General features: G+C 62.6%; 50 protein-coding genes (2 of these 50 only partly in view). 19 read left to right on the top strand and 31 right to left on the bottom strand.

Annotation, left to right across the window (positions count from 1 at the left end; translation table 11 throughout):
• From R1T45_RS11500 to R1T45_RS11485, 4 genes are all read left to right on the top strand, one after another.
• On the top strand, positions 1-998 hold the 3' portion of the coding sequence (locus R1T45_RS11500) for a peptide ABC transporter substrate-binding protein (RefSeq protein WP_317390884.1). The gene continues 724 nt to the left of window position 1, outside the view; only the last 998 of its 1,722 coding nucleotides appear in the window; its start codon lies off the left edge, out of view; the stop codon is at positions 996-998.
• Positions 999-1,118: 120 nt separating this feature from the next.
• The gene (locus R1T45_RS11495) at positions 1,119-2,156 is read left to right on the top strand and encodes an ABC transporter permease (protein ID WP_317390883.1); all 1,038 of its coding nucleotides are present in this window, start codon (positions 1,119-1,121) and stop codon (positions 2,154-2,156) included.
• The gene (locus R1T45_RS11490; RefSeq protein WP_317390882.1) at positions 2,149-3,147 is read left to right on the top strand and encodes an ABC transporter permease; all 999 of its coding nucleotides are present in this window, start codon (positions 2,149-2,151) and stop codon (positions 3,145-3,147) included. The genes R1T45_RS11495 and R1T45_RS11490 overlap by 8 nt, the downstream gene beginning before the upstream one ends.
• Positions 3,148-3,354: 207 nt before the next feature.
• Positions 3,355-4,428, top strand: a complete 1,074-nt coding sequence (locus R1T45_RS11485) for a YeeE/YedE family protein (RefSeq protein ID WP_317390881.1) — start codon at positions 3,355-3,357, stop codon at positions 4,426-4,428.
• Here the strand turns inward: R1T45_RS11485 and R1T45_RS11480 are convergent.
• From R1T45_RS11480 to R1T45_RS11465, 4 genes are all read right to left on the bottom strand, one after another.
• On the bottom strand, positions 4,364-5,632 hold the full coding sequence (locus R1T45_RS11480) for a DUF3422 domain-containing protein (RefSeq protein WP_317390880.1): 1,269 nt from the start codon (positions 5,630-5,632) through the stop codon (positions 4,364-4,366). The genes R1T45_RS11485 and R1T45_RS11480 overlap by 65 nt on opposite strands.
• Before the next feature lie 217 nt (positions 5,633-5,849).
• Positions 5,850-7,283, bottom strand: coding sequence for an NAD(P)(+) transhydrogenase (Re/Si-specific) subunit beta (locus R1T45_RS11475; protein ID WP_120351353.1), 1,434 nt, complete (start codon positions 7,281-7,283; stop codon positions 5,850-5,852).
• Positions 7,284-7,296: 13 nt separating this feature from the next.
• Positions 7,297-8,871 (bottom strand): Re/Si-specific NAD(P)(+) transhydrogenase subunit alpha, encoded by a 1,575-nt coding sequence (locus R1T45_RS11470; protein WP_317390879.1) that lies wholly within the window; start codon positions 8,869-8,871, stop codon positions 7,297-7,299.
• Positions 8,872-9,112: 241 nt separating this feature from the next.
• Complete coding sequence (locus R1T45_RS11465) at positions 9,113-9,829, bottom strand: porin (RefSeq protein ID WP_317390878.1); 717 nt, start codon at positions 9,827-9,829, stop codon at positions 9,113-9,115.
• A gap of 233 nt (positions 9,830-10,062) precedes the next feature.
• Here R1T45_RS11465 and R1T45_RS11460 point away from each other — a divergent pair, with 233 nt between their 5' ends.
• Both R1T45_RS11460 and R1T45_RS11455 read left to right on the top strand, forming a co-directional pair.
• Positions 10,063-10,815 (top strand): SDR family oxidoreductase, encoded by a 753-nt coding sequence (locus R1T45_RS11460; protein WP_317390877.1) that lies wholly within the window; start codon positions 10,063-10,065, stop codon positions 10,813-10,815.
• Between the two features lie 44 nt (positions 10,816-10,859).
• Positions 10,860-11,444 (top strand): REP-associated tyrosine transposase, encoded by a 585-nt coding sequence (locus tag R1T45_RS11455; RefSeq protein ID WP_411041394.1) that lies wholly within the window; start codon positions 10,860-10,862, stop codon positions 11,442-11,444.
• A gap of 219 nt (positions 11,445-11,663) precedes the next feature.
• Here R1T45_RS11455 and R1T45_RS11450 read toward each other — a convergent pair whose 3' ends face one another.
• From R1T45_RS11450 to R1T45_RS11440, 3 genes are all read right to left on the bottom strand, one after another.
• Positions 11,664-12,446 carry a gamma-glutamyl-gamma-aminobutyrate hydrolase family protein gene (locus R1T45_RS11450; RefSeq protein ID WP_120351356.1) on the bottom strand — a complete coding sequence of 261 codons (783 nt, stop codon included), beginning with the start codon at positions 12,444-12,446 and terminating at the stop codon, positions 11,664-11,666.
• Positions 12,447-12,498: 52 nt separating this feature from the next.
• A complete protein-coding gene (locus tag R1T45_RS11445) occupies positions 12,499-14,664 on the bottom strand; it encodes a malate synthase G (protein ID WP_317390875.1) in 2,166 nt (721 codons plus the stop codon).
• Positions 14,665-14,755: 91 nt separating this feature from the next.
• Positions 14,756-14,980 carry a hypothetical protein gene (locus R1T45_RS11440; RefSeq protein WP_067938439.1) on the bottom strand — a complete coding sequence of 75 codons (225 nt, stop codon included), beginning with the start codon at positions 14,978-14,980 and terminating at the stop codon, positions 14,756-14,758.
• A gap of 103 nt (positions 14,981-15,083) precedes the next feature.
• Here R1T45_RS11440 and pepN point away from each other — a divergent pair, with 103 nt between their 5' ends.
• Positions 15,084-17,642 carry an aminopeptidase N gene (gene pepN / locus R1T45_RS11435; RefSeq protein WP_317390874.1) on the top strand — a complete coding sequence of 853 codons (2,559 nt, stop codon included), beginning with the start codon at positions 15,084-15,086 and terminating at the stop codon, positions 17,640-17,642.
• 22 nt (positions 17,643-17,664) lie between these two features.
• On the top strand, positions 17,665-18,096 hold the full coding sequence (locus R1T45_RS11430) for a hypothetical protein (RefSeq protein WP_240791587.1): 432 nt from the start codon (positions 17,665-17,667) through the stop codon (positions 18,094-18,096).
• Between the two features lies 1 nt (position 18,097).
• Here the strand turns inward: R1T45_RS11430 and R1T45_RS11425 are convergent, their stop codons facing one another.
• Positions 18,098-18,838 (bottom strand): transglycosylase SLT domain-containing protein, encoded by a 741-nt coding sequence (locus tag R1T45_RS11425; protein ID WP_240791586.1) that lies wholly within the window; start codon positions 18,836-18,838, stop codon positions 18,098-18,100.
• Positions 18,839-19,091: 253 nt separating this feature from the next.
• On the opposite strand from R1T45_RS11425, the gene R1T45_RS11420 reads away from it, so the two are divergent.
• The 4 genes from R1T45_RS11420 to R1T45_RS11405 all read left to right on the top strand — a co-directional run bounded on the left by R1T45_RS11420 (position 19,092) and on the right by R1T45_RS11405 (position 22,988).
• Positions 19,092-20,366 carry a hypothetical protein gene (locus R1T45_RS11420; protein WP_317390873.1) on the top strand — a complete coding sequence of 425 codons (1,275 nt, stop codon included), beginning with the start codon at positions 19,092-19,094 and terminating at the stop codon, positions 20,364-20,366.
• 70 nt (positions 20,367-20,436) lie between these two features.
• The gene (gatB, locus tag R1T45_RS11415; protein ID WP_317390872.1) at positions 20,437-21,948 is read left to right on the top strand and encodes an Asp-tRNA(Asn)/Glu-tRNA(Gln) amidotransferase subunit GatB; all 1,512 of its coding nucleotides are present in this window, start codon (positions 20,437-20,439) and stop codon (positions 21,946-21,948) included.
• A complete protein-coding gene (locus R1T45_RS11410; protein WP_317390871.1) occupies positions 21,948-22,433 on the top strand; it encodes a thioesterase family protein in 486 nt (161 codons plus the stop codon). The genes gatB and R1T45_RS11410 overlap by 1 nt, the downstream gene beginning before the upstream one ends.
• 45 nt (positions 22,434-22,478) lie before the next feature.
• Complete coding sequence (locus R1T45_RS11405) at positions 22,479-22,988, top strand: DUF4177 domain-containing protein (protein WP_317390870.1); 510 nt, start codon at positions 22,479-22,481, stop codon at positions 22,986-22,988.
• 9 nt (positions 22,989-22,997) lie between these two features.
• Here the strand turns inward: R1T45_RS11405 and R1T45_RS11400 are convergent, their stop codons facing one another.
• Positions 22,998-23,255 (bottom strand): BolA family protein, encoded by a 258-nt coding sequence (locus R1T45_RS11400; RefSeq protein WP_067625489.1) that lies wholly within the window; start codon positions 23,253-23,255, stop codon positions 22,998-23,000.
• Between the two features lie 77 nt (positions 23,256-23,332).
• On the opposite strand from R1T45_RS11400, the gene R1T45_RS11395 reads away from it, so the two are divergent.
• Together R1T45_RS11395 and cobS are read left to right on the top strand one after the other, a co-directional pair.
• Complete coding sequence (locus R1T45_RS11395; RefSeq protein WP_067625492.1) at positions 23,333-23,959, top strand: J domain-containing protein; 627 nt, start codon at positions 23,333-23,335, stop codon at positions 23,957-23,959.
• 130 nt (positions 23,960-24,089) lie between these two features.
• Positions 24,090-25,076: a cobaltochelatase subunit CobS gene (cobS, locus tag R1T45_RS11390; protein ID WP_067625494.1), complete on the top strand. Its 987-nt coding sequence runs from the start codon at positions 24,090-24,092 to the stop codon at positions 25,074-25,076.
• Between the two features lie 77 nt (positions 25,077-25,153).
• Here the strand turns inward: cobS and R1T45_RS11385 are convergent, their stop codons facing one another.
• Positions 25,154-25,999, bottom strand: a complete 846-nt coding sequence (locus R1T45_RS11385) for a PRC-barrel domain-containing protein (RefSeq protein WP_317390869.1) — start codon at positions 25,997-25,999, stop codon at positions 25,154-25,156.
• A 215-nt stretch (positions 26,000-26,214) separates the two neighbouring features.
• On the opposite strand from R1T45_RS11385, the gene cobT reads away from it, so the two are divergent.
• From cobT to R1T45_RS11370, 3 genes are read left to right on the top strand one after another with little or no spacing between them, the layout of a single operon-like run.
• Entirely contained in the window at positions 26,215-28,089 is a 1,875-nt protein-coding gene (cobT, locus tag R1T45_RS11380; RefSeq protein ID WP_317390868.1) for a cobaltochelatase subunit CobT, read from the top strand.
• Between the two features lie 42 nt (positions 28,090-28,131).
• On the top strand, positions 28,132-29,922 hold the full coding sequence (locus tag R1T45_RS11375; RefSeq protein ID WP_317390867.1) for an aminopeptidase P family protein: 1,791 nt from the start codon (positions 28,132-28,134) through the stop codon (positions 29,920-29,922).
• A gap of 33 nt (positions 29,923-29,955) precedes the next feature.
• The gene (locus R1T45_RS11370; RefSeq protein ID WP_120351367.1) at positions 29,956-30,300 is read left to right on the top strand and encodes a DUF427 domain-containing protein; all 345 of its coding nucleotides are present in this window, start codon (positions 29,956-29,958) and stop codon (positions 30,298-30,300) included.
• A 7-nt stretch (positions 30,301-30,307) separates the two neighbouring features.
• On the opposite strand, the gene R1T45_RS11365 is transcribed toward R1T45_RS11370, so the two are convergent.
• From R1T45_RS11365 to R1T45_RS11290, 16 genes are all read right to left on the bottom strand, one after another.
• The gene (locus R1T45_RS11365) at positions 30,308-31,993 is read right to left on the bottom strand and encodes a chloride channel protein (RefSeq protein WP_067941358.1); all 1,686 of its coding nucleotides are present in this window, start codon (positions 31,991-31,993) and stop codon (positions 30,308-30,310) included.
• Between the two features lie 62 nt (positions 31,994-32,055).
• Positions 32,056-33,726 (bottom strand): DNA repair protein RecN, encoded by a 1,671-nt coding sequence (gene recN / locus R1T45_RS11360; RefSeq protein ID WP_120351368.1) that lies wholly within the window; start codon positions 33,724-33,726, stop codon positions 32,056-32,058.
• Positions 33,727-33,758: 32 nt separating this feature from the next.
• Complete coding sequence (locus R1T45_RS11355) at positions 33,759-34,625, bottom strand: outer membrane protein assembly factor BamD (RefSeq protein ID WP_132444479.1); 867 nt, start codon at positions 34,623-34,625, stop codon at positions 33,759-33,761.
• A 241-nt stretch (positions 34,626-34,866) separates the two neighbouring features.
• Positions 34,867-35,790 (bottom strand): UDP-3-O-acyl-N-acetylglucosamine deacetylase, encoded by a 924-nt coding sequence (gene lpxC, locus R1T45_RS11350; protein ID WP_067626763.1) that lies wholly within the window; start codon positions 35,788-35,790, stop codon positions 34,867-34,869.
• A gap of 207 nt (positions 35,791-35,997) precedes the next feature.
• Complete coding sequence (gene ftsZ / locus R1T45_RS11345; protein WP_120351371.1) at positions 35,998-37,599, bottom strand: cell division protein FtsZ; 1,602 nt, start codon at positions 37,597-37,599, stop codon at positions 35,998-36,000.
• 173 nt (positions 37,600-37,772) lie between these two features.
• Positions 37,773-39,107, bottom strand: coding sequence for a cell division protein FtsA (gene ftsA, locus R1T45_RS11340; protein WP_067626767.1), 1,335 nt, complete (start codon positions 39,105-39,107; stop codon positions 37,773-37,775).
• A gap of 30 nt (positions 39,108-39,137) precedes the next feature.
• The gene (locus R1T45_RS11335; RefSeq protein ID WP_317390866.1) at positions 39,138-40,019 is read right to left on the bottom strand and encodes a cell division protein FtsQ/DivIB; all 882 of its coding nucleotides are present in this window, start codon (positions 40,017-40,019) and stop codon (positions 39,138-39,140) included.
• The gene (locus R1T45_RS11330) at positions 40,007-40,888 is read right to left on the bottom strand and encodes a D-alanine--D-alanine ligase (protein WP_317390865.1); all 882 of its coding nucleotides are present in this window, start codon (positions 40,886-40,888) and stop codon (positions 40,007-40,009) included. Before R1T45_RS11330 ends, R1T45_RS11335 begins: the two co-directional genes overlap by 13 nt.
• A 126-nt stretch (positions 40,889-41,014) precedes the next feature.
• Complete coding sequence (murB, locus tag R1T45_RS11325; protein WP_411041393.1) at positions 41,015-41,962, bottom strand: UDP-N-acetylmuramate dehydrogenase; 948 nt, start codon at positions 41,960-41,962, stop codon at positions 41,015-41,017.
• 39 nt (positions 41,963-42,001) lie between these two features.
• Positions 42,002-42,301 carry a hypothetical protein gene (locus tag R1T45_RS11320; protein WP_317390864.1) on the bottom strand — a complete coding sequence of 100 codons (300 nt, stop codon included), beginning with the start codon at positions 42,299-42,301 and terminating at the stop codon, positions 42,002-42,004.
• Positions 42,298-42,564, bottom strand: coding sequence for a DUF2484 family protein (locus tag R1T45_RS11315; RefSeq protein ID WP_120351374.1), 267 nt, complete (start codon positions 42,562-42,564; stop codon positions 42,298-42,300). The genes R1T45_RS11320 and R1T45_RS11315 overlap by 4 nt, the downstream gene beginning before the upstream one ends.
• Entirely contained in the window at positions 42,561-42,812 is a 252-nt protein-coding gene (locus R1T45_RS11310; protein WP_120351375.1) for a DUF2484 family protein, read from the bottom strand. The genes R1T45_RS11315 and R1T45_RS11310 overlap by 4 nt, the downstream gene beginning before the upstream one ends.
• The gene (murC, locus tag R1T45_RS11305) at positions 42,809-44,227 is read right to left on the bottom strand and encodes a UDP-N-acetylmuramate--L-alanine ligase (RefSeq protein WP_067626779.1); all 1,419 of its coding nucleotides are present in this window, start codon (positions 44,225-44,227) and stop codon (positions 42,809-42,811) included. The genes R1T45_RS11310 and murC overlap by 4 nt, the downstream gene beginning before the upstream one ends.
• On the bottom strand, positions 44,224-45,348 hold the full coding sequence (locus tag R1T45_RS11300) for a UDP-N-acetylglucosamine--N-acetylmuramyl-(pentapeptide) pyrophosphoryl-undecaprenol N-acetylglucosamine transferase (protein WP_317390863.1): 1,125 nt from the start codon (positions 45,346-45,348) through the stop codon (positions 44,224-44,226). The genes murC and R1T45_RS11300 overlap by 4 nt, the downstream gene beginning before the upstream one ends.
• Positions 45,348-46,514, bottom strand: coding sequence for a putative lipid II flippase FtsW (gene ftsW, locus R1T45_RS11295; RefSeq protein ID WP_067626783.1), 1,167 nt, complete (start codon positions 46,512-46,514; stop codon positions 45,348-45,350). Before ftsW ends, R1T45_RS11300 begins: the two co-directional genes overlap by 1 nt.
• Before the next feature lie 185 nt (positions 46,515-46,699).
• Positions 46,700-47,227: a peroxiredoxin-like family protein gene (locus tag R1T45_RS11290; RefSeq protein WP_120351378.1), complete on the bottom strand. Its 528-nt coding sequence runs from the start codon at positions 47,225-47,227 to the stop codon at positions 46,700-46,702.
• A 111-nt stretch (positions 47,228-47,338) separates the two neighbouring features.
• Between R1T45_RS11290 and R1T45_RS11285 the strand changes: the two genes are divergently transcribed.
• Positions 47,339-48,514, top strand: a complete 1,176-nt coding sequence (locus R1T45_RS11285; protein WP_317390862.1) for an NAD(P)/FAD-dependent oxidoreductase — start codon at positions 47,339-47,341, stop codon at positions 48,512-48,514.
• A gap of 9 nt (positions 48,515-48,523) precedes the next feature.
• Here R1T45_RS11285 and murD read toward each other — a convergent pair whose 3' ends face one another.
• Complete coding sequence (murD, locus tag R1T45_RS11280) at positions 48,524-49,924, bottom strand: UDP-N-acetylmuramoyl-L-alanine--D-glutamate ligase (RefSeq protein ID WP_132444474.1); 1,401 nt, start codon at positions 49,922-49,924, stop codon at positions 48,524-48,526.
• Between the two features lie 74 nt (positions 49,925-49,998).
• Between murD and R1T45_RS11275 the strand changes: the two genes are divergently transcribed.
• Positions 49,999-50,925: a glutaminase gene (locus tag R1T45_RS11275; RefSeq protein ID WP_120351381.1), complete on the top strand. Its 927-nt coding sequence runs from the start codon at positions 49,999-50,001 to the stop codon at positions 50,923-50,925.
• A gap of 4 nt (positions 50,926-50,929) precedes the next feature.
• On the opposite strand, the gene mraY is transcribed toward R1T45_RS11275, so the two are convergent.
• The 4 genes in view from mraY to R1T45_RS11255 are tightly spaced (at most 40 nt apart) and all read right to left on the bottom strand, a layout consistent with a single transcriptional unit that may run on beyond the window.
• Complete coding sequence (gene mraY / locus R1T45_RS11270; protein ID WP_120351382.1) at positions 50,930-52,012, bottom strand: phospho-N-acetylmuramoyl-pentapeptide-transferase; 1,083 nt, start codon at positions 52,010-52,012, stop codon at positions 50,930-50,932.
• 40 nt (positions 52,013-52,052) lie between these two features.
• Positions 52,053-53,486 (bottom strand): UDP-N-acetylmuramoyl-tripeptide--D-alanyl-D-alanine ligase, encoded by a 1,434-nt coding sequence (locus R1T45_RS11265; protein WP_317390861.1) that lies wholly within the window; start codon positions 53,484-53,486, stop codon positions 52,053-52,055.
• The gene (locus R1T45_RS11260) at positions 53,483-54,964 is read right to left on the bottom strand and encodes a UDP-N-acetylmuramoyl-L-alanyl-D-glutamate--2,6-diaminopimelate ligase (protein ID WP_317390860.1); all 1,482 of its coding nucleotides are present in this window, start codon (positions 54,962-54,964) and stop codon (positions 53,483-53,485) included. Before R1T45_RS11260 ends, R1T45_RS11265 begins: the two co-directional genes overlap by 4 nt.
• 12 nt (positions 54,965-54,976) lie before the next feature.
• Positions 54,977-56,506: the 3' portion of a penicillin-binding protein 2 gene (locus tag R1T45_RS11255; protein ID WP_317390859.1), read on the bottom strand. 258 nt of this gene lie beyond the right edge of the window; the window shows 1,530 of its 1,788 coding nt (coding positions 259-1,788); its start codon lies off the right edge, out of view; its stop codon occupies positions 54,977-54,979.

Below are 56,506 nucleotides of genomic sequence, written 5' to 3'. Positions count from 1 at the left end.
GCGACGCGACAGCTGCGGGCCGTGCCGTGATGGAAACCGGCGAATTCGACTACGCTTGGAACCTGCAATTGGCCCCCGATGTCATCGCCAAGATGGCCGAAGGCGGCAAGGGCAAGCCGATGTCGGCTTTCGGCACGCTGGTTGAGCGTCTGGAACTGAACATGACAGACCCCTCCCCGGACCTGCCGGAAGGTGAGCGGGCCACAGCCAAGCACCCGCATCCGTTCCTCACCGATGAGAGCGTCCGCCGGGCACTGTCGATGGCGATTGACCGCGAACTGCTGGTCGAAGTCGGCTACGGCCAAGCGGGCCGCGCCACCTGTAACATGGTGCCCGCGCCAGAGCTTTACGCCTCCGACAACACCGACTGCCTGACCCAAGACATCGAAGGCGCCAAGGCGCTCTTGGACGAAGCGGGCTGGGTTGACAGCGATGGCGACGGCATCCGCGAAAAAGACGGCGTGAAATTGGAAATCCTTTACCAGACCTCGACCAACGCCGTGCGTCAGGATTTCCAAGCGCTGATCAAAGATTGGTGGAGCCAGATCGGTGTTGAAACCGAACTGCGCAACATCGACGCTTCGGTCTTCTTTGGGGGTGATCCCGGTTCGACCGACACGTTCCAGCGTTTCTATGCAGACGTTGAAATGTACGCCAACAACTTCGACGGCACCGACCCGCAAAGCTATCTGGCTCAGCGGACCTGCGCCAAATTCCCAAGCCCGGAATTGCAGTGGCAGGGTGAGAACATCAACCGCTTCTGCGAAGAAGAGTATGACGCGATGGTGGCCGAACTGGGCCGTACCGGCGAAATGGAAAAGCGTGGCGAACTGGCCAAAAAGCTGAACGACATGCTAACCAAAGACAGCTACTCGATCCTGCCGCTGGTTGACCGTGGTCGCGTTTCTGCTGCAGCCAACACCCTTGGTGGCGTTGTTCTGAACACATGGGACTCCGAGCTGTGGAATGCCGCCGATTGGTACCGCATGGAAGAGTGATCTAGGACGGAGGCGCGGCATGCTGCGCCTCCCTTCACCGACCTTTGGGGGGTGTGCGCCATCCGCACGCCCCCCTCTCGCCCCCACCCCCTCACAGACTGACCTACAAAGGCGACGCCCATGTTGACCTTCACCATCCGACGACTTCTTTTGTCGATCCCGACGCTTTTGTTTATCAGCCTGGTGATTTTCCTGCTGCTGCAACTCGCCCCCGGCGACCCGATGGCCCAAGTGCCGCTGACGGTCCCGCCCGAGGTGAAAGAGAAAATGCGCGAGGCGCTCGGCCTCGGCCAGCCGATCTATATCCAATATTGGAAGTGGCTCGTGCAGGTCTTTTGGATCGAGCCGCAGGTTTTCATCGACTATCTCACCAACCGTTCTGCCCTGTTTAGCTGGCTGCCCGACACCAATCTTTCGGACGGCAAGCTGCGCGTGATCTCTTGGCAGACCCGTTCGCCTGTGATGGACATCGTGATCCAGCGCATGCCGCAGACCCTCTGGGTTGTCGGTCTGGCCTATATCGTGGGCATCGTCATCGCCATTCCCATCGGCATCTATTCGGCCTACCGTCACTATTCGGTCTTCGATCAGGCCGGGACGTTCATCACCATGATCGGCTTCTCGATCCCGCCCTTCTTTACCGGGCCTCTGCTGATCGTGATCTTCTTGGTCTCGCTGGGGTGGCTGCCGTCGATCTATGACACGACCCATGTCGTGAACGACTGGGCCAGCTTCAAAGTGCAGTTCTTTCAGATGATCATGCCGGTGATGGTGCTGGCGCTGCAAACCACGGCGCAGATCAGCCGCTACATGCGCGGTGCCATGCTCGACAACCTGAACCAAGACTACGTGCGCACCGCCCGCGCCAAGGGGCTGAAGGAAAGCGTCGTCGTCATGGTCCATGTGCTGCGCAACTCGATGATCCCGGTGGTCACCATCATCGCGCTTGGCATGCCCGCCATCTTTGGCGGCGCCATCATCACCGAGAACGTATTTAAGGTGAATGGCATCGGCCAGCTGCTGCTGACCGCGCTGCGCGCCAATGACCTGCCGATGGTCATGACCCTGACCTTCATCTTTGCGGTGTTGATCGTTCTATTCAACCTGATCGCAGATATCCTCTACGGCCTGCTTGACCCAAGGATCCGTTATGACTGAGCAACCCATTCCCGCCAGCCCGGTCGAAGCCGACCTCGAATTCATGAAAGCCCTGCAAGACAAGGGCCCGCAGAAGCCCCCGCGCAGCCAATGGCGCGATGTCTGGGACCAGTTCCGCAAGCACAAGGGCGCGCTTTTCGGCGGCGGTTTCCTGATCTTTATCACGCTCGCGGTGATCTTTGGCCCCTATCTGTGGGACATCGACGCCAAGAAGCTCGACATTCGCAACAAGAATTGGCGGCCGATCTATACGCTGCTGTGGGACGGCGATGCCAAGGCGGGGTGGAGCCATCCCTTCGGCACCGATCAATTGGGCCGCGACATCCTTGCGCAGATGCTTTTTGGCGGGCGCGTGTCGATGGCCGTGGGCTGGATGGCCATGGCGCTGGCGCTGATCATCGGCACGGCCGTCGGCGTGCTTTCGGGCTTTTTCAAGCGGATGGACTTCTGGCTCATGCGTTTCACCGATCTCATTCTCAGCCTGCCGATCCTGCCGCTGGTGCTTTTGGCGGTAACACTCTTCGGGCAACCGCTGCGCTCGCAATTTGGGCCTGAGGGGGGCATGTTCATCCTCATCGTCTTGGTCATCAGCCTGACCTCTTGGATGCAGACGGCGCGGATCGTGCGGGGCGATATTCTGGCGCTGAAGGAACGTGAGTTCATCCTTGCCGCCCGCTCTATCGGCACCACGCCGGGCAAGATCATCCGCCGTCACCTGCTGCCTAACGTGATCTCGCCCATCATGGTCTCGGCCACCCTTGGCCTTGCCACGGCGATCATCACCGAAAGCGCGCTGAGCTTTCTGGGCGTCGGCTTTCCGTCGGACTTCCCCACATGGGGCAAACAACTGGCCGACGCAGTGGACCGCATGCAGGAGTTTCCCGAGCGCGTGATGCTGCCCGGCATCGCCATCTCGCTGACCGTGCTGGCGGTGAACTACCTTGGCGATGGTCTGCGCGACGCGCTTGATCCGCGCATTCGCGGACGCTGAGCCAAATAAGGACCGACCGGCCCCCGCCCATCGCGACGGGGGCCGGTTGTTTCGCGGCCCCTGACGCAGGGTGAACAGCGTCGCCCATTTCTCCATCAAAACAGAAATAATTTCGCTGACGCCGGAGGCCCCCACGTCAGCTTTCACTTGATTGTGACCCCCAGCCCCTCCAAATGGGAAATAATTCCGTTTTCGAGGGTTTTCGCGATGTTTGAGTTTTTCGGCTTTGAAGAGACGACAGCAAAAGAGGCGTCCGTTCTGCTGGCGGCGCTCATCGGGCTGGCGTTTGGCGTCTTGGCACAGCGCACGCGCTTTTGCTTTCGCCGCAGCCTCGTGGGCGAAGACCGGCGTCAAGCGCTCGGGGTGTGGCTCACCGCGCTGGCGCTGGCGGTGATCGGCACGCAGGCCGCCGTGGCCGCGGGTTGGATCAGTTTCGACGCGCATCGCTTTATGACCAGTGACGTGCCGTTTCTGGCGATTGGCATCGGGGGGCTGCTGTTCGGCGCGGGCATGGTGCTCACACGCGGCTGCATCTCGCGCCTCACGGTGCTGACAGGCGGCGGCAACCTGCGCGGGGCGCTGGTCGTGCTGGTCTTTGCCGTGGTGGCCCATGCCACGCTCAAAGGGGTTCTGGCCCCGCTGCGCGTGGCGCTTGGGTCCGTGACCGTCGACATGGGCGACAGCGTGAGCCTTGCTGCCCTGCCCGGCGGTGCGCTGGTTTGGGGCGGTCTGATCGCCGTGGCGGCGCTGGCCTATGCGCTGCGCTCGGGCAACCGTCCGGGGCAACTGGTAATGGCCGGTTTGATCGGGCTTTTGGTGCCTGCCGCATGGGTCGGCACCGGGTATATCCTGCTGGATGAATTCGACCCGATCGCGATGGAGAGCCTTAGCTTCACCTCCCCCTCTGCCGATACTCTGTTCTGGACCATCGCCAGCAGTTCGATCCCCGCGGGCTTTGGCACCGGGCTTTTGGGCGGCGTGTTTGTCGGCGCGCTGGTCGCCAGCCTGATCGCGCGAGAGTTTCAGTGGCAGAGCTTTGACGCCCCGCGCCAAACCGGACGCTACCTGACCGGGGCGGCCATGATGGGCGTGGGCGGTGTGCTGGCCGGAGGCTGCACCTTGGGCGCGGGCCTTTCGGGTGTCCCCACGCTTTCCGTCGCGGCCATCGAGGCCATCGTGATGATCGCACTGGGCGCGCTTGCCATGCAGGCGTTGCTCAGCCGATCTTCCGCCGCAGGTGGCGCAGCGTCCACCACACGCCAAGCACAACCGGCACGGTGACCACGGCGGTCAGCAGCCCCTTGCTGACCGCCAGCGGCTCTGCCAGCGGGTAGAGCAGATAGCTGACCAGTGAAACCGCGTAGTAGCTGATCGCCACCACAGACAGCCCCTCGACCGTATGCTGTAGCCGCAATTGCAGGTCGGCGCGGCGGTCCATGCTGGCAAGGATCGCTTGGTTCTGGGCCGAGCGTTCCACATCCACCCGCGTGCGCAGAAGGTCCGCGGCCCTCAGCGCGCGGGCTGCGATGGTCTGCAGCCGCGTCTTGGTAGATTTGACCGTGCGCATGGCGGGCGCATAGCGGCGCATCATGAATTCCCCAAACCCCTGCCGCCCCATGAAACGCGCCTCGCGCAGGGCCGAGATACGTTCATAGACGATGGCCTCATAAGCGCCCGTGGCGGCGAAGCGATAGGCGGTCTCCGCCGTCAGCGCCTCTAGCGCGACCGAGACATCCAGCAGCGCATGCAGCGTCTCTTCTGCCGCCGTGCCCGCCCCGCTCCGCATCGCCCCCATGAGGGTCGACAACTGACCATCCAGATCATTCAAGGCCGCCGCCATGTCGCGCGCCTGCATGAAGCCCAGCATCGACATCGCCTTATAGGTCTCAATCTCGCACAGCCGCTGCACGATCCGCCCAATCCGCCGCTGCCCGGTCGCCGCGTCGGTAAAGAGTGCCAGCCGCAGATGGCCAGCGGGATCAATCCGAAAATCGCTGGCAACCACCGCTGCCCCGTCGAGCACCTCTGCCACGGCGAGGCTCTCGGGCACGAACCAGTCTTGCAGGTGACCCGCGATCTCTTCGTCCTCCTCTGGCTTCGGCAGGACCGCAAGCAAGGCCGAGGTGATCCGCTCCCCTTCTATGTCGGCCAGCCAATCATCGGGAAAGGCGGCGAAATCCGCAGCGGCGAAAGGCAGGCTTCGGCCAGTGGGGGCGATCACCGTATAGGTAACGAATTCGGTATGCTGCTCCCATTTCAGCGTGAAGCGGCCCATTTCCCCATAGTAGTGCGTGGCCGAAGCATCGGCGCGCGGCGCGCCGTAATGGGCCAGCAGCGCGTTCAACTCAGCCTGCGGTGCGGCATCCGGCGACGGTTTCACCGCAAGAAAGGCGACCCGCGAGGGCGCGGCGAGCTGCGGAAACGGGCGTGCGTGCATTTCGCCGGTGAGGGCAAGGCGCTGCGGGTGGTCTTTGATCGGGGCCATGAGGGGTTCCGCTGCTGGAGAGAGTATCTTTCTCCAAGAATAGCGCTATCGCCGCCGATGAACAGAAGAAAAATACGCCTTTTCAGATACTTACTGCATACCGACGTATACCGCCCCTAGAAACGGCAAACGCCCCACCGTTTCCGGCGGGGCGTTTAAGATGTATAGGTCGGGAATTTTTTAAAAATTCCCGGTCGTTTTCTTTTAAAGAAAACGATTAGTCGATCAGCGGCAGCAGCTTGTCGAGGCTGGCCTTCGCGTCACCGTAGAACATGCGCGTGTTCTCTTTGAAGAACAGCGGGTTCTCGATGCCCGAATACCCGGTGCCCTGCCCGCGCTTGGAGACGAAGACGGTTTTCGCCTTCCAGCATTCCAGCACCGGCATGCCAGCGATGGGGCTGTTGGGGTCGTCTTGCGCCGCGGGGTTTACGATGTCGTTGGAGCCAATGACGATCGCGACGTCGGTCTCGGGGAAATCGTCGTTGATCTCATCCATCTCCATCACAATGTCATAGGGCACTTTGGCCTCGGCCAGCAGCACGTTCATGTGACCGGGCAGACGGCCCGCCACCGGGTGGATGGCAAAGCGGACGTTCTTGCCACGGGCGCGCAGCTTCTTGACCAGATCGCTGACCGCGCCTTGAGCTTGAGCCACCGCCATGCCGTAGCCGGGGATGATGATGACGCTGTCGGCCTCGTTGAGCGCCTGTGCGACACCGTCGGCCTCGATCGCCACCTGCTCGCCTTCGACCTCCATCGCCGGCCCAGATGTCCCGCCAAAGCCGCCCAATATCACGCTGACGAACGAACGGTTCATCGCTTTACACATGATGTAGCTCAGGATCGCACCCGAAGAACCGACCAAGGCGCCAACCACGATCAACAGATCGTTGCCAAGCGAGAAGCCAATCGCCGCCGCGGCCCAGCCGGAGTAGCTGTTCAGCATCGACACAACCACCGGCATGTCAGCACCACCGATGCCCATGATCAGGTGATACCCGATAAAGAGCGCCGCCAGCGTCATGATGAACAGCGGCAAGAAGCCCCCCGTGTTGAAGTACCAGATCAGGCAGATCAGCGAGAGCGCTGCCGCACCGGCGTTGAGCATGTGACCACCCGGCAGTTTCGTCGCTGCCGAGCTGACGCGGCCCGCCAGTTTGCCATAGGCGATGACAGAGCCGGTAAAGGTCACGGCACCAATGAAGATGCCGAGCACCAGTTCGACCCGCAGGATCGCGATCTCGACACTGTCCTTCTTGGCCAGCAGCGCCGCGAAACCTTCGGTGGAGGCGCGCGCCACCTCGTCCATCGCCATTACGTTGCCCAGTTCGATATGGGCGTTATAGCCCACGAAGACCGCCGCGAGGCCCACAAGGCTGTGCATCGCCGCGACCAGTTCCGGCATCTGCGTCATCTGCACGCGGGTGGCCAATTGGTAGCCGATCGCGCCACCGGCGGCGATCAGGATCAGCGAGAGGAGCCAGAACCCCGCCCCCGGCCCGATCAGCGTGGCGACAACCGCCAGCGCCATGCCGGCGATACCGTACCATACCGCGCGTTTCGCGCTTTCCTGCCCCGACAGACCGCCGAGCGACAGGATGAAGAGAACCGCTGCGACCACATAGGCCGCTGTCGTAAATCCGTATTCCATGATGCTCGCTCCTTCAGGATTTCTGGAACATGGCGAGCATGCGCCGTGTCACGAGGAAGCCGCCGAAAATGTTGATCCCACACATGAAGACCGACAGGGCAGCAAGAAGGATCACCAGCCACGAGCCAGAGCCGATCTGCATCAGCGCGCCCAGAATGATGATCGAGGAGATCGCGTTGGTCACCGCCATCAGTGGCGTGTGCAGGCTGTGCGCCACGCCCCAGATGACTTGGAAACCGACAAAGACCGCCAGAACGAAGACGATGAAGTGCTGCATGAAGCTGGCGGGTGCGACGAGGCCGACACCGAGCAGCAGCGCCGCGCCTACGGCCAAGAGCGTGACTTGGTTCTTGGTCTGCGCTTTGAAAGCAGCCAATTCGTCAGCCCGTTTCTCTTCCGGGGTCTTTTCTTTAACCTTTTCCTTCTTCGGTGCGGCCGCGATGGCTGCGACCTTGGGCGGTGGCGGTGGGAAGGTCACTTCTTTTTCGTGGGTGATGGTCGCGCCCCGGATCACGTCATCTTCCATATCGTGGTTGATGACACCGTCTTTCTCGGGCGTCAGATCCGTCATCAGGTGGCGGATGTTGGTGGCGTAAAGTGTCGAAGCCTGCGTCGCCATGCGCGAGGGGAAATCGGTATAACCGATGATCGTGACACCGTTGTCGGTGACGATCTTCTCGTCCATCTTGGTGAGCTTGCAGTTGCCGCCCTTCTCTGCCGCGAGATCGACGATCACGGAGCCGGGCTTCATCGCCTGCACCATGTCCTTGGTCCAAAGCTCGGGTGCTTCGCGGTTGGGGATCAGCGCCGTGGTGATGACGATGTCCACATCAGGCGCCAATTCGCGGAACTTGGCCAATTGCGCTTCGCGGAATTCGGGCGAGGAAACAGAGGCATAACCGCCCGAAGCCGACCCATCGGCCTGTTCTTCTTCAAAGTCGAGATAGACAAACTCAGCGCCCATCGATTCGACCTGTTCGGCCACTTCGGGGCGCACGTCGAACGCGAGGGTGATGGCACCCAGCGAGGTCGATGTGCCGATGGCGGCAAGACCCGCAACACCCGCGCCGACGACCAGCACCTTGGCCGGGGGCACCTTGCCCGCCGCCGTGATCTGCCCGGTGAAGAAACGGCCAAAGTTGTTGCCCGCCTCAATGACCGCACGGTAGCCCGCGATATTGGCCATGGAGGACAGCGCGTCCATCTTCTGGGCGCGGCTGATGCGCGGCACCATGTCCATCGCCATGACGGTCGCGCCTTTGGCGGCGGCGGCCTCCATCAGCTCTTTGTTGCCCGCAGGGTTGAACATGGAAATGAGCGTCTGGCCCGCGCGCAGGCGCTTGACCTCGGCGTCAGACGGTGGGCGCACCTTGGCAACCACATCGGCGGCCTTGTAGAGAGCAGCGGCGGTGTTCACCACCTCGACGCCTGCGCCCTCATATGCGGCATCGTCAAAGCCCGCAGCCGCACCGGCGCCGGTTTCGATGACGCATGTATGCCCAAGCTTTTGCAGTTGCAGCGCGCTGTCCGGCGTCATTGCGACCCGGTTCTCGCCCTCAAATATTTCCTTTGGTGTCCCGATCTTCAAACCAAGAGTCCCCCTTTGCTGGCCCGTCACGCCGCTTTGGCGCAACTTTGTTAGTCAGAGCGATAGCGCGCGCGCAGCAATAGTACAAGCAAACCGCTACGTGAAACGGAGCAAAATTGCTGCGCTGCGACACCGAGAGAACGGTTTGCTGTTTTCGGAGCGGAGATAGAACAGCCGTTCTACACCGCGCCAATGGCATGGCCCGAAGGCCATACCAAATCGCCGACCCAATGCGTGGGTATCAGAGACCGGGGATCAGCCGGGCCAACCCGCGCTGGTCAAAGGTGGTCCCACGATCTGCACCAAAGGCGATCTCGCCGCCCAAACCGACGAAGGGTTCAGAGACGTTCACGCCGCCCGCTTCGGCCTTGGCCGAGCCGACCTCAAGGAACAGGTTGGTGTTAACCGATACGTCGCGGTCAAGACGGATTGCGAACCGGGACAGATCGCCGGTGTCATCGTCGGCCATGTCATAAGAGCCTGTCAGGCCAAAGCCCTCCTGCATCTCATAGCGGGCTTTGATACCGCCAAGCGTGGCATCGCCCAGATCCGCGTCGACATTGGCGATATAGCCCTCGAACTCCCATTCGCGGACTTCATAGCCAGCCTCGATCCCAAAGATATCGGCCTCATCGCCTTCGACGTCTTCAAAGGTGTAGAAAGCGCCGAAAGAGGTCGCGTCGTTCAGGTGATAGATGCCGTGCAGACCCAGCAGCGTGCTGTCGATATCGGTAAAGCCAAAATCATGATAGGCGGCATCGATTTGCAGGCTGAAATCGCGGCTGAACCCCAGTTCCATCGCGCCTTCGAGACCCCAGTGGTTAAAATCGGTGTCTTCGGCGAAGGCCGAATAAGACAGCCCGACCGACCCGCCGGTGACTTCCACGGCCCCTGCCGTTGTCGCGCCCAATGCAAAGGACGCGGCCAGCGCCAGTGAGGAAATTTGCGAAAAATTCATGATACTGCTCCAATACAAAACAAGGCCCTGTGATCAGGTTACCTGCTGCAACCTGTGAGGGTATGTTCGCGCGGCTGCAAGGGTGGCTGTGCCCGCCCCAGATAATTGTGTCTGCGCCGCCACTACCCTGCGCCCCTCGCCTGTGCTGCCCCTCAAATAACGCCCCGTCATCCGAAGCTGCCTCTTGTCCTGCCGCCGCCAGCGCGCCACCCTGCCCGCAAAGGGGAGGCATTATGACATTGCAAGACAAACACGCATTCATCACCGGCGGTGGCACCGGCATCGGGCTCGCCATCGCGCAGGATCTGGCGGCCAAGGGGGCGCGGGTCACCATCACCGGGCGGCGGCAGGAGGTGCTTGACGCAGTGTCGGGCAATGGCATCACCGGCATGGCGATGGATGTCCGCGACGGGGCGCAGGTCATCGACACGATCGCCCGCGCGGTAGAGGCCAACGGGCCGGTGCAAATCTGCGTGGCAAACGCAGGCGTGGCCGAGGGGCGATCGCTGCATAAAACCGACCTCGATTTCTGGCGCGACATGATGGCGACCAATCTCGATGGCGCCTTTCTCACCATCCGCGAGAGCCTGAAATCCATGCGCCAGACCGATTGGGGCCGGGTGATCGCGGTGTCCTCCATGGCGGGGCTGCGCGGGCTGCCGGGGGCGGCCTGCTACTCGGCCTCGAAACATGGGATGATCGGGCTGATCCGCTCGCTTAGTGAGGATTACATGGGCCAGCCCTTTACCTTCAACGCCCTCTGCCCCGGCTATGTCGATACCGAGATCATCGCGCGCAATACTCAAGCGATCTCCAACCGCGCCGGGCTGTCCGAGGAAAAGGCCCGTGATGTCATGGTCAACGCCAACCGCCACAAACGCCTGATCGCCCCGTCTGAAGTGGCGGCGGCAGCGGCTTGGCTGGTTGCCGAAGGCTCGGAAAGCGTCAACGGCCAGTCGATCGAGATTGCAGGCGGGCAGATGTAGTAGGGTTAAGGGGAGTTTAACCAAGCTGCGCCAAACATGGGGCCATGAGAGACCGCATTTCATCCCAGGGCCCTAATTGCTATTTCTTTACCCTGCGCCTGGCGAAGCGGGACGATGATGCGCTGTTGCGGCATATCACGGCCCTGCGCCAAGCGATGCGCGAGACTTTGGCGCGCAGGCCGTTCCGGATTGATGCCATCGCGGTCCTACCGGATGTGATCCACACGGTTTGGACCCTGCCCCCGAATGATAATGACTACGGCAACCGCATCGGCATGTGGAAGGGGCGCTTTTCCAGACACCTCCCCCCAGCCCCACATCGCAGCCTGCAGCAGATCAAACGGAGGGAGAAGGGGATATGGCAGCGGCGTTTTTGGGAGCATCGGATACGCGATCATGCGGATTTCGAGCGGCACTGCGATCTGGTGCACCTCAGCCCGGTGCATGCAGGATATTGTCAGCGACCAGAGGGGTGGCCCTACAGTTCCTATTCCCGCGCCTTTTCTCGTGAGGTCCCGCCGCAGGATCGGAGGGCGGACCATCCGGCGGAGGAGGCAGTCTTGGACGATGATGTAACGCCGCTCAGTCACATGATGACACCCGCGCCCCCGAACCGCCTGCACAGTTGACTTGCTTGGCGGCAGATCACAGTGGCAGCCGGTATCGTGGCCCCATCTTTCATGGCCCGTTTTCGACAGGGGGTTGCGGTCGTCTCGTCATGCGGCACTGCGCGCGGCATCCCCGCAAGAGAGGTATCAACCCGACAGCGCCCGCAATATGCGCGGCCCGCGCTCATTCAGTGAGGGCCGCGCGCGCCCCGTGAGACCCGCGCGGTCAGCCGCCCAGTTCTATTGCGCGGCAGTCATCACCGGCAGGGCCGAGCCATCCGCGGCCCAAGCCCGCACCGCGGCACCGAAATGTTCAAACAACGGGCGCGAGACCGGGTCACTGGCCGCGTTCCACTCAGGATGCCATTGCACCGCGAGGGTAAAGCCCGGCGCGTCTTTGATGTAGATCGCCTCGGGCGTGCCGTCGTCCGCGTGGCCGTCGATCACCACGCGCGGGCCGGGTTCCTTGATCCCCTGCCCGTGCAGCGTGTTGGTCAGCACCTTCGATGCCCCCATCACGTGATGGAAAACACCGCCTTCGGTAAAGCTCACATCATGGCGCAGCTCGAATTTCTCTTCCATGGTGCCATCGGGGGGCATCCGGTGGTTCATCCGCCCGGGCAGCTCGCGAATCTCAGGGTAGAGCGACCCGCCCATCGCCACGTTCACCTCTTGAAAGCCGCGGCACAGCCCGAGGAACGGTTGGCCGCGCGCCACACAGGCGCGCACCAGCGCCAGCGCCACGGCATCGCGGGCGCGGTCAAAAGCACCATGGGCCTCTGTTTCGGGTTCACCGTATTCTTCGGGATGCACATTGGGGCGCCCGCCGGTCAGCAAAAAGCCGTCGCAGACCTCCAGCAATTCCTCGACCGAGACAAAGCGCGGATCGCTCGGCACGATCAGCGGCAGGCAGCCCGACACCTCGGCAATCGCTTCGGTGTTCATCTGCCCGCCCGCGTGGACGGGGTATTGATCGTTCAGCAGGTAGGAATTGCCAATGATACCAACGACGGGTCGGGCCATGAGTTACCTCTTTTTCACCATGGCCCGAACATAGGCGCTTCGCGCCGCGGCCTCAACCTCGGCTCTGCGCCTTCAACTCCAAACGCCGCGCGTGCAGCACCGGTTCGGTATAGCCCGAGGGCTGTTCGCGCCCCTTCAGCACCAGATCGCAAGCGGCCTGAAAGGCCACCCCGTCAAAGCCGGGCGCCATGGGACGATAGCTGGGATCGCCCTCGTTTTGACGGTCCACCACGGCTGCCATTTTTTTAAGCGCAGCCTCGGCTTCTTCGCGGCTGATGACGCCGTGATGCAGCCAATTCGCCAGCGCTTGGGCCGAGATGCGGCAGGTGGCGCGGTCTTCCATCAGGCCCACGTCGTTGATGTCGGGCACTTTGGAGCAGCCGACCCCTTGATCAATCCAGCGGACGACATACCCCAAAATACCCTGCGCATTGTTCTCAATCTCGCGGGTGATTTCTTCGGTGCTGAGGTTGCGGCCTTCCAGCACCGGGATGGTCAACAGCGCGTCGAGCGTGCCGCGCGCGCCGCCCGCTTTGATCTCTTCTTGCCGCGCCAACACGTTAACCTTGTGGTAATGTGTGGCATGTAGCGTGGCCGCCGTGGGCGATGGCACCCATGCGCAATTCGCACCGGATTGGGGGTGGCCGATCTTGGTCTCCAGCATCTCGGCCATGCGGTCGGGCATGGCCCACATGCCCTTGCCGATCTGCGCCCGCCCCTGCAATCCGCAGGCAAGGCCTATGTCGACGTTGCGGTCTTCGTAGGCAGCGATCCAAGCGCTGTTCTTCATCTCGCCCTTGGGCACCATCGGCCCGGCTTCCATGCTGGTGTGGATTTCGTCCCCTGTGCGGTCAAGAAAACCGGTGTTGATAAAGGCCACACGATGTTTCGCGGCCCGGATACATTCCGCGAGGTTCGCGCTAGTGCGGCGCTCTTCGTCCATGATGCCCAGCTTCACGGTATATTGCGGCAGGCCGAGCGTCTTTTCCACATGGGTGAAAATCTCATCGGCAAAGGCCACTTCCTCGGGTCCATGCATCTTGGGTTTCACCACATAGACGCTGCCGGTGACCGAATTGCCGCCTTCGCGCTTAAGGTCGTGGATCGCGATCAATGTGGTGATCATGGCATCCATCAGCCCTTCGCCGATCTCATGCCCCGCGCGGTCGAGCACGGCGGGATTGGTCATCAGATGTCCGACATTGCGAACCAGCATCAAAGAGCGGCCCTTCAGCGTCACTTCACCGCCATCCGGCGCGGTATAGCTCCGATCATCGGCCATGCGGCGGGTGACGGCCTGGCCACCCTTTTCAAAGGTTTCTGCAAGATCGCCCTTCATCAGCCCCAGCCAGTTGCCATAGGCCAGCACCTTGTCCTCGGCGTCCACCGCCGCGACGCTGTCTTCGCAGTCCATGATGGTCGACAGCGCGGATTCGATGACCACATCGGCGACGCTGGCGGGATCGTCTTTGCCAATCGCATGGTCCGGGTCGATCTTGATCTCAATATGCAGCCCGTTGTTGCGCAAGAGGATCGCATCTGGCGCTTCTGCCGCGCCCCGGTAGCCTGCAAACTGCGCCGGATCGGCCAAACCGCAGGGGGCCGCATCCTGAGACAACACACCTTCGAGATGCCCGTCCACAACGCGGTAGCCCGCCAAATCTGCGTGGCTGCCCGCAGAGAGCGGCACCGCGTCATCCAAGAAAGCTTTTGCCTGCGACACCACCCGCGCACCACGGTCGGCGTCATACCCCTTGCCCATCGGCAAATCACCCAGCGCATCGGTGCCGTAGAACGCATCATAAAGGCTCCCCCAGCGCGCATTGGCGGCGTTGAGCGCGAAACGAGCATTGGTGATTGGCACCACAAGCTGCGGCCCGGGCACCTGCGCGATCTCGGGGTCGACGTTCTGCGTTTCAATCTGAAAATCTGGCCCTTCGGGCAAGAGGTAACCAATCTCGCGCAGGAATGCGGTATAGCTTTCCGCGTCGTGCGGCTGACCCGCGCGGGTGCGGTGCCAGTCGTCGATTTTGGCCTGAAGCTCGGCACGTTTCTCGAGCAGCGCGCGGTTCTTCGGCCCCAGATCATGCACGAGGTCCGACAGGCCCGCCCAAAAAACATCCGCTTCTACATCGGTGCCCGGCAGGGCCGATCCCTCAATGAACTCAACCAGTTCGGGGTCTACCTGCAAACCGTTTTTGTCAATTCTACCCGTCATTCTCTGCCCTCTCCCGCGCTGAATACCTTTGCGAAATGTCTAGCAGAAAGGCAAAGCGGCGCAAGCGCGTGAAGGACGGCGAGGCACGGCGTTATTTTACCGTCGGTTCTGGGGTGGCGATCACAGGCTCGGCGTCCGCCGGGCCGTCCACGGGCTGCACCTCTCCTTCTGGCGAAGGGTCCGTGGCCTGCAACACCGCGTAAACGATGCCAGCAATCATCAATAGCGCGCCCGCGATGATAGCGGTTTTGATACCGATCAAAGCGGGGCGATGACGTTTCTTCTGCGTTTCGGTATCGTTGTCGGGGGCGGACATGGATACACCTCATTGCTCGAAGTTGGGGCGGCTCGGCTTGCAGGCCGCCTTCTAGAGACATAACCTTTCCCAGACCAATTACGTTCCCCCGACTGGAGGCCCAATGCGCGACGCCACCCCCCAAACGATCTATCTCAGCGACTATCAGCCGTTCGGCTTCCTTGTGGATGAGGTGGCACTGACCTTTGAGCTTGATCCCCACAAGACGCGGGTCAAAAGCCGCATCGCCTTTCGCCCAAATCCTGCGGCGCAGACGGCGGAATTCTTCCTTCACGGAGAAGAACTCTCGCTGATTTCCGCGCAGATTGACGGTAACCCCGTCTCCCCGAAGGTGACGGAGTGGGGTTTGACCTGCGATGTGCCAGACGGCCCCTTTATCTGGGAAGCCGAGGTTGAGATTGATCCCAAGGGCAACACCGCCCTTGAAGGGCTTTATATGTCGGGCGGCATGTATTGCACCCAATGCGAGGCCGAAGGCTTTCGCAAGATCACCTATTATCCAGACCGCCCCGATGTGATGAGTGTCTTTACCGTCACCATCAACGGGCCGCATCCTGTCTTGCTGTCCAACGGCAACCCGGTGGCGCAGGGGCAGAACCACGCCGAATGGCACGACCCATGGCCCAAACCTGCGTATCTTTTCGCGCTGGTGGCGGGCGATTTGGTCGCCCATTCCGATCGCTTCACCACCATGTCGGGCCGCGAAGTCGATCTGAATCTTTATGTCCGTCCCGGTGATGAGGGCAAATGCGCCTTTGGGATGGAGGCGCTGAAGGCGTCGATGAAATGGGACGAAGATGTCTATGGCCGCGAATATGACCTCGATATTTTCAACATCGTCGCGGTGGATGACTTCAACATGGGCGCGATGGAGAACAAGGGGCTGAATATTTTCAACTCCGCCGCCGTGCTCGCCTCGCCCGAGACCTCTACGGATGACAATTTCGAGCGGATCGAAGCGATCATCGCCCATGAGTATTTCCACAATTGGACCGGCAACCGCATCACCTGCCGCGATTGGTTCCAGCTTTGTCTGAAGGAAGGGCTGACCGTCTACCGTGACAGCCAGTTCACCTCCGACATGCGGTCCCCAGCGGTGAAACGCATCAGCGATGTGATCGACCTGCGCGGGCGCCAGTTCGCCGAAGATCAAGGCCCGCTGGCCCATCCGGTACGGCCCGAAAGCTTTCAGGAAATTAACAACTTCTACACCGCCACCGTTTATGAGAAAGGCGCCGAGGTGATCGGCATGCTCAAGACATTGGTGGGCGATGACGCCTATGCCAAAGCGCTGAACCTCTATTTCGAGCGTCACGACGGCGATGCGGCAACGATCGAAGATTGGCTAAAGGTGTTCGAAGACACCACGGGCCGTGACCTTACCCAGTTCAAACGCTGGTATGCGCAGGCGGGCACGCCGCATCTGTCGGTGACAGAGGCATGGGACGCGGGCAAAGGCATCTTCACGCTGACCTTCAATCAGCACACCCCGCCCAGCGCCGCCACGCCTGAGCCCAAGCCGCAGGTTCTGCCCATCACCGTGGGTTTGATCGGCGCGGACGGGGCCGAAGTGGCCCCCTCTCGCGTGCTGGAAATGACCGAAGCGGAGCAGAGCTTTGCCTTCGACGGGCTGGATGCGCGCCCGGTGGCCTCGGTGCTGCGGGGCTTCTCCGCTCCGGTGGTGCTGGATCAAGACCTCTCGAAAGAAGAGCGCCTGCTGCTGCTTGCCCATGACAGCGATCCGTTCAACCGGTGGGAGGCCGGGCGCACCTTGGCGCGGCAATCCTTGCTGGCCACGATCACCGAAGACAGCGCGCCGGATGACGAATGGCTCGCAGCATTGCGGGCGGTGCTGGAGGATGAGGCGCTGGAGCCTGCCTACCGCGCGCTGATGCTGGGCCTGCCCAGCCATGCCGATTTGGCCAGCACCCTTCATGACGCGGGCAAGACCCCGGATCCGGCGGCGATCCATCAGGCGGTGGAAGCCACGCGCGATGCCATGGCCGAGCGTTTTGCCCCGCTGCTGAGCGAGCTTTACGATCGGCATAAGGTCGACGCCCCCTACCAACCCAATGCCGCGCAATCGGGCAAACGTGCTCTGACAAATACCGCCCTTGCCTTGCTGACCCGCGTGCAGGGGCCAGAGCGCGCGCAGGCGCAGTACGATCAGGCCAACAACATGACCCAGCAACTCAGCGCACTGGCCGCATTGCTGCGCGCAGGCCATGGCGACAAGGCGTTGGAGGATTTCGAAGTCCAATGGCGCGATGACCGTTTGGTGATGGACAAATGGTTCGGGCTGCAAGTCAGCCAAGCCGCGCCGGAAGAGGCCGCCGAGGTGGCGCGCAAACTCACCCAGCACGCGGATTTCAATTGGAAGAACCCCAACCGCTTCCGCGCGGTCTTTGGCAGCCTTGCGATGCATCATGCCGGGTTCCACCACGAAAGCGGCAAAGGCTACGCGCTGCTGGCCGACTGGTTGATCAAACTCGACCCGGTGAACCCGCAGACCACGGCGCGGATGTGTTCGGCCTTTCAGACATGGCGGCGCTACGACGCGACGCGGCAAGGGATGATCGAGACGCAACTGGACCGCATCCTCGCCAGCCCCGACCTCAGCCGGGACACGTCAGAGATGCTTAGCCGCATTCGCGGTGCCTGACGCGGCACCCCAGACAGAAAGCATGGCGGCCTATACCTACCGCCGCCATGCCCGCAGCCGGACGGCCCTGCTGGTGTTGCCCGCGATCTGGGCGGCCCTCGGCGCGGGGTGGCTCTGGCTTGATGCTTCGGGCTGGCTTGTGGGGCTGCTGGGGCTCTTCACCCTGCCTGCGCTTTGGGAGCTTTTTACCAATCCGAGCAGCGGCTTGACGCTAGACACCGACAATCTGTCATGGGTCACCGGCAAGCGTGACGCGAAAATAGCACTGGCGCAGATCGACCGCGTGCGGCTTGATACTCGGCTTGATATGTCGGTCCGCGCCACAGTCATTCTAAAGACGGGCCGCAAGATCAAACTGCCCTTCGAGGCCACCCCACCGCACCGCGCACTGGAAACCGCGCTACATGCGCGCGGCATCACCACAGAGCGGCACCACTTCACGCTGATCCAATGATTTACGGACGGCTGCGGGGCCGTGTCGCGTTCAACGGTTTGCAATAGGACTGCTGCCGAAGCCAGCGAGACATATCCGCCCGTTTGGACGCACTGCGCATCGGCCCCCAATCGGCCCCGACACCGCGCTTGCCGTTTCCGGCAATCACCCCGTCCCGCGGCACCGTCGTCGCCATGATCCGCACGGCACAGCTGAGATTCGCCGCCCCGTTCTTGAGCGCATCACCGCTGCCGACGTTACACTTATAGCCGCGCGCCGTGCCCGGCAGGATTTGCAACAGCCCATACCACCGACCGCCCCCACCCACGGCCCAAGACCGATAGGTGCTTTCATGTTTCGCCAGCGTCGACATAAAGCCGACCCAAAAGGCGCGCCGCTGGCTCTCGGATGCGTTCGGATAGGCCGGGCACCAGCTTTCGATATCGGCAGGCACCATATCGACCAAGGGCTTGCCATGCGACTTGAGCGCCGAAATAGCGGCCCGCGTCCAAAGCGAATGCCCCCGCATATGTTGCCAGCGCGTGCGCGGCAGATTGCCCGGGCGCGCAGGCGGGCGCAGCGTTGTGGTGAACGGCGCGGTTTCAAGCGCGGGCGGTTCCTCGTCAGCCTCCACCGCATCGGGGAAAGACAAAGAGGTCGCGGCGGTCTGCACCACGTTATCCACCTCCACCACAGGGGCGGGCTGTTTGGGAAGCTCGGCCCAAAGCAATGTGGGGCTTGTGCAGAGCAGCAGGGCAATCATGGCAGGTCTCATGGCGCGCATAAGACCGCCCCAAAGCGCGGTTGGCAAGCATGACGGCCCCGCAGGATCGGCAGATTTCCTCTGATCGGGAAACAGCGCGCCGCCCAGATGCCAGATTGTGGCCTGTGGTTACGCTTTCATGCCCGCCCCCGCTGCAGAATTTTCCCGAAAGCTCCGCACCCCGGACACGGTTCCGCCCCATTGCCCGGTCAAACCTAAATCATCGATAAATAGCAGGCAGGACCGGCCCCAGATGAAGAAAATCTCGCATATGATCCCGTCCGCCTTGCAGGGGTTCTTTGGCAAACCCGCGCCCCAAGCGCCCGAGCTTGAACCGCTGGAAATGCCGCTGCTGCGCCGCCGTGCGCCGCGCGACGCCTTGCTGCGCATTTCCTGCCCCGACCCCACCGCCGAAGAGATGCAGCGCGACCGCCACCAATACCGCGCGCAATGGCTGGTGCGCCAAGAACGCTGGGATGAGATGGCAACCCTGCTGCATGACGCCGATATGCGCCGCGAAATGACACCGGGTGCCATGCCGGTGGCCGAACTGATGGCCTTTGGCGCGCGGGCGGATGTGATTCTTGCTGCCGAACATGCGCTCTATGACGGCAAACCGGCCAGCGACGCGCCGCTGATGGCCGGGATCGAAGCCTTGGAACATGTGCTCGCCGACCATGCCGAAAGCCCCGTGATTGCGGCCATCGTGGCCCAAGCGCATATGGACATCGGCTGGGCTTGGCGCGGGACGGGCTGGGACAGCGACGTGCCCGCCCGCAACCACGCGGCCTTTGCGGCGCATTTTGAACGCGCGGAGCAAATCCTCGCGCCATTCGACAAGGACACAGCCGCCTCGCCCCTGCTCGCGGCGACGCACTGTGCCCTACTGGGGGGAACCGGCGGTGACGCCCGCGCCGTGGCCGACCGCTACGCCCGGCTCATCGACCTGAACCCCGAAAACCCGCGCCCCATGCGGGCCATGGGCAACCACCTTCTGCCGCGGTGGCATGGCTCATATGACCAATTGGAACTCGAGGCCCGTCGCACTGCCGCGCGGACCGAAGAGACATGGGGCGCGGGCGGCTATACATGGGTGCAATTCGACGCGATCAGCTGCGATGCGCGGGCCTGTGCCAATCTTGATGTACCGTTTTTCATCGAAGGGCTGCGCGATATCCTCGCGCGTCGCCCCGATCCGCATACCGCCAACTTGTTGGCCGCCTATTGTGCCAGCGCCATCGGTCAGGCCACCCCGTCCGAAGATGCCGCAGGGGCCGTGCGCGCCGAGATCGCCGATTGCGCGCGTTGGATCGTGCGGGACCATATGACGGAACTGCACCCGCTGCTATGGGCCCATGCTGCACGCGGCTTCGACAACAACCTGCGCGTCCGCTCCGCCCGGCGCTTTGCCGCCTCGGGCCGGGATGAGGCGATGCGCATCATCACCGGCCTGTTCCAAGGCGAGATCGAAGCGGGCAAACGGGTCATTTTCACCGAAGGCCGCCGCCAGATTGCCATGCCGGGCTAGCCTGCCTCTTGAAGCGCGTGGTGCGCTCCAGTATGACCGGCCAAGTTCCAATTGACCGAAGGCGGCCGCGATGCTTGATCTGAGTTACGACACCCCGAAACCGCGCGTGATTGCCGGTGCCAAACATGACTGGGAACTGGTCATCGGGATGGAGGTGCACGCGCAGGTCGCGTCGAACGCGAAACTCTTCTCCGGCGCCTCGACCAAATTCGGCGCGGAGCCCAACAGCAATGTGGCCTTCGTCGATGCCGCGATGCCCGGCATGCTGCCGGTGATCAACGAATATTGCGTCGAACAGGCCGTGCGCACCGGGCTGGGCCTCAAGGCCGAGATCAACCTGAAGTCCGCCTTCGACCGCAAGAACTACTTCTACCCCGACTTGCCGCAGGGCTATCAGATCAGCCAGCTTTATGAACCCATCGTGGGCGAAGGCGAAGTGCTGGTCGAGATTGGCGACGGCACCGCGCGGCTCGTGCGGATCGAGCGCATCCACATGGAACAGGACGCGGGCAAATCGATACACGACATGGACCCGAATATGTCTTTCGTGGACCTGAACCGTACCGGCGTCTGTCTGATGGAAATCGTCTCGCGCCCCGACATTCGCGGCCCCGAAGAGGCCGCCGCCTACCTTGGCAAACTGCGCCAAATCCTGCGCTATCTGGGCACCTGCAACGGCGACATGCAGTCCGGCGCGATGCGTGCTGACGTGAACGTGTCGATCTGCCGCGTGGGCCAGTACGAGAAGTACCAAGAGACACAGGATTTCAGCCATCTGGGCACCCGCTGCGAGATCAAGAACATGAACTCCATGCGCTTTATCCAGCAGGCCATCGAAGTCGAAGCCAAACGCCAGATCGCGATTGTCGAAGCCGGTGGCGAAGTGGTGCAGGAAACGCGCCTTTTCGACCCAGACAAGCAAGAAACCCGCTCCATGCGCTCCAAAGAAGAGGCGCATGACTACCGCTATTTCCCCGACCCCGATCTGCTGCCGCTTGAGATCGAGCAGGCATGGGTGGACGAGATTGCCGCAAACCTGCCGGAACTGCCGGACCAGAAGAAAGCGCGTTTCATCGGTGACTTTGGCCTGAGCGACTATGACGCTTCCGTGCTGACCGCCGATCTCGACAGCGCGGGCTACTTTGAGGCCGTGGCGCAGGGGCGCGATGGCAAGATGGCGGCGAACTGGGTGATCAACGAACTCTTCGGGCGTCTCAAGAAAGACGACAAGGGCATCACCGAAAGCCCGGTCACCCCGGCGCAGCTTGGCAGCATCGTCGATCTAATCGCGTCAGATGCGATTTCCGGCAAGATCGCCAAGGAAGTCTTTGAAATCACCTACACAACTGGCCGCGACCCGGCAGAGATCGTGGAGACTGAGGGCCTCAAGCAGGTCACAGACACCGGGGCGATTGAAACCGCTGTAGATGAAATCATCGCCGCCAACCCCGATCAAGTCGCCAAGGCGCAGCAGAACCCGAAACTTGCGGGTTGGTTCGTCGGTCAGGTGATGAAAGCCACGGGCGGCAAGGCCAACCCCAAGGCCGTCAACGAAATCGTGTCGCGCAAGCTCGCCCAGTAATGAGCGAGACCCCGGCCCCCTTCCGTTCGAGCGAGATGAAGGTTCTCCCCGAATGGATTGATTTCAATGGTCATTTGAACATGGCCTATTACAACGTCCTGTTCGATCAGGGCGTTGACCAAGCCTATGGCGACATTGGGCTGGGGCCGGAGTATCAACGCACGGGCTGCACCACCTATGTGGCCGAATTCCACGTCTGCTACCTGCGCGAATTGCATGAGGGTGACCGCGTCTACACCACCTTTCAACTGCTCGACCATGACGAAAAGCGGTTTCACAGCTTTCAAGAGTTGTGGCACGTCGACGGTTGGCTTGCTGCCACAGCCGAGGGGCTGACCCTGCATGTGGACCAATCCGGCCCGCGCGTGGCCCCCATGCCGGAACATATTCTGACACGTCTTGACGCGATGCGCCGCATCCATGCTCAATTGCCCAAACCGGCGCAGGCCGGTCGCAGCATCGGCATCCGCCGCAAATCCGTCTGAAACTCACCTGACGCGGCTCATGTCGCCAACCCAGCCGAGGCCCCTATGCGCTACGAATACAAGATCCTTCCCGCCCCCACCAAAGGGCAGAAAGCCAAAGGTCTGAAAGCCCCCGAAGCGCGCTTTGCCAATACGTTGGAAGAGTGCCTGAACGAACAGGCCGCCGAGGGCTGGGAGTACCAGCGGGCCGAGACATTGCCCTCGCAAGAACGCTCTGGCCTGACCTCGACCACCACCGAGTGGCGCAATGTGCTGGTGTTCCGCCGCTTGGCCAGCGCGAGCAGCCAGCCAGAGGACGGCGATCTGCTGCCCCCCGCCGCTGCAACGCCTGCATTGTCCGCCACGATTGAGGGCGACGAGACGGCGCTTCAGGCCGATGCGCCCGCCTCTATCACGCCCGACGACGACGCCCCTACAAAGGTGGAGCCCGCCAAAGAGGAACCCGCCAAGCTGGCAACGCCACCTGCGTTCCTCTCCGGCACCGCGACAGAGCAAGCGCCGGACGTTTCTTCGCCGGATAAATCCGACGAAGACGACGATAAAACAAAGCCCTAAACGCGGGCCTTATTCGTCCAGATCAAGCGCCAGCGCATGAATGCGCCCCATCAGATCCGGCCCCAAGGCACTGTGCACCGCGCGGTGCCGCGCCAGCCGGTTCTGACCCTTGAAACGCTCTGAGCGGATGCGCACGTTGAAGTGGCTTTCGCCCCCTTCTTGAAACCCGGCGTGACCGCGATGGCTTTCGCTGTCATCTACCACATCCAATTCTCGCGGCGCAAAAGCGGCTTCCAGCCGGTCTGAAATCTCTTGTGTTGTCGACATATTTTTTACCTCGGCCCCCTTCAATCCTGCGACGCAGGGTATATGGTGACCGGCCTGAGTCGGAAAGGTCTATCCACATGCCAAAAGCTGATCCCTTCGGATTCGACATGTCCGTGTCGTCCTCCAAAAAGAAAAACCCCCGCGGCCGCCGCGGCATGTCCGGCGCGTCGGAAACCTCGACCCGGATTTGCGACCATGAGGGCTGCGACGAGCCGGGCAAGTTCCGCGCGCCCAAGGCCCCCGATGTGCTGGATGATTACTTCTGGTTCTGCCAGCAACACGTCCGCGAATACAACGCGAAGTGGAGCTTCTTTGACGGCACCACCGAGGCGGAGTTGAACGCTCAGATGTCCAAGGACAAGGTCTGGGAACGCGCCACCAAGCCGCTCGGCGACCCCGAGCAGCGTGCATGGGCCCGCCTCGGCATCGAAGACCCGCATCAGGTTTTGGGCAAGAACGCGACCCAGAACCCCGGCAAGGGCCAGCAAGCGGGCCGCCGCCTGCCCCCGACCGAGCGCCGCGCGATCGAGATTCTCGAAGCCAAGGACACATGGACCAAACCCGAGGTCCGCAAAGCCTACAAAGCGCTGATCAAAGTACTGCACCCCGATATGAACGGCGGCGACCGCAGTCAGGAAGAGCAGTTGCAGCTAGTCGTCTGGGCATGGGATCAAATCAAGGGCAGCCGCAACTTCAAGGACTGATCCCACAACCGGACCAGCGGCCGGTTGCGGATAATGCCAGTTGCCCCTTCCCCTTGCGGATATGCACGATATGTTGCACCAGATACGCGCGCGGCCCCGACCGCGCGCCTAACGAAAAGGATGACGAGCGATGGCCGACGGTGCACTGGAACATGACATGAAACCCACCGAAGAACTTTCGGTGCGCGATGTCTTTGGCATCGACACCGATATGGTCGTCAAAGGGTTCCCGCAGCGCACCAGCCGCGTGCCTGACATCGACAGCACCTATAAGTTCGATCCTGACACCACATTGGCGATCCTTGCGGGTTTCACCCACAACCGCCGCGTTATGATCCAAGGCTACCACGGCACCGGCAAATCGACCCATATCGAACAGGTCGCCGCGCTGCTGAACTGGCCCACCGTGCGCGTCAACCTCGACAGCCACATCAGCCGGATCGACCTGATTGGCAAGGACGCGATCAAACTGCGCGACGGCAAGCAGGTCACCGAATTCCACGAAGGCATCCTGCCTTGGGCGCTGCGCAACCCGACCGCCATCGTCTTTGATGAATATGACGCAGGCCGCGCCGATGTGATGTTCGTGATCCAGCGCGTGCTTGAGCATGACGGCAAGCTGACGCTGATGGACCAGAACGAGATCATCACTCCGCACCCCTATTTCCGCCTCTTTGCCACGGCCAACACCGTGGGATTGGGCGATACCACCGGGCTTTACCACGGCACCCAGCAGATCAACCAAGCGCAGATGGACCGTTGGTCCCTCGTTGCCACGTTGAACTACCTCAGCATCGACGCCGAGACCGCCATCGTGCTGGCCAAAAACCCGCATTACAACACCGAGAAGGGCCGCAAGACGCTCAAGCAGATGGTGACTGTGGCGGACCTCACGCGGACCGCCTTCATGAACGGCGAACTGTCCACCGTGATGTCGCCCCGTACCGTGATCGCATGGGCCCAGAACGCTGAAATTTTCCGCAATGTCGGCTATGCTTTCCGGCTGTCATTCCTCAACAAATGCGATGAGTTGGAGCGCCAGACCGTGGCCGAGTTCTACCAGCGTCTGTTTGACGAGGAACTGCCCGAAAGCGCGGCCAGCCTCAGCTTGGGCTAAGCCGTTTACACCACCAACCAAGAATAAAGGGGCGCTGATATCAGCGCCCCTTTGTCGTTCAGGCTGTGGCCCCGTACTTAGTTGACAGGTGCGGGCTCAGTGGTGACCGCGTTGGGGTCTTGCGGGGCAGCGTTTTCAAGCGCTTGCTGCTCGGCTTCCATATCCTGCGCGGTTTTAAAGGCCTCTGCGGCTTCAAGGTCGGTCTTCGTGGCCGAGGATACCAGACGCAGCGTGCCGCTTTCGTCAGTCATGGTCGACAGGCTGTCCATTTTCACGGCAACCCATTTTTCACCCATGCCGAGGAAACCACCGACACCGATAACGACACCTTCGACGGTGCCATCAAGATTGACGATCAGGTCATCTACATCGCCGATCTTTTCACCTGCGTCGGAATAGACATTGCTGCCAATCAGATCGTCGGCGAGGATCGTGTTCTCGCTTTGCATGGTGATCTGACCTTCAACCGGCTTTGCAGGCTCTTCTGCCGGCGCCTCGGCGGTTGTGTCAGCGGGGGCAACGGTGTCGCCCAACGGCTCCGTTGCCGGGGCCTCTGCCGTGTCTTCGGTCATCGGCTCAGTCGTGGCCGGTGCTTCGGCACTGTCAGTCGCGGCGTCCGTGTCAGGTGCCTCTGCGGTATCGGCCTCCATATCGGCGTCAGCTTCAGGTGCTTCAGCCGTGTCGGCCTCCAATTCCGCTTCGCCTTCGGGCGCTTCGGCAGTGTCGGTTTCGGTTTCGGACTCTACCGCATCATCGCTGGCCGTGGCCTCGCTGCTCTGTGTCGCCTCATCGGTCTGAGGCGCTTCGGCAGTGGCTTCGTCTGATGCGGGTTTTGTCGCATCCTGTGCGGTGGCGGCCAAAGGCGCGGCCCCCAAAACCGCGATCATGGCCAGACGGCTCGCATGTTGCATAAAATTGGTCATTTCCTTACTCCTACTTGCTGAGACGCGTTGCTGCCAGGGTTCAGAGAGGCACTGGTGCGTCGACTGCTGGGGAAATGCCGATCTGCGGGTGGGGGTTCCCGCTCAGCGGGTGCTATGGGCGGAAACTGGCGTATTGATCCGCGCGCCCCTGCCCCTTTGACCCTTCCGCGAAAACCTGCCAAACCTCATGTCGAAGCTGACAGAGGCATGGGCTCATGAAGAAATCCGACAACCCCGCTGACGCATTCAAAAAGGCCCTCGCAGAGGCCACCAAAGTGATGGCCGATGACGCCGAGCTGAACGTCAGCTACTCCGTTGATCCGTCAGGGCTTTCCGGTGACGCGATGCGCCTGCCTCAGGTCAGCCGCCGGATGACCCGAGAGGAGGTTCTGCTGGCCCGTGGCACCGCCGATGCGCTGGCGTTGAACCGCCGCTATCATGATGCAGCCACCCACGCCCGCTATGCCCCGCAAGGCGACATGGCGCGCGAACTCTATGAGGCGATGGAAACCGCCCGTTGCGAGGCCATGGGCGCGCGCGACATGCCCGGCACCGCGGGCAATATCGACGTCAAGATCAAGCACGAGGCCCTGCGCCGCGGCTACGATCAGGCGAAACAGGCCAGCGACGTGCCGCTCTCTGTCGCGGCGGGCTATATGGTGCGTCATATGGCGACGGGTCGCCCCCTGCCCGCAGGGGCCGAGAACGCCATGGAACTCTGGCGCGGCTTTATCGAAGATCAGGCGGGCGGCACCCTAGAGGGGATCGACGGCAGCCTTGCCGATCAAGCCGATTTCGCGCGGTTGGCGCGCAAGATGATCTCGGATCTTGGCTATGGTGACCAATTGGGTGACGACCCCGACAGCCAAGACGACGAGCAAGAGGATCAGGCCGAAGAGGGCTCCGAAGAGGAGCAAGACCCCGACAGCACCGGTCAAGACGATCAGGACGAGGAAGAGGCCGAAGGCACGCCCGAAAGCTCTCAAGAGCAGCAGCAGGACGAAAGTCAGGCGCAGGTCTCGATGGATGACGAAGCAGATCAAGAGTTGGGCGATGAGGCGGATATGCCCGAGGGCGACGCGCCCATGGACCCGCCGCCCCCGCCCCCTGTCTCTGATGCCGATCCTGAGTACCGCGTCTATCTCGGCGAGCATGACGAGGTGATCGGGGCCGAGGAATTGGCCGAACCGATCGAACTGGAACGTCTGCGCGCCTATTTGGATCAGCAGCTTGAGCCGCTGAAAGGCGCTGTGGGCCGTTTGGCCAACAAGTTACAACGCCGACTGCAAGCGCAGCAGAACCGTTCGTGGGAGTTCGACCTAGAAGAAGGCACGCTGGACGCGGGCCGTCTGGCGCGGGTCGTGGCCAACCCCACCACGCCGCTCAGCTTCAAGGTTGAGAAGGACACCGAGTTCCGCGACACTGTGGTGACGCTGCTGCTGGACAACTCCGGCTCTATGCGCGGGCGGCCCATCTCCATCGCCGCGATCTGCGCCGATGTTCTGGCCCGCACGCTGGAGCGCTGCAACGTCAAGGTCGAGATCCTCGGCTTTACCACCCGCGCATGGAAGGGCGGTCAGGCGCGCGAAGCATGGCTGAATGACGGGCGCCCTGCCCAGCCGGGACGCCTGAATGACCTGCGCCACATCATCTACAAATCCGCTGATGCCCCATGGCGGCGGACCCGCGACCACTTGGGTTTGATGATGAAAGAAGGCCTGTTGAAAGAGAACATCGACGGGGAAGCGCTAGAATGGGCGCACCGGCGCATGTTGGCACGGCATGAGGCGCGCAAGATCCTTATGGTGATTTCCGATGGGGCACCGGTGGATGACAGCACGCTTTCGGTGAACCCGGCCAATTACCTTGAGAAACATCTGCGCGACGTGATTGCGATGGTTGAAAAGCGCCGCGCGGTGGAGCTTTTGGCGATCGGCATCGGCCATGATGTGACGCGCTATTACGACCGCGCCGTGACGATTACGGATGTGGATCAGTTGGCCGGGGCGATGACCGAACAGCTTGCCGCGCTCTTTGACAGCGACCCGCGGAAACGGGCGCGTGTCATGGGCATGCGTCGCGTGGGCTGAAGCTGCGGGATCGGTATTTGAAAAAGGATGAAGGAGGGGCGTGTGTTCCAGAGTTTCGAGGTCACCGCGCGTCCTGAGCAGGGGCCGCCACGGCTGGAAGCGCTGCGCAGGGAGTTGGCGCGGGCAGGCTTCGATGGGTTCTTGGTGCCGCGCGCCGATGCGCATCAGGGGGAATATGTCGCCCCGCGCGATGATCGTTTGGCGTGGCTGACGGGATTTACCGGTTCGGCAGGCTTTTGTGCGGCACTGCGGGATGTGGCGGGGGTCTTTATCGACGGGCGTTACCGCACGCAGGTCAAGGCGCAGGTGGCGGAGGTTTTTACGCCTGTGCCTTGGCCCGAGCTGTCTTTGGCCGATTGGTTGAAGGACCAATTGCCTGAGGGCGGTGTGGTTGGTTTTGACCCGATGTTGCATACGCCGGGACAGATGGACCTTTTGGTGGAAGCGCTGGCGGGCTCTGGCATTGAGCTGCGACGCAGCGAGAATATGGTGGACCGGGTTTGGGAGAACCAACCTGCGGCACCGATGGGCAAAGTGGCGGCCCACCCTGAGCGCTTTGCCGGGGAAAGGCATGCCGCCAAACGGCAACGTTTGGCGGCATGCCTGCGCGCGGCGGGGCAGAAGGCGGCGTTGATCACCCTTCCCGACAGCCACAACTGGTTGTTGAACATTCGCGGGCAGGACATTCCGCGCAATCCCGTGGCTCATGGCTTTGCCGTTTTGCATGACGACGCGCGGGTTGATCTGTTTATGGCGGCCGAGAAATTGGCGGATGTGGCGGACCATTTGGGGCCGGAGGTGGTGCAGCATGACCCCGCTGGCCTGCCTGATACCCTGCGCGCGTTGGAAGGGCCGGTGCGGCTTGATCGGCAGTCGGCGCCGGTGTTGTTCGCGGACCTCCTGGGGGACCGCGCGCAGGCGGGGGAAGACCCCTGCGCCCTGCCCAAGGCCTGCAAGAATGACGCTGAGATTGCAGGCGCGGCGGAGGCGCACCTGCGCGATGGCGCGGCGATGGCGGAGCTGCTCGCCTGGCTGGATGCGCAGCCTCCCGGCACGATCACAGAAACACAGGTGGTGGGGCAGTTGGAAGGTCTGCGGCGCCGGGATCCGTCCTTGCGCGACATCAGTTTCGAGACGATCTCGGGCAGCGGGGCGAATGGGGCGATCATTCATTACCGGGTGAATGAGGAAACCGACAGCCTGCTGCAGGAGGGACATCTCTTGGTGCTCGACAGTGGCGGTCAGTACCTTGACGGTACCACGGATATCACCCGCACCATTGCCATCGGCAGCCCCGATCAGGATGCCCGCAGCGCCTTTACGCGGGTGTTGTCGGGCATGATCGCCATGAGCCGTCTGCGGTGGCCGCGCGGGCTGGCCGGGCGGGATATCGAGATGCTCGGGCGTCTGCCGCTTTGGATGGCGGGGCAGGATTTCGATCATGGTCTGGGGCATGGCGTTGGCGCTTACTTGTCGGTGCATGAGGGGCCGCAGCGGCTGAGCCGGATGAGCCATGTGCCGTTGCAACCGGGTATGATCCTGAGCAATGAGCCGGGTTATTACCGCGAAGGGGCGTTTGGCATTCGGATCGAGAACCTTTTGGTGGTGCAGGAGGCCCCCGCCTTGCCCGGCGGTGACGTGCATCGCAAGATGCTGGATTGGCGCACCCTGACGCTCGTGCCGATTGACCGGCGGTTGATTGATGTGGAGGCGCTTGGCCCCGAGGCGCGCGATTGGCTGAACGCCTATCACCGCGACGTTGCGGAAAAGATCGGGCCGCGGGTATCACCTGTTACAAAACTGTGGTTGGATGCGGCAACGGCGCCCCTATGAGCGTCCGATTTCAGTAAACTAGGGGGGTACGGCATGTCCGACCATATTACGATTACTCCGGCCCAAGGCACATGGGTTGTTCGCGCTGGCGGGGCCGTGCTGGGCGAGACCACAGACGCGCTGGAGCTGCGCGAAGGGGACCACGCGCCGGTCATCTATTTCCCGCGCGGCGACATCGCGATGGCCTTCCTTGATGGCTCAGACAAGACCAGCCATTGCCCCTACAAGGGCGACGCCAGCTATTTCTCGGTCGTGACCAAGAGCCGTACCTTGCAAGATGCCGTCTGGTCCTATGAAGACCCGAAAGCGGATGTGGCCGAGATCAAAGGGTATCTGGCTTTCACGCCGATGGACGAAATCGCCATCGAACGTATCTGAGCGCGGCTCAGGAATGCTCCTCTGCCGCGGTGGCGGCGAGGGCGCGATTATAGGCCTTCAGCGCATCGACGTGGAACAGCGCGCCCAGCAGTTCGGGCGGCGCATCGGCGCTGAGGGTGACCACCGGGATGAAGTTGGAATGGGTCTGGTCGAACAACGGCAAGGCGGCCTCTAGCGTGGCGCTGCCGTCGATATAGGTGCCCTTGTCGATCAAATCCCAACAGGCCTCCTCCGAGGCCGCGTCTTCGTCATCGGGGCGGCGCATGATCCGGCCCACCATGAACATCGATAGCAGATAGGCCTGCGGGCCTGCGGCCAGATGAATGCCGCGCCGCTCCATCTGGGTGAGGAAGAACGACCGGTCGACCAAACGGGAGGCCAGCGCCGTCGACATGCTGACGGCAACCATCACCGCCAGACCGGTTTGCCAGTCGCCCGTCATCTCGAAAACGATCAGCGTGGTGGAGATCGGCGCGCCCAGCACGGCGGCGGCCACCGCGCCCATCCCCGCCAGCGCATAGAGCGAGGAAGAGCCGGAGATCTCTGGGAAAACGCCGGTGGCGATCAAACCAAAGGCCAGCCCTGTGAGCGCGCCCACCATCAGCGAGGGCGAAAAGACACCGCCGCCCATCCGCCCCCCCAGAGTGATCGCGACGGCGGCGACTTTGAGAACCGCGAAGATGATCACCTCATGCAGTACCAGCTCGCCCACCAGCGCGCGGGAGGTCGTCTCATAGCCGACACCGATGATATGCGGGAACCAGAGAGCGATGATGCCAAGGATCGCCCCCGCCACCGCCGGGCGCAGCCAACGCGCCAGCCCGGTCCGGGCTTGCAGGTAGTTGCCAAAATCCTCGGCCCAAAAGATTGACCGCATCAGCACGACAGAGACCAGACCGCAGGTCAGCCCCAGCAACAGGAAGGCGGGCAGTTCGACGTAAAATTGCACATCCCCAAGGCTGGGCAAGACGAATTCGGTCAAGCCGCCGAACTCCAGCCGGTTGATCACCGTGCCCGCAGCCGAAGCGATGACGATGGGGGCGAAAGCATGGACCGCGAAATGCCGCAGCACGACTTCGAGCGCGAAAAGCGCGCCCGCGATGGGGGCGTTGAAGCTCGCGGAAACCGCCGCCGCCACCGCGCAGCCCAGAAGGTCACGCCCGGTGATCCCATCGGCCTTGATAAAGCGGCTGACCTTGGTCGAGATCACGGCGGCCAGATGCACCACCGGCCCTTCGCGGCCCGATGAGCCGCCTGTCGAGAGGGTGATGAGCGAAGCCAGTGCCGAGGCCACCCCGGCGCGCGTTTCGACCCGACCGTCGTGCAAGGCGGCCCCGAGGATCACATCGCCGACGCTGCGGGCACGCCCGTCGCGGGTAAAGCGGTGCAGGATCAGCCCAACAAGCAGCCCGCCCAACGTCGGGATCAGCACCACCCAATACCACGGCAACCCGGCGAGAAAGCTATGCAAGAATTGCACGTCGTCCGTACCGTAAAGCGTGGCCTGTAACCAGTTGATCCCTTTGCGAAAGAACAAGGCCGCGAAGCCCGCCGCAATGCCCACCAGCAGGGCGATGAACCAAAAGGTGATCTTGCCCGGCCCCCGGGTGCGCAGCACCGTCCAGCCCTGCTTGCAGCCGCAGAGCGCCTGATGCAATTGTTGGGAAAAGAATGCGTTATCTTGCGGAGGCATGGGACTTGGACCAGTTGGACCCTTTCTGTCTAGGGCAAGCTGACCTTGGGTAAAACCGCCATTTAAGAAGTCGTCGCGCCCTGTTGCCCGTTAAGCAATGCCTCGGCTGCCGCGCGGGCGGCATCGGTGATGGTATCGCCCGCGAGCATCCGCGCGACTTCGTCCACCCGTTCTTCGGGGGCGAGTGCCGTGACCGTTGAGGTGGTCATGCCCTTGGCAACCGATTTGGCCACGCGCCAGTGATGCGCGCCCAATGCCGCGACCTGCGGCGAGTGGGTGACGACCAGCACCTGCCCCTCAGCCGCCAGCGCCTTCAGGCGGCGGCCGACGGCGTCTGCGGTGGCGCCCCCTACCCCGCGGTCGATCTCATCAAAGATCAGGGTCAGGCCCGATTGGCTTTGTGTCAGGCAGACTTTCAGCGCCAAGAGGAACCGGCTGAGTTCCCCGCCCGAGGCGATCTTGCCCAAAGGCCCGGCAGGCGCGCCGGGGTTGGTCGCCACAGTGAAGGACACTGCATCGCGCCCCTCGGGGCCTGCGGGCTCGTCGGTCAATTGGGTCTGGAACACCGCGCGCTCCATCTTGAGCGGGGCAAGCTCCGCCGCCACCGCCTTGTCGAGTTTGACCGCCGCCTTACGGCGTTTCGTCGTCAGTGCTTCGGCGCGCTCATCGTAAAGCGCCTGTGCGTCGCGAACGGCTTTCTCCAACCTTTCCTGCGCGGCCTCACCCGCATCAAGCGCATCGAGTTTGGCGCGCAGCGTGTCGGCGAAACCGGCCAATTCATCGGGCTGCACGTCATGTTTGCGCGCCAAGCCGCGGATCGCAAAGAGCCGCTCTTCGCAGGCTTCCAACTCATAGGGGTCGAACGACATGCCGTCGATCGCATCGGCCACGCCGGACATTGCTTCGTCCAGTTCGACCATGGCGCGGTTCAGCGCGGCAAGCGGACCTTCCAACGCGCCTTCGGCCTTGTCGGCGACGCCATCAAGCCAACGCAGCGCGTCGCCCATGGCGGTTTCTGCCCCGCCTTGGCCCAACAACTCATAAGCGTTGACCACATCGCGGCGGATTTTTTCGGCGCCCTGCATCTGGCGGCGGCGGGTGTCGAGGGTGGCTTCCTCGCCCGCTTCGGGGGCGAGCTTGTCCAGTTCCGCCACCGCATGGCGCAGGAACTCTTCTTCGGCGGCGATGGCCTCGCGTTCGGCGGCAGCAGCGGCGGCCGCTTTGCGCGCCGCACCAAGGGCCGTCCAAGCCTCCCGCACCGCTGCAATCGCGCGGTCATTCCCGGCGTAATCGTCAAGGATGGCGCGGTGGCCGCGCGGGTTCAGCAAGCCGCGATCGTCGTGCTGGCCGTGCAGTTCCACCAATGTTTCAGACAGGCGCCGCAGTACCTCGCCCGAGCAGCGGCGGTCATTTACCCAAGCGGTCTTGCGCCCTTCGGAGGTGTTGATGCGGCGCAGGATCAATTCGTCCCCGGCAGGCAGACCCGCGTCTTCGAGCACCGCATGGGCCGGGTGGCCGGGCGGCAGGTCGAACCAAGCGGTCACTTCCCCCTGTGCTGCCCCTTGGCGCACCAGATCGGCGCGACCGCGCCAGCCCAAAACAAACCCAAGTGAATCCAACAAGATAGACTTGCCCGCGCCGGTCTCACCGGTGAGCACGTTCAGACCCGGCTGGAAGCCAAGCTCCAGCCGGTCGATGATCAGCATGTCTGAAATATCAAGTCCGCGCAGCATCTAGAACCGTCGGATGGGCAACCCCACCCCCCTTAAAGCCACTCGCCCTTGATGGTCTGGCGATAGGCTGCACCCAGCCAGTTGTCCTTGTAGAAGGCCGGCGCAAGGCCACGCCCGGTCAGCAGTTTGTAGCTGTCCTCATACCACTCAGAGCCACGGTAGTTGTGGCCAAGGATGGCCCCCGCCGTCTGCGCCTCATGGTTCAGACCCAGCGACAGATAGGCTTCGACCAAACGGTGGAGGGCTTCGGCGGTATGGGTCGTGGTTTGGAAATCCTCGACCACCACGCGGAAGCGATTGATCGCGGCGGTATAGTGATCGCGGCGCAGATAGTAGCGGCCAATCTCCATTTCCTTGCCCGCCAGATGGTCAAAGGCGAGGTCGAATTTCAGGATCGCAGAGCGGGCATATTCGCTGTCGGGGTAGCCTTCGATCACGGCGCGCAGGGATTGCAGCGCTTGGAAGGTCAGTCCTTGATCGCGGCCCACTTCATCGATCTGGTCATAATAGCTCAGCGCCAAGAGATACTGCGCATAGGCGGCATCATCTTCGGCCGGATAGAAATCAATGAACCGCTGCGCGGCGGAGCGGCTGTTGGGGTAGTCCTGATCCTTGTGATAGGCGAAAGCCTGCATGATCAGGGCGCGTTTGGCCCATTCGGAATAGGGATAAAGGCGCTCGATCTCGGCGAAATAAAACGCCGCCTCACCCGGATTGTTGTTGGTCAACTCATATTCGCCGCGCTCAAAGATTTGCTCGGCTGAATAGGTCTCAAGCGGGATTTCCTGCGGGTTGAAAAAGCTGCCGTCCGATCGTCCGTCACCACCGCCGCAGGCTGCCAATGTCGCGACCAGAAGCACCGCACTGATCGTCCGCTTGCGCGATCCTGCTACCGTCATGCCCGCACCCCTTGCATCGTCCAACCCATGGTCTTTGACCCTCTTGCGCATGTGACTAGCACAATAATCTGCGTTGCAAAACGCCCATTCCACCCCCGCCCGCAGCCGGGTACGCGGTGGCGCATCGCTGGGTCAGGCATGTCACTTCGGCTTAGTGAATACAAGGCATTGGCAGGGCGTTCAATGGCACTTCGCCGCCTAAGCGCCCTGCGGTTTACGGTGTTTCTGACCTGCTGCCAGATCAAGCAACCTGCGGGATTTCGCCCCAGATCAACCCGGAGCCCGGCAACCGTGCGGTTTGCGCCGCGTCACAGGCCACCAGACGCACGGCATCCGGTGTGGCGAAGAGCGCGCGTAGCAGTGTGTTGGTCAGCGAATGGCCCGCGCGTTTGCCTTCGTAATGGCCCAACAGCGGTGCACCCGCCAGCGCCAGATCACCAAGCGCGTCGAGCATTTTGTGGCGCACAGGCTCATCCGCGTGGCGCAGACCACCGGGGCTGACGACCGCATCGCCGTCGAAAACCACTGCGTTCTCGCCCGCTTCACCGCCGAGCGCCAGACCATTGGCCTGCATCGCTTCGACATCGGCCTGACGGCAGAAGGTGCGGCTGTCGCAAAGTTCGCGTGCAAAAGAGCCGTTGTTCATGATCAGCGACTTGTGCTGTTGACCGATGGCCGCATCGGCAAAATCAATCTCAAAGTCGATCTGCAGCGTGTCCGCCGGAGAGATCGTAGCCGTCGCATCACCGTCTTGCACGCTCACGGTTTTGAGCACTTCAAATGCCATCACAGGGGCCGCAAGCTGACGCAAACCGCGCTGCATGATGCCGCGCACGAAAGGCAGGGAGGAGCCATCGAGGATCGGCACTTCGGGGCCGTCGATCTCAATCAACAGGTTATGGATGCCACAGCCAGCAATGGCCGCCATCAGATGCTCAACGGTAGAGATCGACAGGCCAGTGGGGTTTTCCAACTTGGTGCAGAGCGGCGAGCGGTTCACCGCGTCCCAGCGGGCAGGGACCAGTCGGTCGCCCACGGCCACATCGCTGCGCGAGAACCAGATGCCATGGTGGGCGGAGGCCGGGCGCAGAGTCACCGTCGCAGGCTGACCGGAGTGCAGGCCTGTGCCAGAAAAACTTACTGCTGATTTGATCGTTGTCTGCACCGGGTCATCCTCAAGCTTCGAACATCTTCTTGTGTGTTGAACTCTGAATTAAGGCGCTGGTTCGTTTTGCTCAACTCAATCTTTGCAACGGTCTGAAACATGCCCGTAACATTTGGGCGCTAGCGTGCCGACCTTATTACAAAACCTTGTTATAAAACGAAAAAGGGCCGCCCTAAGGCGACCCTTTCGTCATCTATCGTGATCGGATCAGTTGGCCTGACGGCGCAGGAACGCGGGGATTTCAATGCGCTCCTGATCGGGATCGTTGTTTTCTTGCGGCTGCGGAGCAGCTGCAGAAGCGCGAGTTTGAACCGGAGGTTGCTGGCGCGCAGGGCGGGCCTGTGCTTCGCCTTCGGCGTGGCCGGTCATCCGGTTGATTAGAGAGTTGATGCCAAAGCGACCTTTGTCGCCCTGCTCACCCTGCTGCTGCTGGGCCTGACGGTGCTGTTCGGGCGCTGCTTTTTGGGCGGCGGCGCGCAGGCGGGCCAGTGCTTCGGGGGACGGCGTGCCGGGTGTCGGGGCGCGCGGTGCAACGAAGGCTTCGGGCTCGGCCTCAATGGCTTCTTCCTGACGCGGCTCGAATGCGGCCACCTCGGGCTGATAGGCCGGAGCGGGCAGACCGTCGTCATCTTCGACAACGTTCTCTTCTTCATACTGATCCTGGACCGGCTGAAGGTCTTGGAACAGGGCGGCTTGCTCAACTTCCTGCTTCATTTCGGCAGCAACCGGCGCGGCGGCAGGCGCTTGCGCGGCAGAGACCGGCGCCACATCGTCAACCGACACGTTCTGGCGCAGCGGCTGGCTCATGGAGCGGCGCGGGACCGGCATTTCGGTGTTCACATCGGTGGCGTCGATGCCGGTGGCGACAACGCTGACGCGCATCAGGCCACCAAGGCTTTCGTCCAGCGTGGAGCCGACGATGATGTTTGCTTCGGGGTCAACTTCTTCGCGGATGCGGTTCGCCGCTTCGTCGAGTTCGAACAGCGTGAGGTCGTGACCGCCGGTGATGTTGATGAGAACGCCCTTGGCACCGCGCAGGCTGATTTCGTCCAGCAGCGGGTTGGCGATGGCTTTCTCGGCGGCTTGGATGGCGCGATCTTCGCCCTCGGCCTCGCCTGTGCCCATCATCGCTTTGCCCATCTCGTCCATCACGGCGCGCACGTCGGCAAAGTCGAGGTTGATCAGGCCCGGACGAACCATCAGGTCAGTCACGCCCTTCACACCTTGGTACAGCACGTCATCGGCAAGCGAGAAGGCTTCGGTGAAGGTGGTCTTTTCGTTAGCCAGACGGAACAGGTTCTGGTTGGGAATGATGATCAGCGTGTCGACGACCTTTTGCAGCGTCTCAACGCCGTCTTCGGCCTGACGCATGCGCTTGGCACCCTCAAACTGGAAGGGCTTGGTCACGACGCCAACGGTCAGCACGCCCAGCTCACGCGCGGCCTGCGCGATGATCGGTGCCGCACCCGTACCGGTGCCGCCGCCCATGCCTGCGGTGATGAAACACATATGCGCGCCAGCAAGGTGGTCGACGATCTGCTCAATGCTTTCTTCGGCAGCGGCGGCGCCAACGCTGGCACGGGCGCCCGCGCCCAGACCTTCGGTAACCTTGATGCCCAGCTGGACGCGGTTTTCGGCCTGTGCCTGCTGCAGCGCCTGAGCGTCGGTGTTCGCCACGACGAAATCAACACCATCAAGCTGCTTCTCGATCATGTTGTTGACCGCGTTGCCGCCTGCCCCACCAACACCAAAGACGGTGATACGGGGTTTCAGATCATCTTGTCCTGGCATTGAAAGGTTGAGTGTCATGTGCTGTCCGCCTGTCCAGTTATCCGCGTTCTGCGGGAGTTTTTCGACCAAATTTACCCGACCCTACCGGGCTAGGGCCGGATCGTCACCTAAAAAACATCGATTTGACGCTAAATATGGGCAGAAACTTGCCAGTTTCCGCCTTATCTCGGGTGTCTCACCCGATATTGCGGTCACCAGTTGTCTCTAAACCATTTGACGGCGCGTTTGAGAGAGCGGGACGGATAGCGGTCGGCGGGGATGTCGAAATCCCACCATTCGTCTTGCGGATGCGCCGCAAAGAGCGCGAGGCCCACCGAGCTGGCAAAGCCCGGCCCTGTTGCGGCCTGCGGCAGCCCATGCACGCGCAGCGGACGGCCCAGACGGACCTGCTGGCCAAGGATCTTGCTGGCCAGCCCATCAAGCCCCGGTATCTGGCTGCCTGCGCCGGTAAGTACAATCTGTTGGCTTGGCAGATGGTCAAAACCGGCAGCATCCAGCCGAACGCGAACTTCTTCGAGGATCTCTTCGACGCGCGGACGCATGATGCCGATCAATTCGGCCCGGCTCGCGGTGCGGCGGTCGTGCTCATAATCGCCCGTCTCGCCACCGATCTCGATCATGTCGCGGTCGTCCATGCCGGTAGCATGCACGCCGCCGTAGAAGGTCTTGATCCGCTCGGCGTTGGCCATCGGCACTTGTAGGCCCATGGAGATGTCCGAGGTGACGTGATCGCCGCCCATACGCACGGTATCGGCATAGATCATGTGTTTCTTGATGAAGATCGACACGCCAGTGGTACCACCGCCAAAGTCGATACAGGCCGCGCCGAGTTCCTGCTCGTCCTCAACCAGTGCCGAGATACCCGAGGCATAGGAGGACGAGGCGATGCCCGCCAGTTCAAGATCGCAGCGTTTGATGCAATGCGCGAGGTGTTGGACCGTGTCAGCATCGACCGTCAGCATATGCATGTCGACCGAAAGACTGTTGCCCAACTGCCCGCGCGGATCGGCCAGACCGCTGCGGTGATCCAGCGCAAAGTTCACCGGCTGGGCATGCAGCACTTCGCGGCCCTCGCCGTATTCCGGCACGTCACAGCCCGCCAGCACGCGCGCCACGTCTTGCTCCGAGACCGACTGCCCCTCGAGCTCCACCGAAGCGTCGAGCCCATAGCTGCGCGGCTCCCCGCCCGAGAAACAGGCGATAACGTGGTCAACCCGGATGCCCGCCATCTTTTGCGCGGCCTGAAGTGCGGTGCGGATCGCGCGCTCGGTCTCGCCCATGGCGCAGATCTCACCAAAGCGGACCCCGCGCGAGCGGGTGGTCGCCGCCCCGATGACCCGGAACCCCGATTGCCCGGCCAAAGAGCCGATGTCGCCATTCTCTCCGTCATGGGTAATGCCGTCAAACCGCAGCACCAGACAGGCGATCTTGGAACTGCCCACATCCAAAATGGCCACCACCCCGCGTTGGATCGCCAATTTGCGCATGTGCCGCATCGAACGCTGACTGTCGTATAGGTCCATCATCTCGTTACTGTCCCGATTCCAATGGCCATCTTACTGGCCGGAAAGCTGCCTGATGTGCCACCATTCGCGGGTGGCATCTTCGTTCATTCTTAGGGTTGGTCTTGCCGCCAACCGCATATCCACACGCGCCACATCCCGCGTGAGGACTTCTTGTGCGCCTTCCAGCGCGATCACCCGTTCCAGCGCTTGCAGCGCATTTTCTTCGGGCAACATGATCGTCTGTTCGCGGTCCAGCACCACGTCCCAGCGGCGCCCACCGACGCGGACCAAGCCGCGCAGACGGTCACCCAAAACATTGGCGGCCCCAATCAGTTTGAGCGCTTCTGGCACCGCTTTGGCGGCCCCTACCCCGGCGATCAGGGGAAGATCCGCATGATCGCGCCGTGCCCCGATCCGTGCCACATGCGCGCCAGTGTTGTCCACCAGCGCCAGCCCGGCCTCACTGCGCCAGACGGCCACAGGCACGCGCGGGGTGACGTCGATTTGCAGCACGCCACCAGGGCGGATGCGGACATTGGCCTGTCTGACCCCATCGATATCGGTGATCTTTTCGCGGATCTGCGGCAGGTCGAGGTCGAAGGAGGACAGCGGGAATTCCAGCGGCAGCGCGGTGCGAATTTCAGACGACAGCAGGTCGCTTGCGCCGTCGATGGCCATGAGCTTGACCATGAACTCCGGCCGCTCTTCAATGCTGGCGCGGACATCGGCGATTGCCTGCACCACGGTGCCGCGGCGCTCTTCGTCGGCCATATAGATCGTGCCTGCCAGCAGGCTTAACGTAAAAGGCAACCCGACGCGCAGGGCAAAGCGAAAGCCGGGCGTCAGCATCAGCCGCTGCATGCGCCACGACCACCGCGAGGGGGCGGGATCGGCTTTGCCGGTCTCAGGGCGGCGGCGGATCAACGATCGCATGATGCGTCCTCCACCATCCAAGCGCAAAGCTCAGGGAATGAAATGCCGCAGGCGGCGGCCTGTTCGGGCGACAGCGAGGTGGCGGTCATGCCGGGCTGGGTGTTGGTCTCAAGCAGGATCAGCCCCGCAGGCCCCCGCGCCTCGTCCCAGCGGAAATCGGTGCGGCTGATGCCTTTGCAGCCAAGCGCCACATGGGCGCGGCGGGCATAGTCGAAACACAGATCGGTAATCTCTTGCGGCAGATCGGCGGGCACCACGTGGCGCGAGCCGCCGGGCTTGTATTTCGCGTCGTAATCATACCAGCCGGTGGTGATGATATCCGTCACGGCCAACGCCCGGTCGCCCATCACGGTGGTGGTCAGCTCACGCCCCGGGGCAAAGGTCTCGACCATCACCTCGGCGGGCATGTCTTCGGACAGCTGCGGCGGGCCGTTATTTTCCTCGGCCACGAGGTAGACCCCAACCGAGGAGCCTTCGTTGTTGGGTTTGACCACATAGGGCGGCGCCATCACATGGGCTGCCATCACATCGGCCTTGGGGGCGATAACGCTTTCGACGACCGGCAGCCCCGCATGGCGGAACACATCCTTGGAGCGCTGCTTGTCCATCGCGAGGGCCGAGGCGAGCACGCCGGAATGCGTATAAGGCAGTTTGAGCCACTCAAGCAGACCCTGCACACAGCCATCTTCGCCCCAACGGCCATGCAGGCAATTCAATACGGCATGGGGCTGAAGATCAGTCAGGACAGCTGCAAGATCGCGGTCGGCTTCGACCTCGATCACGTTATATCCGCCATGTTCCCGCAAGGCAGCGGCGCATGCACGCCCACTGGACAGGGACACCTCACGCTCGGCCGAGGGGCCACCCATCAATACCGCCACTGTCGGGGTTTGTCCGCTCGACTTACCCACCAAAGTGCCTCTTCGCCTCGGACCGTTTGCGGCCCCTATCATTGTTTTCTTTGCTTTGCCGTGACTTAGCTGATGCCCGACGGCTTAGCTTTGCGACACCGGATCACCCAATTTTTCACCGACGCGCTTAATTTCCCATTCTAGCCTTATACCGCTTGAAGCGTAAACCTTTTTTCGCACCTCTTCGCCCAATGACTCTAGATCATGGGCCGTCGCACCGCCGGTGTTGATGAGGAAATTGGAGTGTTTCGGGCTCATCTGTGCGCCCCCCACGGTGGCCCCACGCATCCCGGCGTCGTCGATCACCTTCCACGCCTTCAGGTCGTGCACATCGTCCGCCTTCCCGGTAGAGGAAAACCCCGCCGGATTGCGAAAGGTCGACCCGGCGCTGCGGTCCTTAGTGGGCTGGCTCTCGTCGCGTTTGGCTAGCTGCTGTTCCATCCGGGCATGAAGCTCCTCAGCCGCGCCTTTGGGCGGCGCAAAGGTTGCCCCGATCAGCACCGCACCGGGCGACAGATCGCTCTGCCGGTAGCGGAAGTTGAGATCATCGGCGGTCAGGGTCACCACCTCGCCCGCGCGGGTCACGGCCTTGGCCGAAACGAAATGATCCGCCGTGTAGCTGCCATAACAGCCCGCGTTCATGCGCAAAGCCCCGCCGATGCTGCCGGGGATGGTCCGTAGAAAGGTTAGATCCAGCCCCGCATCCGCCGCCTTGCGCGCCACATGAGCATCCAGCGCCGCCGCGCCCGCGGTCACGTGATCCCCGTCGATCTCAATCCCGTTAAAGCCACGGCCCAACCGGATCACCACGGCCCGCAGTCCGCCGTCGCGCACAATCAGATTGCTGCCCACGCCCATGGGGAAAACCGTGATGCCCTGCGGCAAGCGGCGCATGAAAAGGCACAGGTCCTCCACATCGGCGGGTTGGAACAGATAATCCGCAGGGCCGCCAACGCGGAGCCATGTCAGGTCGCTCAAGGCGCGATTTGGGGTCAGCCTGCCGCGCAGGTCGGGGATATTCAGCGTCATCATGGCGCCGGACTTAGCGCATTTAACAGGCGGGGCAAACCATCAAGAAGACGGCGGATCGACGCGGCTCTCACGCCAGCGTTTCGCCACCCGCCCGGCCAGCCAGCCCAGACCGAAACCGCCCACCGCATAGAACAGCACCGAAAGCTGCGCCAACAGCGCATGGGGTTCAAACACCCGTGCATCCAGCCCGAACACCATCCATGTGGCATTGAGCGCAAGACCAGTCGCCAGCACGATGAAGAACCACAGCACACGCGCACGAAAGCCGGTCCAGATACAGGCGATCAGCCAAATCACAAAGACGGTGAGCAGCGCGGCAAGGGTCGGCGTCAGGGTCATTCCGCCGGGCCTTTGATCCGCCCGGCCCCTCGGCGCAGCCAGCGGACGAAATAGACCACCGGCCAGCGCAGCACCGAACAGCCCCCCGCCAGCACCAGCATGCCCAGCCATGGGCCGTGCTGCGCGGTGACGAAACCAACGATGGGGATGCCCACGGCGATCAGCAGATAGGCGCTGCGCCAGTGGAAATCTTTGCTGGGGGTCATGGCGAGGATATTGGCGATCACAAACCAGAAACAGGCGAGGATGAGAGACAGGCTCATTTCGGCAGCTCCGGTTTTTGGCCCCGCAGCCGCGCCCAGAGATAACGCAGCGGATTGCGGAACATCGACAGGAAAGCCAGCAGGGCCAAGAGCGCAAAGGCCCATGAATGCGTCACACCGATGGCGACGATCAGCACCGGTGCGGCGATCAGCAAGATCACCCCCGGCAGGTATTGAGAGCGCAGCGGCAGCATGGCCACTGTCACGGCGGCGAAGACCCAAAGGATCGACAGCCACACGAGGGTCACGCGGCGGCCTCCTTGGCCGCGCGCAGCGCCTCGGGCAGGTCATTGGCCCAGCCGCTGATCGTACCCGCCCCAAGGCAGACCACCATATCGCCCGGTCGCGCCTCGCGACGGACCAATTGCGTCAGCGCCTCGGCATCCTCGACCGCATAGGCGTGGCGATGCCCGTGCTGGATCAGCCCGGCGACCAGCCCGTCGCGGTCGGCACCGGGGATCGGCTCTTCGCCCGCGGCATAGACATCGGCGATGCCCACCACATCGGCATCGTTGAAACAGGCGCAGAATTCGTCGAAGTGATGCGACAGGCGCGAGTAGCGGTGCGGCTGGTGCACGGCAATCACCCGCCCCTTGCTGGCCTGCCGCGCGGCTTTAAGGACGGCGGTAATCTCAACCGGGTGGTGGCCATAGTCGTCGATGATGGTGACCCCGTCCACTTCGCCCACGCGGGTAAAGCGGCGATTCACCCCGCCAAAACTGCCCAAAGCTGCGCGGATCTCTTCCAGCTTCATCCCAAGGTGCCGCGCCACGGTCACCGCCGCCAGCGCGTTCGAGACGTTGTGATCGCCCGGCATTGGCAGGGCGCAGTCTTCGATGACCATGCCTTCGGATTGTAGATGCACATCGAAATGCGCCACGCCGTCTTTGTAATGCAGCCCCACCGCGCGCACATCGGCCTGCGCGTTGAACCCATAGGTCATGACGCGGCGGTCGGTCAGCTTGCCCACCAGCGACTGCACTTCAGGGTGATCGGTGCAACAGACCGCCAGCCCATAGAAGGGGATGTTGGAGACGAAGTTCAAAAACCCCTGCCGCAGCGTGTCGAAGTCGCCCCAATGCTCCATATGCTCGGGGTCGATGTTGGTGACGATGGCGATGGTTGCGGGCAGCCGGTTGAAGGTGCCGTCGCTCTCATCGGCCTCGACCACCATCCATTCGCCCTGCCCCATCCGCGCGTTGGAGCCATAGGCGTGGATGATGCCGCCGTTCACGACGGTAGGGTCGATGCCGCCCGCGACCAGCAGTTCGGCCACCAGCGTTGTGGTGGTGGTTTTGCCATGCGTTCCCGCCACGGCGATGTTGGACTTAAGCCGCATAAGCTCGGCCAGCATCTCGGCTCGGCGCACGACGGGCAGGCCACGGCGACGGGCCTCGTCCAATTCTGCATTGCCCGGTTTGATCGCCGAAGAGATCACGACCACGGCCGCCCCTTCGACATTCTCAGCCGCTTGCCCCTCGAAGATGCGCCCGCCTAGCTCGGCCAGCCGCACGGTGATCTTAGTGGTCTTCAGGTCCGATCCCTGCACCTTGTAGCCGTGGTTCAGCAGAACTTCGGCGATGCCCGACATGCCGATGCCGCCGATGCCGACGAAATGGATCGGGCCGACATCGGTCGGCAGTTTGGTGGCGGCGGCGTTCATTGGGGGTTTTCCTCTTCTGCGGGGGTCAGCGTGCCATGGGATGCAAGCTGTTCGACCATATCTGCCAATGTCTCGGCCGCGTCGGGTTTGCCGACCGACAGCGCGGCCCGCGCCATCTGCAACGCCCCATCGGGCATCTCGAGCACCGCGAGGATTTGGTCGGTCATGATTTCGGGGTTTGCCTTGCGTTCGGGCACCATGATCGCGGCCCCGGCATCAACCAGACCGCGGGCATTGGCGCTTTGGTGGTCACCTGCCGCAGCGGCAAAGGGGATCAGGATCGACGGACGCCCGATCACCGACAGATCTGCCACGCTGGAGGCACCCGAGCGGCTGATCACCAGTTGCGCTTCGGACATGCGGCGGGGCACATCGTCAAAGAAGGGGCGCACATCGGCGCTGATGCCAAACTCGGCATAGTAGTCTGCCACCCGCTGGCCGTCTTCGTCGCGGGCCTGATGGCTGACGCGGATGTTGCGGATCATGTTCATCGGCAGCGCGGCCAGCGCGGGCGGCACCACGTCGGACAGGATGCGCGCGCCTTGGCTGCCGCCCATCACCAAGACTTCCATCGGATAATCCCCCGGCGGGATATAGGCGGCCCCGGCACGGTCCAACACGGCGGCGCGCACAGGGTTGCCCACATGCCAGCCCTGCACGCCCTCGGGCAATTTCGTGGGCCAGATGCCGCAGGCCACGGCGTGCACCCGCTTGGCAAAGATTTCGTTCACCCGGCCCAGAATGCCATTTTGCTCATGGATCATTCGCGGCATCCGCAGCGCCCATGCAGCGCCAAGTGCAGGGATCGAAGGATAGCCGCCAAAGCCCACCACGACCGAAGGCCGGTCGCGCAGCATATTCAACCCCGAGCGGACCACACCAGCCGCGATGCGGAACGGCACCAGCGCCTTGGCCACCACGCCGCCCCGGGCGAAAGTGGCGCTGCTGATCTGGCTGATCTCAACCGCTTCGGGAAAGCCGCCGGTATAGCGCGCGCCGCGCGCATCGGTGCTGAGCTTCACCCGCCAGCCGCGTTTCAGCATTACCTCGGCCAAAGCCTGCGCGGGAAACATATGCCCACCGGTCCCCCCGGCGGCGATGATCAGCAATGGCGCGGCCATCAGCGGCGGCCCCGGCCCAGAATGTCGCTGATCTCACCCTGCGGGCGCGAGCGGGTAAAGGCGAGCAGCATGCCCACGGCAATGCCGCTGGCGATCACCGAAGAGCCACCATAGCTCACGAAGGGCAGGGTCATGCCCTTGGCGGGCAAAAGCCGCACTGCCACACCCATGTTGATCATCGCCTGTACTCCGAATGTGCAGGCCAGCCCGGTTCCGGCCAGCCGGATGAAGGGGTCACGCTCGCGCACCAACCGCAGCAGCGAACGGACGACCACAACAGTATATAGGGCGATAATGCAGACGACCATGATAAGGCCGTATTCCTCGGCGGCGACGGCGATGATAAAATCGGTATGCGCGTCGGGCAGCGACCATTTCACCTCGCCCTCGCCGACGCCCACACCAAACAGCCCGCCCTCGCGGATGGCGTTGGTGGCATAGCCAAGCTGGGTTGTCGGATCGACATCAACGCTGAGAAAGCCGTCGATACGCCGCGCGAAGTGTTCGGAGTTGGAGTAGGCAAAGGTGCCCGCCAGAACGACGAGCCCCGCCATGCCGACCAGCAGCACCATAGGCGCGCCGGCGACGAAATACATCACGCCCCAGCCAAAGAGCACAAGACAGGCCTGCCCAAAGTCGGGCTGCATCGCCAGCATGAGCACGATGGAGATACACAGCGCAAAAGACCAAGACTTACCCGGAGGGCCGTTGATCTCGGTGGCGGCGGCCATCATCCATGCGGCGGCCACCATGAAACCGGGTTTCAGAAATTCAGACGGCTGGAACGAGGCGAACCCCAGCGAATACCAGCGAGTCGCCCCCTTGCCAAAGTCGGTGCCGAAAAAGGGCAGCAGCGCCAGCGCCACGAATGAAAGAACAAACCCCAGCACCGCCAAGCGCCGCACCAGCGTCGGCGACATCATCGAGGTCAGCAGCATCGCCACCAGCGCCAATCCGCCAAAGAACGCCTGCCGCTGCACATAGTGGAAGGCATCAAAGCCGTTTTTCGCCGCCAAGGGCGGTGAGGCGGCCAGCCCCAACAGCATGCCGACAGCAAACAGGATCAACACGCAGGACAACGCCCAGCGGTCGACCGTACGCCACCATTTTGGAAGGATCGGTTCACCATCCCGTACCGGGACCGCGCCATAGACCATCTCTGTCATGGGTATCTGCCTTAACTGCCTCAACGGCCCCTTTGCGGGGTCTCATCCGGGAAGAATAGCCCGAATTGTTATATGAAGCTAGTGCATTTCACCCCGCAAAGGCAGGCGGGGCAAGCGGGGCCGTGCAAGGCCCCGCCGCCGGGCAGTCTGGCCGCCCTTTCAGGTCGTCGCCTGTGGTCGCCCTATCAGGCGGCCTTGTGGGTGCCGCGCACCGGGTAGCCTTTGTCGCGAACGAACTTGAGGCCGTTCAACAGCCCCTCCAACTCGGGCCGCGCGAAGGGCGCGTTAGAGATGTCGACGATCTGCAGCTTGCCTTCGTCGTTGATGACAAAGGTGGCTGGTTCGGCGAAGGGCCGGTCGGTCTCCTGCGGGCTGCGCGGGTCAGAGATGTAGAGGCCAAGATCGGCCATCTGTTCGAGGCTCAGATCATAGCCGATGGGCAGGGTCAGGCTGTCTTCTTCGGCCATGGATTTGGCCTTTTCCTCGGGGTCGCCCGAAACGGCGATCACATCCACACCGATCTCATGAAACTGGCTTTGCAGCTTTTCCAACTGGGCGAGGTACTTTTTGCAGATCGGGCAGTGCAGCCCGCGGTAGACCACCACCAACTGCCAGTCGCGCCCCTCTTGCGGTTGGCCCAAGGTCAGCGTGCCGCCGCCGAGTTTGGCCACATCGATCTTCGGGAAATCCTGTTCTGCGGTCAATTTGGTCATTCTCTGCTCCTGTTCAAATTGCGTCTTGCCTCCAGCTATGCCGTCAGCGTGAACGGACAACCACTCTCACGTCTTCTTGACCGGGCCTTCGCATTCGGGCAGAGCGCGCCCATGCAAGTTGATACAGCCATCATTGGAGCCGGAGCCGCTGGCATGATGTGCGCGGCCCACACGGGCGGGCGCGTGTTGGTGGTGGACCATGCCAAAGCGCCGGGCGAGAAAATTCGCATCTCGGGCGGCGGGCGGTGCAATTTCACCAATATGTATTGCGAGCCGCAGGCGTTTCTCAGCCAGAACCCGCATTTCGCCAAATCCGCACTGGCGCGCTATACCCAGTGGGATTTCATCGAACTGGTCGATCGCCACGGCATCGCGTGGCATGAGAAAACGCTGGGCCAACTCTTCTGCGATACCAGCGCGAAAGAGATCATCGCCATGCTGCGCGGGTTGATGCAAAAGGCCGGGGTCGATCTGCAATTGCAGAGCAGCGCCAGCAATTTTGCAAAGGCCGATGGCCACTTTACCTTTGATTTGCAAACACCTGATAAGACAGTGAAAGTTACCGCGCGCAGCCTTGTAATCGCCACCGGCGGCAAGTCGATCCCCAAGATGGGCGCGACCGGCATCGCCTATGACATCGCGCGTCAGTTCGGCCTGAAGGTGACCGATACACGCGCCGGTCTGGTGCCTTTCACCTTTGCCGAAGGCCGCTTTGCGCCGCTGGCCGGTGTGGCGACCCCTGCGCGCATCACTGCCGGGGCCACTGGCTTTGACGAGGCGCTGCTGTTCACCCACCGTGGCCTCTCTGGCCCCGCGGTTTTGCAGGCGTCGTCTTACTGGCAAGAGGGCGCGCCGATCACGGTGAACCTTGCCCCCGAGGGCACTCTGTTGGACGCCCTGCGCGATCAAAGGCAGCTTGCGGGGCGGCGGAACTTTACCACCATCCTCGCGCAGCACCTGCCCGCGCGGTTGGTGGACTATTTAGGCCAAGAGTTTGACCTCTCAGGCAACTTGGCGGATTGGTCCGACGCACGGCTCATCGCCTTTGTGGAGGCGTTGCAGAACTGGCAATTGCACCCCGGCGGCACCGAAGGCTATCGCACGGCTGAGGTCACTTTGGGCGGTGTGGATACCGATGCGCTCTCGTCCAAAACCATGGCGGCGAAGGACGTGCCCGGTCTCTATTTCATCGGCGAAGCGGTGGACGTGACCGGCTGGCTCGGCGGGTATAACTTCCAGTGGGCCTGGTCCTCGGGCATGGCCGCGGCGCGGGCGATTAGCGGCTAGGCGCGCGGATTACTCCGAGAGTGCCTTTTGCACCTGCGCCACGAAATCCTCACCACGCCGTTCGAAATTGTCATATTGATCGAAACTTGCCGCAGCCGGGGCGAGCAGGACAACATCGCCTTCCTCCGCCTCTGCCGCAGCCCGCGCCACGGCTTTCTCCATCGTGCCGCAGACTTCGGCTTCGGTCGTCAACTGCATGGCGAAATGCGCGGCCTCGCGGCCAATGACATAGGCCTTGCGTACCGCGCCTTGGGCCTCTGCCAACCCTTTCAGCCCGCCCTCTTTCTCCAACCCGCCGCAGATCCAGCGGATGTTGCGGAAAGCGGCCAGCGCCTTGGCCGCGCTGTCGACATTGGTGGCTTTGCTGTCGTTGACAAAGCGCACGCCATTCGCCTCGGCCACGGTCTGGCTGCGATGGGGCAAGCCGCCGAAACTGTGGAACGCCGCCTCAATCACGCGCGGGGCGAGGCCAAGCGCGCGACAGGCGGCATAGGCTGCACAGGCGTTTTGATGGTTATGCGAACCCGGCAGCCCCTGAATGCTGCGCAGATCGATCGAGCCGACCTGTTTGCCACGGCGGTATTCGCTCAAGAACCCCTTTTTGGCAAAGACCTGCCAGCCGGGGCCAGAGAGTTTGGTCTCCGCACTGATGCGGATCACCCGGTCATCGCTTGGTCCCTCGCTCATTTGCCCGGCGAGGAAACGGCCCTCGGCCTCGTCCACACCGATCACCGCGCGGTCTGGCCCGCCTTCGGAGAACAGCCGACGTTTCGCGGCGTAGTAGCCGCCCATGCCCGCGTGACGGTCCAAATGGTCTGGGCTGAGATTGGTAAAGACCGCCACATCAGGCGTTAGCGCGCGGGCAAGTTCGGTCTGATAGCTGCTGAGTTCCAACACCACGACCTCGCCATCCACGGCAGGGTCGAGGTCCAAGACCCCGCGCCCGATATTTCCCGCCAATTGGCAGGGCCGCCCGACATGCTCAAGAATATGATGGATCAACGCCGAAGTGGTGGATTTGCCGTTCGAGCCGGTCACCGCCACGACGCGCGGTGCGACATCGTAGTGATCCCATGCCAGTGTCGCAAAACTTTGGAAAAACAGGCCGATGTCATTGTCCACCGGCACGCCTGCGTCGAGGGCAGCGGCGACCACCGGGTTCGGCGCGGGGTAGAGGTGCGGAATGCCGGGGCTGACGATCAGCCGGGTGATTTTATCAAGCGCGCCGGGGGTGTTGAGATCGACACAGGCGAACCCCTCCCGCTCGGCCCGTGCGCGTGCTGCCGGGTCATCGTCCCAACAGCTGACCTTGGCCCCGCCCGCCTGCAACGCGCGTGCCGCACTCAGGCCCGAGCGGCCCAATCCCAGCACCGCCACGCGTGCGCCTTCCAAGCCCTGTACTGGAATCATCTGCAATCCCCTGATACCCGTTGACCCCAGAATGGGGGCATGATGCGCTCATCACAAGCCAGAGGTCGCCAAAGATGTCCAGCCCCGCGAAACCCGACCTTAACGATGTGTTGCCGCGCCTCAATGACATGATGCGCGAAGACGACCATTGGGGCGACGTGGCGGCCTATATTCCGCAACTGGCTACGGTGGACCCGGCACAGTTCGGCATCGCGGTGGTGACGGCGGATGGCCAGTGCCATGTGGCGGGCGATACGCAGGTGCCCTTTTCGGTGCAGTCGATCACCAAGGTCTTCACGCTCGCCATCGCCCTTGGCCGGTCGGGCGACCAACTGTGGCACCGTGTGGGGCGCGAGCCTTCGGGGCGGGCGTTCAACTCCATCGTACAGCTTGAGCAGGAACAGGGCCGCCCGCGCAATCCGTTCATCAACGCTGGCGCGATTGTTACCACTGACGAGGTTCTGGGCAACCGCGAGCCGCGCGAAGCACTGGCCGAGATCATGCGCTTCGTGCGGGAAGCTGCGGGCACAGATGACATCCACATCAACGACACCGTCGCCGCATCAGAGACCGATTTCGGCCACCGCAATTTCGCGCTGGCGCATTTTCTAAAATCCTACGGCAACCTCATCAACGCGCCGGAGCGGACGCTTGGCACCTATTTCCACCACTGCGCGATGGAGATGACGGTACAGCAGCTTGCCATGGCGGGGCGCTTCCTGATCGAAGCGCCGGACGTGCCGCGCTTGGTCGCGCCAAGCCGCATCCGGCGGCTGAACGCGCTGATGCTGACCTGTGGACATTACGATGGGTCGGGCGATTTTGCCTACCGCGTGGGTCTGCCGGGCAAATCCGGCGTGGGCGGCGGCATTCTGGCCATCGTCCCGGGGCGGGCCAGCATCGCGGTCTGGTCACCGGGGTTGAACCGTTATGGCAACAGCCAAAAGGGCACCGAAGCACTGGCCCTTTTGGCGCGTCACATGGATTGGTCGATCTTCTAAGCGCTTAGCGCACCTTGAGCGTCGCCAGCCCCAGCAGGGCGAGGATCAGCGAGATGATCCAGAAGCGGATCACGATCTGCGGCTCGGCCCAGCCCTTTTTCTCATAGTGGTGGTGGATCGGTGCCATCAGGAAAACCCGTTTGCCGGTGCGTTTGAAGTAAAGCACCTGCACGATGACCGACAGCGCCTCGACCACGAAAAGCCCGCCGACAATCGCCAGCACCAGCTCGTGTTTCGTGGCCACGGCAATCGCGCCCAAAGCGCCGCCGAGTGCCAAGGAGCCGGTGTCGCCCATGAAGACGGCGGCGGGCGGCGCGTTGTACCACAGGAACCCGAGGCCACCCCCAAAGAGACCGGCGGTGAAGATCAGGATTTCCCCCGTGCCCGGTACATAGTGCACATCGAGATAATCGGTGAAGTCCACCCGGCCCACGGCATAGGCAATGACGCCAAGCGCGCCTGCGGCAATCATCACCGGCATGATGGCCAAGCCATCCAGCCCGTCGGTAAGGTTCACCGCATTGGCCGAGCCGACGATGACGATGATCGCGAAGGGCACAAACAGCACGCCGAGGTTGATCAGCGTGTCTTTGAAGACCGGCAGGGCAAGTTGGTACTGCAACTCTGTCGGATGGTATTGCGCGGCCCAGTAGCCGGCGATGCCCGCAATAAGAAAGCCCAGCAAAAGCCGCACCTTACCCGGTACCCCATCGGTGTTTTGCTTGCTGACCTTGGCGTGGTCGTCGGCATAGCCGATGGCGGCAAAGCTCATCGTGACGAAAAGCACGAGCCAGACGAAAGGATTGTCGAGCCGCGCCCAAAGCAGGGTCGAGGTCAACAAGGCCCCCACGATCAGCAGCCCGCCCATGGTGGGAGTGCCCGCCTTGGCGAAGTGCCCCTCGGGGCCGTCATCGCGGATCGGTTGGCCCTTGCCCTGCCGTTTGCGCAGCACTTCGATCAGCGGTTTGCCAAAGATAAAGCCAAATACCAATGCCGTTAGAAACGCCCCGCCCGCGCGGAAAGTGATATAGCGAAACAGGTTAAAAAAATCGCCGCCATCCGACAGCAGCGTCAACCAATAGAGCATATATCGCGTCCTAACTCATCATGTTGGGGTTATTCGCCGATCAGGCGGTCGGAACCGGATGGCCCATTTTGCGGATGGCGTCAACAATACTGCCCAGCTTCATCGAAAGCGACCCTTTGATCAGCACGACATCGCCGGAATCGAGACGTGCGCGGAGTCCTTGCAACATCTCTTCGGCGGTCTCGGTCCAGTCGCCGCGCTGGTGTTCGGGCAGGTTGTCGTAGAAGGCTTTCATCAACGGGCCGACGCAATGCACCACGTCAAGCGCGCGGGTGGCCTCCAGATCGGCCAGCCCCGCATGCAGCGCCAACGCCTCGGGGCCGAGTTCTTTCATATCGCCGACAAAAGCGATCCGCCGCCCCTTGCTGACGCGCCCGATGTCATGGGTCACTTCCGAGGCCGCCAGCACCTCTAGCGCCGCGGCCATGGAGGTCGGGTTAGCGTTATAGCTGTCGTCGATCAACTCCAGCGCCAGATAGGTATCCACGGGGTCCAGTTGGATGCGCTCGCGCACCCCGCGTCCGGCATAGGGCGACCAGCGGCCCAACGATTGCACCGCCAGCGCCCGATCCGCGCCAAGCGCCTCGGCCAGTGCCAGTGCGCCGAGCGCGTTCATGGCAAAGTGCCGTCCCGGCGTGGCGATTTTATATAGCAGCGGTGCGCCTTCGACCTCGGCTTGGGCCACGGTGGCATCGCCCTGCACCTTGACCTCGCCCAGCTTGTAATGATGCCCCTTCTGGCCGAAGGTCGTCTCTCGCAGGCCCCGGTCCACGGCTTTGGACAATACGATATCGCTGTGCGCGTGGTCGGCGTTGATCACCGCCACGCCGCCCGGCTCCATGCCGTCAAATATGCTGGCCTTTTCCACCGCGATGGCAGCGACATCCTTAAAGGCTTCGAGGTGCACGGCGGCAACATTGGTCACCATCGCCCCGTCGGGCCGCGCCTGTTTGGCGAGCGGTGCAATCTCTCCGGGGTGGTTCATGCCGATCTCAATCACCGCATAATCGGTATCGCGTGGCATCCGCGCGAGTGTTAGCGGTACGCCCCAATGGTTGTTGTAGCTGTCGACGCTGGCATGGGCGCGACCCTGATCGCCAAAGATCGCCAGCAGCATTTCCTTGGTCGAGGTTTTGCCAACGCTGCCGGTCACCGCCGCCACCTTGGCCTGCGGACCAAGCCGAGCGCGCCCTGCCCGGCCAAGCGCTTCGAGCGCTGTTTGCACATCATCGACGATCAAAAGCGGCGCATCTTGCGCCACGCCTTCGGGAATATGGGTCACCAAAGCCGCTGCCGCGCCATTATCAAGCGCTTGCGCCACGAACTCATGCCCGTCCCGCGCGGCCTTGAGGGCCACGAAGAGATCGCCGGGCTGCAAGGTCCGCGTGTCAATCGACACACCGTTGCAGGCCCAATCGCCCTGCGCGTGCCCCCCCGTGGCTTCCGCCGCTTCTGTCGCTGTCCAAAGGCTCATGCCAATCTCCCGTCCAGTGCCGCCACGGCCACGCTGGCCTGTTCCACATCGTCAAAAGGCAGCACGTCATCGCCAACGGTCTGCCCGGTTTCATGGCCCTTTCCCGCGATCAGCAGCGCGTCGCCCGGCTCCAAAGCATCGACGCCGCGCAGGATGGCTTCTGCCCGGTCGCCAACCTCCATCGCGTCGGGTGCGCCGCCCAGCACGGCGGCACGGATGCTTGCCGGGTCTTCGCTGCGCGGGTTGTCGTCGGTGACAATCACCATATCCGCATTCTCGGCCGCTGCCTGCCCCATCAAGGGGCGCTTGGCCCGGTCTCGGTCCCCGCCCGCGCCCACGATGGCAAGGAGCCGTCCCATGACATGCGGGCGCATGGCGGCGAGTGCGGTGGCCACGGCATCGGGCGTATGGGCGTAGTCCACAAACACCGCCGCGCCATTGTCGCGGGTGGCGGCAAGCTGCATCCGGCCCCGCACGGTGGTGAGATGCGGCAGTGTGTCAAAAACCTCTTGCGGGTCGGCCCCGCAGGCGATGACCAGCCCGGCGGCCAGCAACACGTTATCGCCCTGAAAACCGCCGATCAGATTAAGCCGCTTTTGATAGGTCTTGCCGCGCCAGCTAAAGCGCAAGTCTTGCCCGGTTGCGTCGAAACGCTGGCCCTGCAAATGCAGATCGCCCCCGTCCCGGCCCACGGTGATGACCTCACAGCCGCGCGCGCGGGCGATGGCGGCGGTGTCGACGCCTTTTTCGTCGTCAATATTGACCACTGCGGTGCCGTCTTCGGGCAAGACGCGGGCGAAAAGCGCGGCCTTTGCGGCGAAATAGGCCTCGAATGTTTCGTGATAATCAAGGTGGTCTTGGGTGAAGTTAGTGAACCCCGCCGCCTTGAGCGTCACCCCGTCCAAACGGCGCTGGTCAAGCCCGTGGCTTGATGCCTCCATCGCCGCATGGGTGATGCCGTTCTGTGCGGCCTCGGCCAGCGTGCGGTGCAGGGTGATCGGCTCGGGCGTGGTATGCGCCAGCGGTGCGGCCCATGCGCCCTCGACCCCGGTGGTGCCAAGGTTCACGGCAGGCAATCCCATCTCAACCCAAATCTGGCGCACAAAGGTCGAGACCGAGGTTTTTCCGTTGGTGCCAGTCACGGCAATCATCGTGGCGGGCTGGCCGCCGAACCACAGAGCCGCCGTCCGCGCCAGCGCTTCGCGCGGGGAGTCGGAGACCACCAGCGCCGCGTCAGAGCCCGCCAGTTCCTCGGCGGCGAGTTTCGCCCCTGCCGCGTCGGTCAGCACCGCCGCCGCGCCCATCCGCAGGGCGTATTGAATGAACTCTGCCCCATGCACGCGGCTGCCCGGCATGGCGGCGAAGAGCGTGCCTTCGCGGACCTCACGGCTGTCCACGGCGATCCCGGTGATCATGGGGTTGGCCCCCGCCCGCGCGGTCAGCCCGAGGGAGGAAAGGGGTACGGCCCGGTCGGTCATAGAGATGTCTTTTCAGTTGCTGCTGGTCAGCGTTAGCACAGCGTCGTTCACCGGTTCAACAGCCGGGCGTAGCCCCAGCAAAGGCGCGATGCGGCGGACCATCTCAGCGGCCACGGGCACGGCTGTCCAACCCGCCGTGCGGCGCGGTTTCGGCCCAGAGGTTTCCACCGGTTCGTCCAAGGTGACGATCAGCACATATTTGGGGTTATCGATGGGAAAGATGCTGGCGAAAGTGTTGATCACCTTGTCCTCATAATAGCCACCAGTTGGCTTGGGCTTGTCCGCCGTGCCAGTCTTGCCCGCGATCTGATAGCCGGGCACCTCGGCAAAGCTCGCCGTGCCATCGGTGACGACCTTGCGCAGCATATTGCGGGCCTGTGCTGCAGTCTCTTCCGACATGACGCGGGGGCCGAGCTGGGGGGCGGATTGTTTCAGCAGCGTGGGCTTCACCACGCGCCCGCCATTGGCGATGGCTGCATAGCCCGCGGCAAGGTGCATCGGCGTGCTCGACAGGCCGTGACCATAGGAGATCGTGACGCTCGACAATTCGGTCCAGCGGCTCGGCAACAGCGGCTTCCCGCCCGAGGCTTCGACGATCTCAAAGGGGGTAGGTTCAAAGAAACCAAGGCTTTTGAGGAACTCTTGCTGCCGCTCGATGCCGATTTCCAGTGCCATCCGGCCTGTGCCCCGGTTCGAGGAATGCACGATGATGTCGGCGACGCTCAGCTTGCCGTAGTTCTTGTTGCGGAATTCACCGATGCGGAAACCGCCAACCTTCATCGGGCCAGAGGTGTCGATGATCGTGTCGGCGTTGAACAGGCCCAACTCCACCGCCTGAGCTGCCGCAAAGATTTTGAAGGTCGAGCCGAGCTCGTAAACCCCCTGCACCGACCGGTTGAACAGCGGGCTGTCAGACGCATCCCCTTGGGTCAGCGGACGCGGGCGGTTGTTGGGGTCGAAATCAGGCAGCGACGCGACCGAGATCACTTCGCCAGTGTGCACATCCATCAGAATGCTGGTTGCACCCTTGGCGTTCATCAGCTTCATGCCGCCATAGAGCACCCGCTCAGATGCCGCTTGCACGGTCAGGTCGAGCGACAGCTCCAACGGTTTCGCGCCATTGGCCGGGTCGCGCAGGTAGTCGTCGAAATATTTCTCGGCCCCCGCGACGCCGATCACCTCGGCGGCGTGGACGCCTTCTTTGCCGTAACTCGCCCCGCCGAGCACATGTGCGGCCAGCGAACCGTTTGGATAAAGGCGCATGTCGCGCGGTGCGAACAGCAGCCCCGGATCGCCGATATCATGCACGGCCTGCATCTGCTCTGGGCTGATTTTCTTCTTTATCCACAGGAACTTACGCTTGCCTGTGAAGTCCTTGATCAGACGCTCTTCCTTGAGGTCGGGAAAGATTTTGACCAGCTTCTTCGCGGCCATCTCAGGGTCGATCATGTGACGCGGCTGCGCATAGAGCGCATGGGTCTCGAAATTGGTGGCCAGCAGGTTGCCGTTACGGTCGGTGATATCCGCGCGCGAGGCCGAGAT

This window comes from Sulfitobacter sp. LC.270.F.C4 (genome assembly GCF_032922545.1).
GTDB lineage: Bacteria > Pseudomonadota > Alphaproteobacteria > Rhodobacterales > Rhodobacteraceae > Sulfitobacter > Sulfitobacter profundi.
This window is presented reverse-complemented; position numbering and strand designations above follow the sequence as displayed.

What these genes read in the sequence shown, in the direction of transcription:
- R1T45_RS11420 (WP_317390873.1), top strand. Translation starts at nt 19,092, where the DNA reads ATGAAGAAAATCTCGCATATGATCCCGTCCGCCTTGCAGGGGTTCTTT.
- R1T45_RS11445 (WP_317390875.1), bottom strand. Translation starts at nt 14,664, where the DNA reads ATGACGGGTAGAATTGACAAAAACGGTTTGCAGGTAGACCCCGAACTG.
- gatB (WP_317390872.1), top strand. Translation starts at nt 20,437, where the DNA reads ATGCTTGATCTGAGTTACGACACCCCGAAACCGCGCGTGATTGCCGGT.
- R1T45_RS11450 (WP_120351356.1), bottom strand. Translation starts at nt 12,446, where the DNA reads ATGGCCCGACCCGTCGTTGGTATCATTGGCAATTCCTACCTGCTGAAC.
- R1T45_RS11440 (WP_067938439.1), bottom strand. Translation starts at nt 14,980, where the DNA reads ATGTCCGCCCCCGACAACGATACCGAAACGCAGAAGAAACGTCATCGC.
- murC (WP_067626779.1), bottom strand. Translation starts at nt 44,227, where the DNA reads ATGAACGCCGCCGCCACCAAACTGCCGACCGATGTCGGCCCGATCCAT.
- R1T45_RS11480 (WP_317390880.1), bottom strand. Translation starts at nt 5,632, where the DNA reads ATGGCCCCGATCAAAGACCACCCGCAGCGCCTTGCCCTCACCGGCGAA.
- R1T45_RS11490 (WP_317390882.1), top strand. Translation starts at nt 2,149, where the DNA reads ATGACTGAGCAACCCATTCCCGCCAGCCCGGTCGAAGCCGACCTCGAA.
- R1T45_RS11275 (WP_120351381.1), top strand. Translation starts at nt 49,999, where the DNA reads ATGTCCAGCCCCGCGAAACCCGACCTTAACGATGTGTTGCCGCGCCTC.
- R1T45_RS11265 (WP_317390861.1), bottom strand. Translation starts at nt 53,486, where the DNA reads ATGAGCCTTTGGACAGCGACAGAAGCGGCGGAAGCCACGGGGGGGCAC.
- R1T45_RS11405 (WP_317390870.1), top strand. Translation starts at nt 22,479, where the DNA reads ATGCGCTACGAATACAAGATCCTTCCCGCCCCCACCAAAGGGCAGAAA.
- R1T45_RS11355 (WP_132444479.1), bottom strand. Translation starts at nt 34,625, where the DNA reads ATGACGGTAGCAGGATCGCGCAAGCGGACGATCAGTGCGGTGCTTCTG.
- R1T45_RS11425 (WP_240791586.1), bottom strand. Translation starts at nt 18,838, where the DNA reads ATGATTGCCCTGCTGCTCTGCACAAGCCCCACATTGCTTTGGGCCGAG.
- cobS (WP_067625494.1), top strand. Translation starts at nt 24,090, where the DNA reads ATGGCCGACGGTGCACTGGAACATGACATGAAACCCACCGAAGAACTT.
- R1T45_RS11410 (WP_317390871.1), top strand. Translation starts at nt 21,948, where the DNA reads ATGAGCGAGACCCCGGCCCCCTTCCGTTCGAGCGAGATGAAGGTTCTC.
- R1T45_RS11455 (WP_411041394.1), top strand. Translation starts at nt 10,860, where the DNA reads ATGAGAGACCGCATTTCATCCCAGGGCCCTAATTGCTATTTCTTTACC.
- R1T45_RS11495 (WP_317390883.1), top strand. Translation starts at nt 1,119, where the DNA reads ATGTTGACCTTCACCATCCGACGACTTCTTTTGTCGATCCCGACGCTT.
- murB (WP_411041393.1), bottom strand. Translation starts at nt 41,962, where the DNA reads ATGATGACGCTGAATATCCCCGACCTGCGCGGCAGGCTGACCCCAAAT.
- mraY (WP_120351382.1), bottom strand. Translation starts at nt 52,012, where the DNA reads ATGCTCTATTGGTTGACGCTGCTGTCGGATGGCGGCGATTTTTTTAAC.
- recN (WP_120351368.1), bottom strand. Translation starts at nt 33,726, where the DNA reads ATGCTGCGCGGACTTGATATTTCAGACATGCTGATCATCGACCGGCTG.
- cobT (WP_317390868.1), top strand. Translation starts at nt 26,215, where the DNA reads ATGAAGAAATCCGACAACCCCGCTGACGCATTCAAAAAGGCCCTCGCA.
- R1T45_RS11395 (WP_067625492.1), top strand. Translation starts at nt 23,333, where the DNA reads ATGCCAAAAGCTGATCCCTTCGGATTCGACATGTCCGTGTCGTCCTCC.
- ftsW (WP_067626783.1), bottom strand. Translation starts at nt 46,514, where the DNA reads ATGACAGAGATGGTCTATGGCGCGGTCCCGGTACGGGATGGTGAACCG.
- R1T45_RS11460 (WP_317390877.1), top strand. Translation starts at nt 10,063, where the DNA reads ATGACATTGCAAGACAAACACGCATTCATCACCGGCGGTGGCACCGGC.
- R1T45_RS11365 (WP_067941358.1), bottom strand. Translation starts at nt 31,993, where the DNA reads ATGCCTCCGCAAGATAACGCATTCTTTTCCCAACAATTGCATCAGGCG.
- ftsZ (WP_120351371.1), bottom strand. Translation starts at nt 37,599, where the DNA reads ATGACACTCAACCTTTCAATGCCAGGACAAGATGATCTGAAACCCCGT.
- R1T45_RS11385 (WP_317390869.1), bottom strand. Translation starts at nt 25,999, where the DNA reads ATGACCAATTTTATGCAACATGCGAGCCGTCTGGCCATGATCGCGGTT.
- R1T45_RS11285 (WP_317390862.1), top strand. Translation starts at nt 47,339, where the DNA reads ATGCAAGTTGATACAGCCATCATTGGAGCCGGAGCCGCTGGCATGATG.
- R1T45_RS11465 (WP_317390878.1), bottom strand. Translation starts at nt 9,829, where the DNA reads ATGAATTTTTCGCAAATTTCCTCACTGGCGCTGGCCGCGTCCTTTGCA.
- murD (WP_132444474.1), bottom strand. Translation starts at nt 49,924, where the DNA reads ATGATTCCAGTACAGGGCTTGGAAGGCGCACGCGTGGCGGTGCTGGGA.
- R1T45_RS11300 (WP_317390863.1), bottom strand. Translation starts at nt 45,348, where the DNA reads ATGGCCGCGCCATTGCTGATCATCGCCGCCGGGGGGACCGGTGGGCAT.
- R1T45_RS11400 (WP_067625489.1), bottom strand. Translation starts at nt 23,255, where the DNA reads ATGTCGACAACACAAGAGATTTCAGACCGGCTGGAAGCCGCTTTTGCG.
- R1T45_RS11290 (WP_120351378.1), bottom strand. Translation starts at nt 47,227, where the DNA reads ATGACCAAATTGACCGCAGAACAGGATTTCCCGAAGATCGATGTGGCC.
- R1T45_RS11370 (WP_120351367.1), top strand. Translation starts at nt 29,956, where the DNA reads ATGTCCGACCATATTACGATTACTCCGGCCCAAGGCACATGGGTTGTT.
- R1T45_RS11485 (WP_317390881.1), top strand. Translation starts at nt 3,355, where the DNA reads ATGTTTGAGTTTTTCGGCTTTGAAGAGACGACAGCAAAAGAGGCGTCC.
- R1T45_RS11315 (WP_120351374.1), bottom strand. Translation starts at nt 42,564, where the DNA reads ATGAGCCTGTCTCTCATCCTCGCCTGTTTCTGGTTTGTGATCGCCAAT.
- R1T45_RS11335 (WP_317390866.1), bottom strand. Translation starts at nt 40,019, where the DNA reads ATGCGATCGTTGATCCGCCGCCGCCCTGAGACCGGCAAAGCCGATCCC.
- R1T45_RS11320 (WP_317390864.1), bottom strand. Translation starts at nt 42,301, where the DNA reads ATGACCCTGACGCCGACCCTTGCCGCGCTGCTCACCGTCTTTGTGATT.
- R1T45_RS11430 (WP_240791587.1), top strand. Translation starts at nt 17,665, where the DNA reads ATGGCGGCCTATACCTACCGCCGCCATGCCCGCAGCCGGACGGCCCTG.
- pepN (WP_317390874.1), top strand. Translation starts at nt 15,084, where the DNA reads ATGCGCGACGCCACCCCCCAAACGATCTATCTCAGCGACTATCAGCCG.
- R1T45_RS11330 (WP_317390865.1), bottom strand. Translation starts at nt 40,888, where the DNA reads ATGGGTGGCCCCTCGGCCGAGCGTGAGGTGTCCCTGTCCAGTGGGCGT.
- R1T45_RS11475 (WP_120351353.1), bottom strand. Translation starts at nt 7,283, where the DNA reads ATGGAATACGGATTTACGACAGCGGCCTATGTGGTCGCAGCGGTTCTC.
- R1T45_RS11260 (WP_317390860.1), bottom strand. Translation starts at nt 54,964, where the DNA reads ATGACCGACCGGGCCGTACCCCTTTCCTCCCTCGGGCTGACCGCGCGG.
- ftsA (WP_067626767.1), bottom strand. Translation starts at nt 39,107, where the DNA reads ATGATGGACCTATACGACAGTCAGCGTTCGATGCGGCACATGCGCAAA.